At 45.6% G+C, this 56,921-nt stretch carries 61 protein-coding genes, 5 tRNA genes and 3 pseudogenes (1 of these 69 running past the window's edge); 67 read left to right on the top strand and 2 right to left on the bottom strand.

Annotated features, from left to right (window positions below; all coding sequences use genetic code 11):
- From dprA to rplQ, 55 genes and pseudogenes are all read left to right on the top strand, one after another.
- Positions 1–196, top strand: a pseudogene (gene dprA / locus ACFPVS_RS05600) (DNA-processing protein DprA) (its annotated part extends 728 nt beyond the left edge of the window); the annotation flags it as partial.
- 126 nt (positions 197–322) lie between these two features.
- A pseudogene (locus tag ACFPVS_RS05595) lies at positions 323–487 on the top strand (DprA-like winged helix domain-containing protein); the annotation flags it as partial.
- A gap of 16 nt (positions 488–503) precedes the next feature.
- Entirely contained in the window at positions 504–959 is a 456-nt protein-coding gene (locus ACFPVS_RS05590) for a DUF494 family protein (protein ID WP_096294482.1), read from the top strand.
- Between the two features lie 68 nt (positions 960–1,027).
- Positions 1,028–3,349 carry a type I DNA topoisomerase gene (gene topA, locus ACFPVS_RS05585; RefSeq protein ID WP_378595479.1) on the top strand — a complete coding sequence of 774 codons (2,322 nt, stop codon included), beginning with the start codon at positions 1,028–1,030 and terminating at the stop codon, positions 3,347–3,349.
- Between the two features lie 144 nt (positions 3,350–3,493).
- Positions 3,494–4,069 (top strand): 16S rRNA (guanine(966)-N(2))-methyltransferase RsmD, encoded by a 576-nt coding sequence (gene rsmD, locus ACFPVS_RS05580; protein WP_096296055.1) that lies wholly within the window; start codon positions 3,494–3,496, stop codon positions 4,067–4,069.
- Positions 4,070–4,188: 119 nt separating this feature from the next.
- A complete protein-coding gene (locus ACFPVS_RS05575) occupies positions 4,189–4,440 on the top strand; it encodes a YfhL family 4Fe-4S dicluster ferredoxin (protein ID WP_096294483.1) in 252 nt (83 codons plus the stop codon).
- Positions 4,441–4,539: 99 nt separating this feature from the next.
- Positions 4,540–4,623, top strand: a tRNA-Tyr gene (locus ACFPVS_RS05570).
- A gap of 32 nt (positions 4,624–4,655) precedes the next feature.
- Positions 4,656–4,729: transfer RNA gene (locus tag ACFPVS_RS05565), tRNA-Gly, on the top strand.
- A 12-nt stretch (positions 4,730–4,741) separates the two neighbouring features.
- Positions 4,742–4,816 (top strand) — tRNA-Thr (locus tag ACFPVS_RS05560).
- Positions 4,817–4,878: 62 nt separating this feature from the next.
- Positions 4,879–6,063: an elongation factor Tu gene (tuf, locus tag ACFPVS_RS05555; RefSeq protein ID WP_378595478.1), complete on the top strand. Its 1,185-nt coding sequence runs from the start codon at positions 4,879–4,881 to the stop codon at positions 6,061–6,063.
- A gap of 8 nt (positions 6,064–6,071) precedes the next feature.
- Positions 6,072–6,147 (top strand) — tRNA-Trp (locus ACFPVS_RS05550).
- A gap of 147 nt (positions 6,148–6,294) precedes the next feature.
- A complete protein-coding gene (secE, locus tag ACFPVS_RS05545) occupies positions 6,295–6,567 on the top strand; it encodes a preprotein translocase subunit SecE (RefSeq protein ID WP_096294485.1) in 273 nt (90 codons plus the stop codon).
- Between the two features lie 2 nt (positions 6,568–6,569).
- A complete protein-coding gene (nusG, locus tag ACFPVS_RS05540; protein WP_096294486.1) occupies positions 6,570–7,103 on the top strand; it encodes a transcription termination/antitermination protein NusG in 534 nt (177 codons plus the stop codon).
- 107 nt (positions 7,104–7,210) lie between these two features.
- Positions 7,211–7,642 carry a 50S ribosomal protein L11 gene (gene rplK / locus ACFPVS_RS05535; protein ID WP_096294487.1) on the top strand — a complete coding sequence of 144 codons (432 nt, stop codon included), beginning with the start codon at positions 7,211–7,213 and terminating at the stop codon, positions 7,640–7,642.
- Complete coding sequence (gene rplA / locus ACFPVS_RS05530) at positions 7,642–8,337, top strand: 50S ribosomal protein L1 (protein WP_096294488.1); 696 nt, start codon at positions 7,642–7,644, stop codon at positions 8,335–8,337. Before rplK ends, rplA begins: the two co-directional genes overlap by 1 nt.
- 223 nt (positions 8,338–8,560) lie before the next feature.
- The gene (gene rplJ, locus ACFPVS_RS05525; RefSeq protein ID WP_096294489.1) at positions 8,561–9,061 is read left to right on the top strand and encodes a 50S ribosomal protein L10; all 501 of its coding nucleotides are present in this window, start codon (positions 8,561–8,563) and stop codon (positions 9,059–9,061) included.
- Positions 9,062–9,118: 57 nt separating this feature from the next.
- Positions 9,119–9,490 (top strand): 50S ribosomal protein L7/L12, encoded by a 372-nt coding sequence (gene rplL / locus ACFPVS_RS05520; RefSeq protein ID WP_003769706.1) that lies wholly within the window; start codon positions 9,119–9,121, stop codon positions 9,488–9,490.
- A 202-nt stretch (positions 9,491–9,692) separates the two neighbouring features.
- The gene (rpoB, locus tag ACFPVS_RS05515; RefSeq protein WP_096294490.1) at positions 9,693–13,871 is read left to right on the top strand and encodes a DNA-directed RNA polymerase subunit beta; all 4,179 of its coding nucleotides are present in this window, start codon (positions 9,693–9,695) and stop codon (positions 13,869–13,871) included.
- 169 nt (positions 13,872–14,040) lie between these two features.
- The gene (rpoC, locus tag ACFPVS_RS05510) at positions 14,041–18,216 is read left to right on the top strand and encodes a DNA-directed RNA polymerase subunit beta' (RefSeq protein ID WP_096294491.1); all 4,176 of its coding nucleotides are present in this window, start codon (positions 14,041–14,043) and stop codon (positions 18,214–18,216) included.
- Between the two features lie 591 nt (positions 18,217–18,807).
- Positions 18,808–19,707 carry a factor H binding protein domain-containing protein gene (locus ACFPVS_RS05505; RefSeq protein WP_378595477.1) on the top strand — a complete coding sequence of 300 codons (900 nt, stop codon included), beginning with the start codon at positions 18,808–18,810 and terminating at the stop codon, positions 19,705–19,707.
- A gap of 76 nt (positions 19,708–19,783) precedes the next feature.
- Positions 19,784–20,731 (top strand): surface lipoprotein assembly modifier, encoded by a 948-nt coding sequence (locus ACFPVS_RS05500; protein ID WP_378595476.1) that lies wholly within the window; start codon positions 19,784–19,786, stop codon positions 20,729–20,731.
- Between the two features lie 13 nt (positions 20,732–20,744).
- A complete protein-coding gene (locus tag ACFPVS_RS05495; RefSeq protein WP_378595475.1) occupies positions 20,745–21,314 on the top strand; it encodes a surface lipoprotein assembly modifier in 570 nt (189 codons plus the stop codon).
- Positions 21,315–21,395: 81 nt separating this feature from the next.
- The gene (gene rpsL, locus ACFPVS_RS05490; RefSeq protein WP_002218431.1) at positions 21,396–21,767 is read left to right on the top strand and encodes a 30S ribosomal protein S12; all 372 of its coding nucleotides are present in this window, start codon (positions 21,396–21,398) and stop codon (positions 21,765–21,767) included.
- Positions 21,768–21,883: 116 nt separating this feature from the next.
- Positions 21,884–22,354, top strand: a complete 471-nt coding sequence (rpsG, locus tag ACFPVS_RS05485) for a 30S ribosomal protein S7 (protein ID WP_049249334.1) — start codon at positions 21,884–21,886, stop codon at positions 22,352–22,354.
- Positions 22,355–22,372: 18 nt separating this feature from the next.
- Entirely contained in the window at positions 22,373–24,478 is a 2,106-nt protein-coding gene (gene fusA / locus ACFPVS_RS05480; protein WP_096294493.1) for an elongation factor G, read from the top strand.
- Positions 24,479–24,577: 99 nt separating this feature from the next.
- Positions 24,578–25,762, top strand: coding sequence for an elongation factor Tu (gene tuf / locus ACFPVS_RS05475; RefSeq protein WP_096294484.1), 1,185 nt, complete (start codon positions 24,578–24,580; stop codon positions 25,760–25,762).
- A 16-nt stretch (positions 25,763–25,778) separates the two neighbouring features.
- Complete coding sequence (rpsJ, locus tag ACFPVS_RS05470) at positions 25,779–26,090, top strand: 30S ribosomal protein S10 (RefSeq protein WP_002642322.1); 312 nt, start codon at positions 25,779–25,781, stop codon at positions 26,088–26,090.
- Positions 26,091–26,345: 255 nt separating this feature from the next.
- Positions 26,346–26,990 carry a 50S ribosomal protein L3 gene (rplC, locus tag ACFPVS_RS05465; protein WP_096294494.1) on the top strand — a complete coding sequence of 215 codons (645 nt, stop codon included), beginning with the start codon at positions 26,346–26,348 and terminating at the stop codon, positions 26,988–26,990.
- Positions 26,990–27,610: a 50S ribosomal protein L4 gene (rplD, locus tag ACFPVS_RS05460; protein WP_096294495.1), complete on the top strand. Its 621-nt coding sequence runs from the start codon at positions 26,990–26,992 to the stop codon at positions 27,608–27,610. The genes rplC and rplD overlap by 1 nt, the downstream gene beginning before the upstream one ends.
- Positions 27,607–27,915, top strand: a complete 309-nt coding sequence (rplW, locus tag ACFPVS_RS05455; protein WP_198345309.1) for a 50S ribosomal protein L23 — start codon at positions 27,607–27,609, stop codon at positions 27,913–27,915. The genes rplD and rplW overlap by 4 nt, the downstream gene beginning before the upstream one ends.
- 12 nt (positions 27,916–27,927) lie before the next feature.
- Positions 27,928–28,761 (top strand): 50S ribosomal protein L2, encoded by an 834-nt coding sequence (rplB, locus tag ACFPVS_RS05450; RefSeq protein ID WP_096294497.1) that lies wholly within the window; start codon positions 27,928–27,930, stop codon positions 28,759–28,761.
- Positions 28,762–28,766: 5 nt separating this feature from the next.
- A complete protein-coding gene (gene rpsS, locus ACFPVS_RS05445; RefSeq protein ID WP_002215422.1) occupies positions 28,767–29,045 on the top strand; it encodes a 30S ribosomal protein S19 in 279 nt (92 codons plus the stop codon).
- Between the two features lie 8 nt (positions 29,046–29,053).
- Complete coding sequence (rplV, locus tag ACFPVS_RS05440; RefSeq protein WP_096294498.1) at positions 29,054–29,383, top strand: 50S ribosomal protein L22; 330 nt, start codon at positions 29,054–29,056, stop codon at positions 29,381–29,383.
- 10 nt (positions 29,384–29,393) lie between these two features.
- Positions 29,394–30,089: a 30S ribosomal protein S3 gene (gene rpsC, locus ACFPVS_RS05435; RefSeq protein ID WP_096294499.1), complete on the top strand. Its 696-nt coding sequence runs from the start codon at positions 29,394–29,396 to the stop codon at positions 30,087–30,089.
- Positions 30,073–30,489: a 50S ribosomal protein L16 gene (rplP, locus tag ACFPVS_RS05430; protein ID WP_096294500.1), complete on the top strand. Its 417-nt coding sequence runs from the start codon at positions 30,073–30,075 to the stop codon at positions 30,487–30,489. Before rpsC ends, rplP begins: the two co-directional genes overlap by 17 nt.
- Positions 30,489–30,680: a 50S ribosomal protein L29 gene (gene rpmC / locus ACFPVS_RS05425; protein WP_019272314.1), complete on the top strand. Its 192-nt coding sequence runs from the start codon at positions 30,489–30,491 to the stop codon at positions 30,678–30,680. Before rplP ends, rpmC begins: the two co-directional genes overlap by 1 nt.
- Entirely contained in the window at positions 30,680–30,943 is a 264-nt protein-coding gene (rpsQ, locus tag ACFPVS_RS05420) for a 30S ribosomal protein S17 (RefSeq protein WP_095502532.1), read from the top strand. The genes rpmC and rpsQ overlap by 1 nt, the downstream gene beginning before the upstream one ends.
- Before the next feature lie 225 nt (positions 30,944–31,168).
- Positions 31,169–31,537, top strand: a complete 369-nt coding sequence (gene rplN, locus ACFPVS_RS05415) for a 50S ribosomal protein L14 (protein ID WP_002215434.1) — start codon at positions 31,169–31,171, stop codon at positions 31,535–31,537.
- Between the two features lie 12 nt (positions 31,538–31,549).
- On the top strand, positions 31,550–31,873 hold the full coding sequence (gene rplX, locus ACFPVS_RS05410; RefSeq protein WP_095502533.1) for a 50S ribosomal protein L24: 324 nt from the start codon (positions 31,550–31,552) through the stop codon (positions 31,871–31,873).
- Positions 31,874–31,882: 9 nt separating this feature from the next.
- Complete coding sequence (gene rplE, locus ACFPVS_RS05405) at positions 31,883–32,422, top strand: 50S ribosomal protein L5 (RefSeq protein ID WP_096294501.1); 540 nt, start codon at positions 31,883–31,885, stop codon at positions 32,420–32,422.
- Between the two features lie 2 nt (positions 32,423–32,424).
- Complete coding sequence (gene rpsN / locus ACFPVS_RS05400; RefSeq protein ID WP_096294502.1) at positions 32,425–32,730, top strand: 30S ribosomal protein S14; 306 nt, start codon at positions 32,425–32,427, stop codon at positions 32,728–32,730.
- A 14-nt stretch (positions 32,731–32,744) separates the two neighbouring features.
- Positions 32,745–33,137 carry a 30S ribosomal protein S8 gene (rpsH, locus tag ACFPVS_RS05395; protein ID WP_096294503.1) on the top strand — a complete coding sequence of 131 codons (393 nt, stop codon included), beginning with the start codon at positions 32,745–32,747 and terminating at the stop codon, positions 33,135–33,137.
- Between the two features lie 16 nt (positions 33,138–33,153).
- Positions 33,154–33,687 (top strand): 50S ribosomal protein L6, encoded by a 534-nt coding sequence (rplF, locus tag ACFPVS_RS05390; RefSeq protein WP_096294504.1) that lies wholly within the window; start codon positions 33,154–33,156, stop codon positions 33,685–33,687.
- Between the two features lie 13 nt (positions 33,688–33,700).
- The gene (gene rplR, locus ACFPVS_RS05385; RefSeq protein WP_095502537.1) at positions 33,701–34,054 is read left to right on the top strand and encodes a 50S ribosomal protein L18; all 354 of its coding nucleotides are present in this window, start codon (positions 33,701–33,703) and stop codon (positions 34,052–34,054) included.
- An 18-nt stretch (positions 34,055–34,072) separates the two neighbouring features.
- Positions 34,073–34,591: a 30S ribosomal protein S5 gene (rpsE, locus tag ACFPVS_RS05380; RefSeq protein ID WP_095502538.1), complete on the top strand. Its 519-nt coding sequence runs from the start codon at positions 34,073–34,075 to the stop codon at positions 34,589–34,591.
- Positions 34,584–34,769: a 50S ribosomal protein L30 gene (gene rpmD / locus ACFPVS_RS05375; RefSeq protein ID WP_003684808.1), complete on the top strand. Its 186-nt coding sequence runs from the start codon at positions 34,584–34,586 to the stop codon at positions 34,767–34,769. Before rpsE ends, rpmD begins: the two co-directional genes overlap by 8 nt.
- Position 34,770: 1 nt before the next feature.
- On the top strand, positions 34,771–35,205 hold the full coding sequence (rplO, locus tag ACFPVS_RS05370; RefSeq protein ID WP_096294505.1) for a 50S ribosomal protein L15: 435 nt from the start codon (positions 34,771–34,773) through the stop codon (positions 35,203–35,205).
- Between the two features lie 13 nt (positions 35,206–35,218).
- Positions 35,219–36,529 (top strand): preprotein translocase subunit SecY, encoded by a 1,311-nt coding sequence (secY, locus tag ACFPVS_RS05365; RefSeq protein WP_096294506.1) that lies wholly within the window; start codon positions 35,219–35,221, stop codon positions 36,527–36,529.
- A gap of 4 nt (positions 36,530–36,533) precedes the next feature.
- The gene (gene infA / locus ACFPVS_RS05360; RefSeq protein ID WP_003684714.1) at positions 36,534–36,752 is read left to right on the top strand and encodes a translation initiation factor IF-1; all 219 of its coding nucleotides are present in this window, start codon (positions 36,534–36,536) and stop codon (positions 36,750–36,752) included.
- A 19-nt stretch (positions 36,753–36,771) separates the two neighbouring features.
- Positions 36,772–36,885, top strand: coding sequence for a 50S ribosomal protein L36 (gene rpmJ / locus ACFPVS_RS05355; protein ID WP_003697674.1), 114 nt, complete (start codon positions 36,772–36,774; stop codon positions 36,883–36,885).
- Positions 36,886–36,951: 66 nt separating this feature from the next.
- Positions 36,952–37,314 (top strand): 30S ribosomal protein S13, encoded by a 363-nt coding sequence (gene rpsM, locus ACFPVS_RS05350; protein ID WP_096294507.1) that lies wholly within the window; start codon positions 36,952–36,954, stop codon positions 37,312–37,314.
- 29 nt (positions 37,315–37,343) lie between these two features.
- Positions 37,344–37,739 carry a 30S ribosomal protein S11 gene (gene rpsK / locus ACFPVS_RS05345; RefSeq protein WP_002216249.1) on the top strand — a complete coding sequence of 132 codons (396 nt, stop codon included), beginning with the start codon at positions 37,344–37,346 and terminating at the stop codon, positions 37,737–37,739.
- A 19-nt stretch (positions 37,740–37,758) separates the two neighbouring features.
- Positions 37,759–38,379, top strand: coding sequence for a 30S ribosomal protein S4 (gene rpsD / locus ACFPVS_RS05340; RefSeq protein WP_096294508.1), 621 nt, complete (start codon positions 37,759–37,761; stop codon positions 38,377–38,379).
- Positions 38,380–38,404: 25 nt separating this feature from the next.
- Complete coding sequence (locus tag ACFPVS_RS05335; RefSeq protein ID WP_096294509.1) at positions 38,405–39,391, top strand: DNA-directed RNA polymerase subunit alpha; 987 nt, start codon at positions 38,405–38,407, stop codon at positions 39,389–39,391.
- 24 nt (positions 39,392–39,415) lie between these two features.
- Positions 39,416–39,790, top strand: coding sequence for a 50S ribosomal protein L17 (gene rplQ, locus ACFPVS_RS05330; protein WP_096294510.1), 375 nt, complete (start codon positions 39,416–39,418; stop codon positions 39,788–39,790).
- Between the two features lie 986 nt (positions 39,791–40,776).
- Here the strand turns inward: rplQ and ACFPVS_RS05325 are convergent.
- On the bottom strand, positions 40,777–41,658 hold the full coding sequence (locus ACFPVS_RS05325) for an NUDIX hydrolase (protein ID WP_096294511.1): 882 nt from the start codon (positions 41,656–41,658) through the stop codon (positions 40,777–40,779).
- A 192-nt stretch (positions 41,659–41,850) separates the two neighbouring features.
- Between ACFPVS_RS05325 and nadD the strand changes: the two genes are divergently transcribed.
- The 5 genes and pseudogenes from nadD to ACFPVS_RS05300 all read left to right on the top strand — a co-directional run bounded on the left by nadD (position 41,851) and on the right by ACFPVS_RS05300 (position 46,021).
- Positions 41,851–42,459 (top strand): nicotinate-nucleotide adenylyltransferase, encoded by a 609-nt coding sequence (gene nadD / locus ACFPVS_RS05320; RefSeq protein ID WP_096294512.1) that lies wholly within the window; start codon positions 41,851–41,853, stop codon positions 42,457–42,459.
- A 128-nt stretch (positions 42,460–42,587) separates the two neighbouring features.
- The gene (gene rsfS / locus ACFPVS_RS05315) at positions 42,588–42,974 is read left to right on the top strand and encodes a ribosome silencing factor (protein ID WP_096294513.1); all 387 of its coding nucleotides are present in this window, start codon (positions 42,588–42,590) and stop codon (positions 42,972–42,974) included.
- A gap of 231 nt (positions 42,975–43,205) precedes the next feature.
- A complete protein-coding gene (rlmH, locus tag ACFPVS_RS05310; protein ID WP_096294514.1) occupies positions 43,206–43,676 on the top strand; it encodes a 23S rRNA (pseudouridine(1915)-N(3))-methyltransferase RlmH in 471 nt (156 codons plus the stop codon).
- Between the two features lie 163 nt (positions 43,677–43,839).
- Positions 43,840–44,349 (top strand): c-type cytochrome, encoded by a 510-nt coding sequence (locus ACFPVS_RS05305; protein ID WP_096294515.1) that lies wholly within the window; start codon positions 43,840–43,842, stop codon positions 44,347–44,349.
- Positions 44,350–44,908: 559 nt separating this feature from the next.
- Positions 44,909–46,021, top strand: a pseudogene (locus ACFPVS_RS05300) (porin).
- A 155-nt stretch (positions 46,022–46,176) separates the two neighbouring features.
- Here the strand turns inward: ACFPVS_RS05300 and ACFPVS_RS05295 are convergent.
- A tRNA-Met gene (locus tag ACFPVS_RS05295) sits at positions 46,177–46,253 on the bottom strand.
- Between the two features lie 225 nt (positions 46,254–46,478).
- Here ACFPVS_RS05295 and hrpA point away from each other — a divergent pair.
- From hrpA to ACFPVS_RS05260, 7 genes are all read left to right on the top strand, one after another.
- Complete coding sequence (hrpA, locus tag ACFPVS_RS05290) at positions 46,479–47,885, top strand: ATP-dependent RNA helicase HrpA (protein ID WP_096294516.1); 1,407 nt, start codon at positions 46,479–46,481, stop codon at positions 47,883–47,885.
- A 42-nt stretch (positions 47,886–47,927) separates the two neighbouring features.
- Complete coding sequence (locus ACFPVS_RS05285) at positions 47,928–49,118, top strand: hypothetical protein (protein WP_096294517.1); 1,191 nt, start codon at positions 47,928–47,930, stop codon at positions 49,116–49,118.
- A 252-nt stretch (positions 49,119–49,370) separates the two neighbouring features.
- Entirely contained in the window at positions 49,371–52,148 is a 2,778-nt protein-coding gene (locus ACFPVS_RS05280) for a DUF3418 domain-containing protein (RefSeq protein WP_378595482.1), read from the top strand.
- A gap of 10 nt (positions 52,149–52,158) precedes the next feature.
- Positions 52,159–52,917, top strand: coding sequence for a hypothetical protein (locus ACFPVS_RS05275; protein ID WP_096294518.1), 759 nt, complete (start codon positions 52,159–52,161; stop codon positions 52,915–52,917).
- Positions 52,850–54,670, top strand: a complete 1,821-nt coding sequence (locus tag ACFPVS_RS05270) for a hypothetical protein (protein ID WP_378595474.1) — start codon at positions 52,850–52,852, stop codon at positions 54,668–54,670. Before ACFPVS_RS05275 ends, ACFPVS_RS05270 begins: the two co-directional genes overlap by 68 nt.
- Positions 54,671–54,787: 117 nt before the next feature.
- Positions 54,788–55,144 carry an MGMT family protein gene (locus tag ACFPVS_RS05265; RefSeq protein ID WP_096294521.1) on the top strand — a complete coding sequence of 119 codons (357 nt, stop codon included), beginning with the start codon at positions 54,788–54,790 and terminating at the stop codon, positions 55,142–55,144.
- A gap of 182 nt (positions 55,145–55,326) precedes the next feature.
- Positions 55,327–56,778: an MFS transporter gene (locus tag ACFPVS_RS05260; protein ID WP_123804199.1), complete on the top strand. Its 1,452-nt coding sequence runs from the start codon at positions 55,327–55,329 to the stop codon at positions 56,776–56,778.
- Positions 56,779–56,921: the final 143 nt, after the last annotated feature.

Genomic DNA, 56,921 nt, shown 5'->3' with positions numbered 1-56,921 from the left:
GATTACTGCCAAGCTTGCCGCCGAGATTGGGCGCGAAGTCATGGCAGTGCCCGGTTCGATTGATAATCCGCACAGCAAAGGCTGCCACAAACTGATTAAAGAAGGTGCCAAACTGGTGGAAAGTTTGGAAGATATTGTGCAAGAATGTCCGCAGCTATTGCAAAACACCCCATTACCATCATATTCTATATATAAGCATTCGCAAAACACACTTGCCGCCGAGCTGGAAGCCAAACACGAAACAAGCGCCAAACCGCTTGCGGAAAACAAAACCAGGCCGTCTGAAACGCAAAGGCCGTCTGAAATGCAAAACATGGCAGATGACACTCTGTTAAACGCCATGGGTTACGCTGCCATTCATCCCGATACCTTGGCCGAGCAGTTGAGTTGGCCTGCGGCTGATGTGTACGCCCAATTGCTGGAATACGAGTTGGACGGCGTGATTGCCCCGCTGACCGGCGGACGCTACCAACGGATTAAAACATAATATTTAAGGAATACGCATGGCCGAAGTCATTGCTTTTTTAATCGAACATTTTCAGGATTTTGATGCCTGTCCGCCACCGGAAGATCTGGGGCAGCTGCTCGAAGATGCTGGTTTTGACGCGATGGAAATCGGCAATACCCTGATGATGATGGAAGTGTTGCTCAACAGTTCCGAATTCGCCATCGAACCGACCGACGGCACGGCCTTGCGTGTGTACAGCGCGGAAGAAGCTGATGTGTTGCCGCAAAAAGTGATGGGTTTGCTGCACTATTTGATTACCGAGCGTGCGATTACTTATGAGCAGCGTGAAATCGTGGTGCATGCCCTTATGCATATTCCGGCGGACGAAATTACCGTCGATATTGCCAAAGTGCTGACGCTGCTGGTGTTGTGGGCGCACAAGAGCGAATTGCCGGTGCTGATCGGTGATGATTTGATGGCAGCTTTAAACGGCAACGCTGTGATGCATTAATTTTTTTTCAGACGGCCTTGATGAAATCAAAGGCCGTCTGAAATTTACAATAACAAAAGAGAGTAACGATGGCTAAAAACCTTGTAATCGTCGAATCTCCGTCTAAGGCCAAAACCTTAAAAAAATATTTGGGCGGGGATTATGAAATTTTGGCTTCATACGGCCATGTGCGCGACCTCGTGCCTAAAAACGGCGCGGTTGATCCGGAAAACGACTTCGCCATGAAATACCAAGTGGTTTCGCGCAATGCCAAGCACGTTGATGCCATTGTGGCCGAAGCCAAAGAAGCCGAAAACATCTATCTGGCAACTGACCCGGATAGGGAAGGCGAAGCGATTTCGTGGCACTTGCAGGAAATCCTCAAATCCAAACGCGGCTTGAAAAACATCAAACCGCAGCGTGTGGTGTTTCACGAAATCACCAAAAACGCCGTGCTCGATGCCATTGCCCATCCGCGTGAATTGGAAATCAACTTGGTCGATGCCCAACAAGCGCGTCGTGCCTTGGATTATTTGGTCGGTTTCAATTTGTCGCCGCTGTTGTGGAAAAAAATCCGCCGCGGTTTAAGTGCCGGCCGCGTGCAAAGCCCTGCCTTGCGCCTGATTTGCGAGCGCGAAAACGAAATCCGCGCATTTGAAGCGCAGGAATATTGGACCGTTCATCTCGACAGCCACAAAGGCCGTAGCAAATTCACCGCCAAATTGGCACAATACAACGGCGAAAAACTCGACCAATTTGCACTGCCGAATGAAGCCGCGCAAGCCGATGTATTAAACGAGCTTACCGGCAAAGAAGCCGTGGTCAGCGGCGTGGAAAAGAAAAAACGCAGCCGCAATCCGGCCGCTCCGTTTACCACGTCCACCATGCAGCAAGATGCCGTGCGCAAACTCGGCATGACCACCGACCGCACCATGCGCACTGCCCAGCAGCTTTACGAAGGTATTGATGTCGGCCAAGGCGCGATTGGTCTGATTACCTATATGCGTACCGACAGCCTGAATTTGGCCGATGAAGCTGTGGTCGAAATCCGCCACTATATCGAAAACAAAATCGGCAAAGAATATTTGCCGCCGTCCGCCAAACAATATAAAACCAAATCGAAAAACGCCCAAGAAGCGCACGAAGCGATTCGCCCGACTTCTGTGTACCGCACACCCGAAAGCGTGAAACCGTTTCTGACGGCCGATCAATTCAAGCTTTACCAAATGATTTGGCAGCGTACCGTTGCCTGTCAGATGTCGCCGGCCAAGTTTGACCAAACCACCGTCGACATCAGCGTCGGCAAAGGCGTATTCCGCGTGACCGGCCAAGTGCAGACCTTTGCCGGTTTCTTGAGTGTGTATGAAGAAAGCACCGACGACGAGAGCGAAGAAAACAAAAAGCTGCCGGAAATGGCCGAAGGCGACAAATTGCCGGTGGATAATCTCTACGGCGAACAGCATTTCACCACACCACCGCCCCGCTTTAACGAAGCAACTTTGGTCAAAGCCTTGGAAGAATTCGGTATTGGCCGCCCGTCGACCTATGCCAGTATTATTTCCACGCTGAAAGACCGCGAATACGTCACGTTGGAACAAAAACGCTTTATGCCGACCGACACCGGCGATATTGTCAATAAATTCCTGACCGAACATTTCGCCCAATATGTCGATTACCATTTTACCGCCAAGCTTGAAGACCAGCTTGACGAAATCGCCAACGGCAAACGCCGCTGGGTGCCGGTGATGGATTCATTTTGGAAGGGCTTTGGCAAGCAGGTTGAAGAAAAAGAAGGCATTGAGCGAGCTAAATTTACCACCGAAGAATTGGACGAAACCTGCCCGAAATGTGGTAACCATAAGCTGCAAATCAAATTCGGCCGCAATGGCCGCTTCGTTGCCTGCGCCGGTTACCCCGAATGCGGCTATACCCGCAATGTGAACGAAACCGCCGAAGAAGCCGTCGAACGTGCCGCTAAAGAAGCAGCAGAGCAAGCCGAACTTGAAGGTCGTGAATGCCCGAAATGTGGCGGCGGCTTGGTATATAAATACAGCCGCACCGGCAGCAAATTTATCGGTTGCGCCAACTATCCGAAGTGCAAACACATCGAGCCCTTAGAGAAACCGAAAGACACCGGCGTCGAATGTCCGCAATGCAAGAAAGGGTACTTGGTCGAGCGCAAATCGCGCTACGGCAAACTGTTTTACAGCTGCAGCACTTACCCTGACTGCAACTACGCCACTTGGAATCCGCCGGTAACCGAAACATGCCCGAAATGCCAATGGCCGGTCTTGACCATCAAAACCACCAAACGGTGGGGCGTGGAAAAAGCCTGCCCGCAAAAAGAATGCGGCTGGAAAGAACAAATCAAGCCACCGGTACCTAAAGGCGGCAAAGCCGAAGAAGAGTAGGTTCCTTTATTTAAATGAAAAGGCCGTCTGAAACAGCGTACTACAGTTTCAGACGGCCTTTTATCTGTTAGCTTGTTGTATAATAAGATTTACGGTTTAATCAGGCTGTTTGAAACGTTCAGACGGCCTCAATCTATGGTTTTTATGGCAAAGACAAAACACAATCAGAAGCACAGTAACCAAGTTCGTATTATCGGTGGGCAATACCGTGGCCGTAGGCTGACTTTTGCATCGGCAGAAGGTTTGCGCCCTACGCCCGATATGGTGCGTGAGAAGTTGTTTAATTGGCTGGGGCAGGATTTGACCGGCAAAACAGTATTGGATTTATTCAGTGGTAGTGGTGCATTGGGTTTGGAAGCTGCTTCACGCCATGCCAAGCGGGTGGTAATGGTGGATAATCAGCGCCAGACACTGCAATCCTTGCAACAAAATGCGCGTGAATTGGGCTTGGCACAAGTGGAAACCGTTTTTTCAGACGGCCTCAGTTTTCTGAAAAATCAAACCGAGCAATTTGATGTGGTGTTTCTCGATCCGCCGTTTGCGTGGCGGCAATGGGATGATTTGTTCGCTTTGCTGCAAAACCGTTTAACAAGTGATGCGATGGTTTATATTGAAGCGGGGGGCTTGCCGTTCAAACCGGAGTGGTTGGCAGAATATCGTGAAGGTAAATCTGGAATGAGCCGTTTTCAATTGCTGCATTATGTGCAAGTGCCTGAATAGTATAGGATTTGATAATCATTACCAAGGTGTAAACATTTTCTGCATATGCATTTTCCTGAGCAGTTTATGCTATAATCCGCGCCCATCGGTTTTGAAATTTAATAAAAAAGGAAACGAAAATGTCGCTCTTTATTACAGATGAGTGCATTAACTGTGACGTATGTGAGCCTGAATGCCCAAATGATGCCATTTCTCAAGGCGAGGAAATTTACGAAATTAACCCAAGTTTGTGTACGCAGTGTGTCGGTCACTATGGCGAGCCTCAATGTCAGCAAGTGTGTCCGGTAGACTGTATTTTGATTGATGAAGAACATCCGGAAACGCACGACGAACTGATGGCGAAATACGAAAAAATCATTCAGTTTAAGTAATTTTTTCATATAATCAGATTGTTGTAATATTTTTAGAAAAAATATAGAAAATATTGCTTGACTCGACTAAGAGAAATAAATAAACTAGCGTTCTCTTTTGGAGGGATTCCCGAGCGGTCAAAGGGGGCAGACTGTAAATCTGTTGCGTGAGCTTCGAAGGTTCGAATCCTTCTCCCTCCACCAAAATTCTTACTTGGAGCAAAGAGTAAGTGTATGCGGGTGTAGCTCAATGGTAGAGCAGAAGCCTTCCAAGCTTACGGTGAGGGTTCGATTCCCTTCACCCGCTCCAATGGACAATTTAGCCCATGTAGCTCAGGGGTAGAGCACTCCCTTGGTAAGGGAGAGGTCGGCAGTTCAAATCTGCCCATGGGCACCATCTCATTTATTTATCCACATTTTTATATTTTTAATTAAACACTTAGAATAGGATTTATTGCCATGGCTAAGGAAAAATTTGAACGTAGCAAACCGCACGTAAACGTTGGCACCATCGGTCACGTTGACCATGGTAAAATCACTCTGACTGCTGCATTGACTACGATTTTGGCTAAAAAATTCGGTGGTGCCGCTAAAGCTTACGACCAAATCGACAATGCACCGGAAGAAAAAGCCCGCGGTATTACCATTAACACCTCTCACGTAGAATACGAAACCGAAACCCGTCACTACGCACACGTAGACTGTCCTGGTCACGCCGACTATGTGAAAAACATGATTACCGGCGCGGCACAAATGGACGGCGCGATTTTGGTGGTATCTGCCGCTGACGGCCCTATGCCGCAAACCCGTGAGCACATCTTGTTGGGTCGCCAAGTAGGTGTACCATACATCTTGGTGTTCATGAACAAATGCGACATGGTTGACGACGAAGAGTTGTTGGAATTGGTTGAAATGGAAATTCGTGACTTGTTGTCAAGCTACGATTTCCCAGGCGACGACTGCCCGATCATCCAAGGTTCTGCGTTGAAAGCGTTGGAAGGCGATGCTGCTTACGAAGCCAAAATCTTTGAATTGGCCGATGCATTGGACAGCTACATCCCAACTCCGGAACGTGCCGTTGACAAACCATTCCTGTTGCCAATCGAAGACGTATTCTCAATTTCTGGCCGTGGTACTGTAGTAACCGGCCGTGTAGAACGCGGTATCATCCATGTAGGTGACGAGATCGAAATCGTTGGTCTGAAAGACACTGCAAAAACCACTTGTACCGGTGTGGAAATGTTCCGCAAATTGCTGGACGAAGGTCAAGCAGGTGACAACGTAGGTGTATTGTTGCGCGGTACCAAACGTGAAGAAGTTGAACGTGGTCAAGTATTGGCTAAACCGGGCTCAATCACTCCGCATACCAAATTCAAAGCAGAAGTATACGTACTGAGCAAAGAAGAAGGTGGCCGTCATACTCCGTTCTTCGCCAACTACCGTCCGCAATTCTACTTCCGTACTACTGACGTTACCGGCGCGGTAACTTTGGAGGAAGGCGTAGAAATGGTAATGCCGGGCGAAAACGTAGCGATTACGGTTGAGCTGATTGCACCAATCGCGATGGAAGAAGGCTTGCGTTTTGCGATTCGTGAAGGTGGCCGTACCGTAGGTGCCGGTGTTGTATCTTCTATCATTGCTTAAGTTTTAGAAGGCCAGTAGCTCAATTGGTAGAGTATCGGTCTCCAAAACCGAGGGTTGGGGGTTCGAGACCCTCCTGGCCTGCCAAATAAAAATTAACCGGCCTTAGTGCCGGTTGATTTTTTTGCTATTTTATTTCTATTGGTTGATTTGTTTTAACCATTGTATGACTGCGAGCAGTATATCGATATATGCTGTACATGCTGTATCCATGCTATGGAAAGTGAGTTCAAAATGCCTGATCGTATGCCTGAAGATAGAGCGGATAAAGTGGGGCGGGTTGTCAAATCCGATAGCAATGTCCCTACCACACCGCAGCGCGAAGGGTTCGCTTATTTTCGAAATTCATGGATTGAATTTAAGAAAGTAGTTTGGCCGGCTCGTGATGATGCGGTCAAAATGACTGTATTTGTGGTGATTTTCGTAGCAATTTTGGCTGCGTTTATTTATGCAGTCGATACAGCGGTTTCATGGTTATTTTTTGATTTGTTATTGAAGAGGGGATAAAAATGTCAAAACGTTGGTATGTTGTACAGGCTTATTCCGGCTTTGAAAAAAATGTCCAAAAAACATTGAAAGAGCGTATTTCGCGCGAAGGGATGGAAGAGTATTTCGGCCAAGTGCTGGTTCCGGTCGAAGAGGTGGTTGATATTAAAAATGGCCGCCGTACTATCAGTGAGCGTAAATTTTACCCTGGCTATGTCTTGGTTGAAATGGAAATGACCGATGAGTCATGGCATTTGGTAAAAAGTACTCCGCGTGTATCTGGTTTTATTGGTGGTACTGCCAATCGCCCATTGCCTATTTCTCAACGTGAAGCTGATGTAATTATGCAACAGGTTCGCACCGGTGTTGAAAAACCAAAACCAAAAGTTGAATTTGAAGTGGGTCAATCGGTTCGTGTTAATGACGGTCCTTTTGCTGATTTCAATGGCGTGGTAGATGAGGTTAATTACGAGCGTAATAAGCTGCGTGTTTCTGTGCAGATTTTTGGTCGTGAAACACCCGTTGAGTTGGAATTTGGCCAGGTCGAAAAGATTTAATCGAATTAATGTCTTGAATTAAAATACATTAAGTTTTATAATTAAAAATTCGTTTTGGGAAGCGGAATGGTTCTGCGTTATACCCGTCTTTTAGGAGTCTTTTTAAAGTGGCAAAGAAAATTGTAGGCTACATTAAGCTGCAAATTGGTGCAGGTAAAGCCAACCCATCTCCTCCAGTTGGTCCGGCATTGGGTCAACGTGGTTTGAACATTATGGAATTCTGTAAAGCATTTAATGCTGCAACCCAAGGTATGGAACCTGGTTTGCCGATTCCTGTTGTGATTACTGCATTTGCAGATAAATCATTCACATTTGTGATGAAAACGCCTCCGGCTTCTATCTTGTTGAAAAAAGCTGCTAGTCTGCAAAAAGGTAGTGCCAATCCATTAACCAATAAAGTGGGTAAAGTAACTCGCGCTCAATTGGAAGAAATCGCGAAAACCAAAGAGCCTGATTTGACGGCTTCTGATTTGGATGCTGCGGTGCGTACTATTGCTGGCTCAGCCCGTTCTATGGGCTTGGATGTGGAGGGTGTGTAATGGCTAAAGTTTCTAAACGATTGAAAGCTTTGCGCTCTTCTGTTGAAGCGAATAAATTGTATGCAATTGATGAAGCAATTAGTTTGGTGAAAAATGCCGCAACTGCTAAATTTGATGAGTCAGTTGATGTGTCATTCAACTTGGGTGTAGATCCTCGTAAATCTGACCAAGTAATTCGTGGTTCAGTAGTATTGCCTAAAGGTACCGGTAAAACCACTCGCGTGGCTGTATTTGCTCAAGGTGCTAATGCTGATGCTGCTAAAGAAGCCGGTGCTGATGTTGTCGGTTTCGATGATTTGGCTGCTGAAATTAAAGGCGGTAACTTGAACTTTGACGTTGTGATTGCTTCTCCGGATGCAATGCGTATTGTCGGTCAGTTGGGTACTATCTTGGGGCCACGTGGTTTGATGCCTAACCCTAAAGTAGGTACCGTGACCCCTAATGTTGCTGAAGCTGTGAAAAACGCTAAAGCCGGTCAAGTACAATACCGTACTGATAAAGCAGGTATCGTGCATGCTACCATCGGTCGCGCTTCATTTGCTGAAGCCGATTTGAAGGAGAACTTTGACGCATTGCTGGACGCTATCGTTAAAGCAAAACCTGCTGCTGCAAAAGGCCAATACTTACGTAAAGTTGCCGTTTCAAGCACAATGGGTTTAGGTGTTCGCGTAGATACTTCTAGCGTAAACAACTAAGAATTTTCAGACGGTCTTCTTGAAGACTGTCTGGATTTGGGCTACTTAAAAATATTAAGTAGATGTCCAAGACCGTAGGGATCGTAAGATTTAATCGTTATTGCCCTACGCAGACGGTAGTCCTGAAACAAATTGCAAGAAAGCTTGTAAGATGTCTTTTTAGGTTACCGCGCTGGTGGAATACTGAGAAAGTATTCTGTTGATAAACAGTGGGAGGTAGACCTTGAGTCTCAATATTGAAACCAAGAAGGTGGCCGTTGAAGAGATTAGTGCAGCGATTGCCAATGCACAAACTCTGGTGGTTGCCGAGTATCGCGGTATCAGTGTTGCCAGCATGACAGAGCTGCGTGCAAATGCACGTAAAGAGGGCGTATACTTGCGCGTTCTGAAAAATACTTTGGCTCGTCGTGCAGTAGAAGGTACTTCATTTGCAGGTTTGGCAGATCACATGGTGGGTCCGCTGGTTTATGCTGCTTCTGAAGATGCTGTAGCTGCTGCAAAAGTGCTGCATCAATTCGCGAAAAAAGATGACAAAATCGTTATTAAGGCTGGTTCTTATAATGGCGACGTACTGGATGCTGATCAAGTAAACGAGTTGGCTTCTATTCCTAGCCGTGAAGAATTGCTGTCTAAACTGTTGTATGTTATGCAGGCACCTGTTGCCGGCTTTGCACGCGGTTTGGCTGCATTGGCTGAGAAAAAAGCTGGCGAAGAAGCTGCTTAATCGATTTTGTTTCATTTGAAGATTAATTTTTAATACAATATTTGGAGTTTAAATAGCATGGCTATTACTAAAGAAGACATTTTGGAAGCCGTTGGTTCTTTGACCGTTATGGAATTGAACGACTTGGTTAAAGCTTTTGAAGAAAAATTCGGCGTTTCTGCTGCTGCCGTTGCTGTTGCCGGTCCTGCTGGTGCTGGTGCCGCTGCTGCTGAAGAAAAAACTGAATTCGACGTAGTATTGGCTTCTGCCGGCGAACAAAAAGTTGGTGTGATTAAAGTGGTTCGTGCCATCACTGGTTTGGGCTTGAAAGAAGCTAAAGACATCGTTGACGGCGCACCTAAAACACTTAAAGAGGGTGTTTCTAAAGCTGAAGCCGAAGACATTCAAAAACAACTGGAAGAAGCCGGCGCTAAAGTCGAAATCAAATAATCATCATTTGATACTTTCAGTAAAGGCTGGCAGATATCTGCCAGCCTTATTTTGCGTTTTAATCAAGCATAAAATAATTATTTACATTTATTTGCATTTGCGCCTTGAAATAAATATAAATAAATGTAAATAGCATCACAAAATTGTCGTCGCAAAGTTTTTCAGACGGCATTTCTATTCAAAGCCACCCTTCGGAGTGTATATGAACTATTCGTTTACCGAGAAAAAACGTATCCGTAAGAGTTTTGCCAAACGAGAGAACGTATTGGAAGTTCCCTTTTTGCTGGCAACTCAAATTGATTCTTATGCAAAATTTCTGCAATTAGAAAATGCTTTCGACCAACGTACCGATGATGGTCTGCAAGCAGCATTCAATTCTATTTTCCCAATCGTCAGCCACAATGGCTATGCACGCCTGGAATTTGTCCATTACACCTTGGGTGATCCGCTGTTTGATATTTCTGAATGTCAATTGCGCGGTATTACTTACGCTGCGCCTTTGCGCGCACGCATCCGCTTGGTGATTTTGGATAAAGAAGCCTCTAAACCGACCGTAAAAGAAGTGCGCGAAAACGAAGTATACATGGGTGAAATCCCATTGATGACGCCGAGCGGCTCTTTTGTCATTAATGGTACCGAGCGCGTTATCGTTTCTCAGTTACACCGTTCCCCAGGTGTATTCTTTGAGCATGACCGCGGTAAAACTCATTCTTCGGGTAAATTATTGTTCTCTGCCCGCATTATTCCTTACCGTGGCTCATGGTTGGATTTTGAGTTTGATCCGAAAGATCAACTGTATTTCCGTATTGACCGTCGCCGTAAGATGCCGGTAACCATTTTGTTGAAAGCACTGGGTTACAATAACGAGCAGATTTTGGATACCTTCTACGACAAAGAAACCTTCTTCTTGTCAAAAAGCGGTGTGCAAACCGAATTGATTCCAGGCCGTCTGAAAGGCGAAACCGCTAAAACCGATATTGTTGATGCCGAAGGTAACGTTTTGGTAACCAAGGGCAAACGCATTACCGCTAAAAATATCCGCGATATTGCCAATGCCGGTTTGACCCGTTTGGATGTTGACCCTGAAACCTTATTGGGCAAAGTATTGGCTGCTGATTTGATCGTGCCGGATACCGGTGAAGTATTGGCTGTGGCCAACGATGAAATCACCGAAGAGTTGTTGGCGAAACTGGATATCCACGGTATTGAGCAAGTCACCACTCTGTACATCAATGAATTGGACCAAGGCGGTTACATTTCCAGCACGTTGCGTACAGATGAAACCGCCGACCAACAAGCTGCCCGTGTGGCGATTTACCGTATGATGCGTCCGGGCGAACCGCCTACCGAAGAGGCTGTGGAAATGCTCTTCAACCGCTTGTTCTTCAGTGAAGACAGCTATGACTTGTCGCGTGTAGGCCGTATGAAATTCAATACCCGCACCTATGAGCAAAAATTGTCTGAAACGCAACAAGGTTCTTGGTATGGCCGTTTATTAAATGAAACCTTTGCCGGTGCGGCTGAAAAAGGTGGTTACGTACTGAGCATTGAAGATATTGTGGCTTCGATTGCAACGTTGGTTGAGTTGCGTAACGGTCACGGTGAAGTGGACGATATCGACCACTTGGGTAACCGTCGTGTGCGTTCTGTTGGTGAATTGACTGAAAACCAATTCCGCAGCGGCTTGGCTCGTGTTGAACGCGCAGTGAAAGAGCGTTTGAATCAAGCAGAATCTGAAAACCTGATGCCACATGATTTGATCAATGCCAAACCCGTTTCTGCTGCCATTAAAGAATTCTTCGGTTCAAGCCAGTTGAGCCAATTTATGGATCAAACCAACCCATTGTCAGAAGTAACGCATAAACGTCGTGTTTCTGCCTTGGGCCCGGGTGGTTTGACCCGTGAGCGTGCCGGCTTTGAGGTACGTGACGTACATCCGACCCACTATGGCCGTGTATGTCCGATTGAAACACCTGAAGGCCCGAACATTGGTTTGATTAACTCGCTGTCTGTTTACGCGCGTACTAATGATTATGGTTTTTTGGAAACGCCATACCGCCGTGTGATTGACGGTAAAGTAACCACTGAAATCGATTATTTGTCGGCGATCGAAGAAGGCCGTTATGTGATTGCACAGGCAAATGCCGAATTGGATGCCGAAGGTAACCTGATCGGTGATTTAGTAACATGTCGTGAAAAAGGCGAAACCATCATGTCTACGCCTGACCGCGTGCAATACATGGACGTAGCAACCGGTCAAGTGGTATCGGTAGCGGCTTCCCTGATTCCGTTCTTGGAACACGATGACGCGAACCGTGCCTTGATGGGCGCTAACATGCAACGTCAGGCCGTGCCTTGTTTGCGCCCAGAAAAACCGATGGTCGGTACTGGCATCGAACGTTCGGTAGCTGTGGACTCGGCAACTGCGATTGTGGCCCGTCGTGGCGGCGTAGTGGAATATGTTGATGCCAACCGCGTAGTGATTCGTGTACATGACGATGAGGCAACTGCCGGTGAAGTAGGCGTGGACATCTACAATCTGGTGAAGTTTACCCGCTCTAACCAATCGACCAACATCAACCAACGTCCGGCCGTAAAAGTAGGCGATGTGTTGCAGCGCGGCGACTTGGTAGCTGACGGCGCTTCAACCGATTTGGGTGAATTGGCGCTGGGACAAAACATGACCATCGCCTTTATGCCTTGGAACGGTTACAACTACGAAGACTCGATTTTATTGTCTGAAAAAGTGGCTGCTGATGACCGCTATACCTCGATTCACATTGAAGAATTGAACGTTGTGGCGCGTGATACCAAGCTGGGCGCCGAGGATATTACCCGCGATATTCCGAACTTGTCAGAGCGCATGCAAAACCGTCTGGACGATTCCGGTATTGTGTACATCGGTGCTGAAGTAGAAGCCGGCGACGTGTTGGTGGGCAAAGTGACCCCGAAAGGCGAAACCCAATTGACGCCTGAAGAGAAACTGTTGCGTGCTATTTTCGGTGAGAAAGCGTCTGATGTAAAAGACACTTCATTGCGTATGCCGACCGGTATGAGCGGCACAGTGATTGACGTACAAGTGTTTACCCGCGAAGGTATCCAACGCGACAAACGTGCCCAATCGATTATTGACTCTGAGTTGAAACGCTACCGTCAAGACTTGAGCGATCAATTGCGTATTTTTGATAACGATGCTTTTGATCGTATCGAGCGTATGATAGTCGGTCAAAAAGCTAACGGTGGTCCGATGAAGTTGGCCAAAGGCAGTGAAATTACAGCCGAATACTTGGCTTCTGCCGCCAGCAAACACGATTGGTTTGACATCCGTTTGGCCGATGAAGATTTGGCCAAACAATTAGAGCTGATTAAGCTGAGTCTGCAACAAAAACGCGAAGAAGCGGACGAGTTGTATGAAGTGAAGAAGAAAAAGCTGACTCAAGGCGACGAATTGCAGCCGGGCGTACAAAAAATGGTAAAAGTATTCATCGCCATCAAACGTCGTCTGCAAGCCGGTGACAAAATGGCCGGCCGCCACGGTAATAAAGGTGTGGTATCACGTATTCTGCCGGTGGAAGATATGCCTTACATGGCAGACGGCCGTCCGGTTGACATCGTATTGAACCCATTGGGCGTACCATCGCGTATGAACATCGGTCAGATTTTGGAAGTGCACTTGGGCTGGGCGGCAAAAGGCATCGGTGAACGCATTGACCGCATGCTTAAAGAGCAGCGCAAAGCCAGCGAATTGCGTGAATTCTTGAATAAGTTGTACAACAACAGCGGTAAGCAAGAAGACCTCGATAGCTTGAGCGATGATGAAATCATCGAATTGGCTTCCAACCTGCGTAAAGGTGCTTCTTTCGCTTCTCCGGTATTCGACGGTGCGAAAGAATCTGAAATCCGTGACATGCTGAATTTGGCTTACCCAAGTGACGATCCTGAAGTGGAAAAATTGGGCTTTAACGATACCAAAACCCAAATTACCCTTTACGATGGCCGTTCAGGCGAAGCTTTCGACCGCCGCGTAACCGTAGGCGTAATGCACTACTTGAAACTGCACCACTTGGTTGACGAGAAAATGCACGCCCGTTCGACCGGTCCTTACAGCTTGGTGACCCAACAGCCTCTGGGCGGTAAAGCGCAGTTCGGTGGACAACGTTTCGGTGAGATGGAGGTTTGGGCGCTGGAGGCTTACGGTGCCGCTTACACGCTGCAAGAAATGTTGACCGTGAAGTCTGATGACGTGACAGGTCGTACCAAAATGTATGAAAACATTGTGAAAGGCGAGCACAAAATCGACGCCGGTATGCCTGAATCCTTCAACGTATTGGTTAAAGAGATTCGCTCATTGGGCTTGGATATTGATTTGGAACGTTACTAAACGACGCTTTCAGACGGCCTCTTCTATTTTTAGCAATAGGCCGTCTGAAAGGACACGGTGCATTAAGCCGGCCATCACAAAAATGTTTAAAGGCCGTCTGAAAAGCTGTGTCATTCCATCTGAATCCTGATCTGCCAAGCGGTAAAAATACTTCCTTCAAGGAGCAAAAATGAATTTGTTGAACTTATTTAATCCGTTACAAACAGCGGGCATGGAAGAAGAGTTTGATGCCATTAAAATAGGCATCGCCTCTCCGGATACCATCCGCTCTTGGTCTTACGGTGAAGTGAAAAAGCCGGAAACCATCAACTACCGTACGTTCAAACCGGAGCGCGACGGTTTGTTCTGCGCCAAAATTTTCGGCCCGGTGAAAGACTACGAATGTTTGTGCGGTAAATACAAGCGCTTGAAATTTAAAGGCGTAACCTGTGAAAAATGTGGCGTAGAAGTGACTTTGTCTAAAGTTCGTCGTGAGCGCATGGGACACATCGAATTGGCTGCGCCTGTTGCCCACATCTGGTTTTTGAAATCACTGCCGTCACGCTTGGGTATGGTTTTAGACATGACCCTGCGCGACATCGAACGCGTATTGTACTTTGAAGCCTTTGTGGTGACTGATCCGGGTATGACCCCGCTGCAACGCCGTCAATTGCTGACCGAAGACGATTACTACAACAAATTGGACGAATACGGCGACGATTTCGATGCCAAGATGGGTGCTGAAGGTATCCGCGAATTGCTGCGAACATTAGATGTGGCCGGTGAAATCGAAATATTGCGTCAAGAATTGGAATCAACAGGTTCTGACACCAAAATCAAAAAAATCGCCAAACGTTTGAAAGTGTTGGAAGCGTTCCATCGTTCAGGTATGAAACTTGAGTGGATGATTATGGACGTGTTGCCGGTATTGCCGCCTGATTTGCGTCCGTTGGTGCCTTTGGATGGCGGCCGTTTTGCCACTTCCGATTTGAATGATCTGTACCGTCGCGTGATTAACCGTAATAACCGTCTCAAACGTTTGTTGGAGTTGAGCGCACCGGACATCATTGTACGCAACGAAAAACGTATGCTGCAAGAAGCAGTCGACAGCTTGTTGGATAATGGCCGTCGCGGTAAAGCCATGACCGGTGCGAACAAGCGCCCACTGAAATCGTTGGCCGACATGATTAAAGGTAAGGGCGGCCGCTTCCGTCAAAATCTGTTGGGTAAACGTGTGGACTATTCTGGCCGTTCGGTGATTACCGTGGGCCCTTACCTGCGCCTACACCAATGTGGTCTGCCCAAAAAAATGGCTTTGGAGCTGTTCAAACCGTTTATTTTCCACAAGCTGGAAAAACAAGGCTTGGCAACCACCGTTAAAGCGGCTAAAAAATTGGTTGAGCAAGAAGTACCGGAAGTATGGGACATCTTGGAAGAAGTCATCCGCGAACACCCAATCATGCTGAACCGTGCGCCGACGCTGCACCGTTTGGGTATTCAAGCATTTGAGCCGATTCTGATTGAAGGCAAAGCCATTCAGTTACACCCATTGGTGTGTGCCGCGTTTAATGCCGACTTTGACGGTGACCAAATGGCGGTTCACGTTCCATTGAGCTTGGAAGCGCAAATGGAAGCACGCACTTTGATGCTGGCTTCGAACAACGTATTGTCTCCGGCCAACGGCGAACCGATTATCGTACCGTCTCAAGACATCGTATTGGGTCTGTACTACATGACCCGCGACCGCATCAACGCTAAAGGCGAAGGCAGCCTGTTTGCCGACGTGAAAGAAGTACACCGCGCGTACCACACTAAACAAGTGGAGTTGGGTACCAAAATCACTGTGCGCCTGCGTGAATGGGTGAAAAATGAAAACGGTGAATTAGAGCCGGTAGTCAACCGCTACGAAACCACCGTAGGCCGTGCTTTGTTGAGCGAAATTCTGCCTAAAGGCCTGCCGTTTGAATACATTAACAAGGCACTGAAGAAAAAAGAAATTTCTAAGCTGATTAACGCCTCATTCCGCCTGTGCGGCCTGCGCGACACCGTGATTTTTGCCGACCACCTGATGTACACCGGTTTTGCATATGCAGCTAAAGGCGGTATCTCAATTGCGGTCGACGATATGGAAATTCCGAAAGAAAAAGCCGTATTGCTGGCCGAAGCGCAAGCCGAAGTGAAAGAAATCCAAGACCAATACCGTCAAGGTTTGGTGACCAACGGCGAACGCTACAACAAAGTGGTCGATATTTGGGGACGTGCCGGTGACCGCATTGCCAAAGCGATGATGGACAACCTGTCTACCCAAAAAGTAATTGACCGCGAAGGCAACGAAGTGGATCAAGAGTCGTTCAACTCCATCTATATGATGGCCGATTCCGGTGCCCGTGGTTCGGCAGCCCAGATTAAACAGCTTTCCGGTATGCGTGGTCTGATGGCCAAACCGGACGGCTCGATTATCGAAACGCCGATTACGTCTAACTTCCGTGAAGGTCTGACCGTATTGCAATACTTTATTGCGACCCACGGTGCGCGTAAAGGTCTTGCCGATACCGCCTTGAAAACCGCAAACTCCGGTTACTTGACCCGCCGTTTGGTGGACGTGACCCAAGACTTGGTGGTGGTGGAAGACGATTGCGGCACAACTGATGGCTTCGTAATGAAAGCCGTGGTACAAGGTGGTGACGTGATTGAAGCCTTGCGCGACCGTATTTTGGGCCGTGTGACTGCTTCCGATGTGGTTGACCCGTCAACAGGCGAAACCTTGGTAGAGGCCGGTACTTTATTGAACGAAAAACTGGTTGACATGATTGACCAATCTGGTGTGGATGAAGTGAAAGTACGCACGCCGATTACCTGTAAAACCCGTCACGGTTTGTGTGCCCAATGTTACGGCCGTGACTTGGCGCGCGGTAAACTGGTAAATGCAGGTGAAGCGGTCGGTGTGATTGCCGCCCAATCAATTGGTGAGCCGGGTACCCAGCTGACCATGCGTACCTTCCACATCGGTGGTGCGGCTTCCCGAGCAGCTGCTGCCAGCCAAGTGGAAGCCAAATCTAACGGTACCGCACGTTTCAGCAGCCAAATGCGTTATGTTGCCAACAACAAAGGCGAACTGGTGGTGATTGGCCGTTCTTGCGAAGTGGTGATTCACGATGACATCGGCCGCGAGCGCGAACGTCATAAAGTGCCTTACGGTGCCATTTTGCTGGTACAAGACGGCGAGGCCATTAAAGCAGGTCAAACCTTGGCAACATGGGATCCGCATACCCGTCCGATGATTACCGAACATGCCGGCTTGGTGAAATTTGAAAACGTGGAAGAAGGCGTGACCGTTGCCAAACAAACCGATGATGTAACCGGTTTGTCTACCTTGGTCGTAATTGATGGTAAACGCCGCTCTGCCGGTACCTCTAAATTGTTGCGCCCAACGGTGAAACTGTTGGACGAAAACGGTTTGGAAATCTGCATTCCGGGTACCTCAACTCCGGTATCGATGGCCTTCCCGGTAGGCGCGGTGATTACCGTGCGTGAAGGTCAGGAAATCGGTAAAGGTGACGTGTTGGCGCGTATTCCGCAAGCATCGTCTAAAACCCGCGACATTACCGGTGGTCTGCCGCGTGTGGCCGAATTGTTTGAAGCGCGTATCCCGAAAGATGCCGGTATGCTGGCTGAAATCACCGGTACCGTTTCCTTCGGCAAAGAAACCAAGGGTAAACAACGCTTAATCATCACCGATGTTGACGGCGTGGCTTACGAAACCTTGATTTCAAAAGAGAAGCAAATCTTGGTGCACGACGGCCAAGTGGTGAACCGCGGTGAGACCATCGTTGACGGTGCCGTTGATCCACATGATATTCTGCGTCTGCAAGGTATCGAAGCATTGGCACGCTATATTGTTCAAGAAGTGCAAGAAGTTTACCGCCTGCAAGGTGTGAAGATTTCCGATAAACACATCGAAGTCATCATCCGCCAAATGCTGCGTCGTGTGAATATTGCCGACTCGGGCGAAACCAGCTTCATTACCGGTGAGCAAGTCGAGCGTGGCGATGTGATATTGGAAAACGAGAAAATGATTGCCGAAGGTAAAGAGCCGGCGCGTTACGAAAACGTGTTATTGGGTATTACCAAAGCGTCGTTGTCGACCGACAGCTTTATCTCAGCGGCTTCCTTCCAAGAGACTACCCGCGTCTTGACCGAAGCAGCGATTATGGGCAAACAAGACGAACTGCGCGGTTTGAAAGAAAACGTCATTGTCGGCCGCCTGATTCCTGCCGGTACCGGTTTGACCTACCACCGCAGCCGTCGCCAGCAAACCCATGGCGGAGAAGTCGAGCAACTGCAGATTGAAGACTCGGCAGAGTAAGCTGAAATAAATCGCCATATAGATAGATGGTTCAGGCCGTCTGAAAACAAGTATATAAAACTTGTTTTCAGACGGTTTTTTTTTGTATCTTCTGTAAAAATTTTTAGGTGTTGCTAAGTAAAGTTCACAGATTGAGACTTTTGCAAAACTCTTTCAAACGCCAGTGCAGTGCACCCAAAACCGACGTCATTCCCGCGCAGGCGGAAAGCCATCTTAAAATTTCAGAAACCTATTTTATTCAATAGTTTACTATGCTGGAAAATAAATTATCACGACACTGGAATATCGCAGTTTTTTTGCACCGGTTTTTAAAGGGACAAAGTTTTCAGCATAGTCATCGGTTTTTCAGCCCAATAGTTCCGCTGCTTAAAGTGATTGGCTTTAGGCCGTCTGGAGTCATAATAAAACCCAGATGGTTAGAATATTGCATTCAGACGGCCTTGTTGTGTAAAAGTTTCTCAGGTAATTACTTAGGGTAAAGATAGGTAAATGATATTTTCAATTTTCCGGGGGGGGGGGGGGTAAACTTTTTTTGCTGAAGGTTGGCATAAATTAACATGATTGATAACATCGCTATAAGGGTATTTTAATATGAACACATTTAATCGAAACGTCAGCAAAATCACCACAGCAATGCTTTTGGCTTTCACTTTAGCAGCATGTGGCGGCGGGGGTGGGGGGAGCAATCATTCGCCGAAAACCGAGAGTACGCCGACGGTAGCTCCAGCTACTGTTAATAATGAAAAAATTTTAGCCGAAGCAAAAGCCAATAAAACATATGCTGTTCTGAGTTTACGTAATGATGTACATAAAGACCTTCTTTCGGAATATGGCCAAGATGGTTATCGTAAGTTAGACAGTTATAGTGTCAACTTAAACGGTAAATCTTATTCTTCAGGTAATATTGATTTGAGCAAGCTGGGTCAAGGGGTTCAGAGAATTGGCGTTACCGAAACGGCCACGGCAACAGTAGGTGGTGCTAAAGCTACTGCCATCCGTAATAATATGCTGCATATTTACCAGCAACCTTATTCAATCGTAGCCGGGGTTGAGGTTAAAGGTGGTGTGGTAAGTGCTCCCGGATTTAGGGGAGTTTTAGATGCAGATGATGTGGATTTTAACACCGTCAAAGGCTATGCCACTCAAACCTTGCCAGCCAGCGGTAAATTCAATTATGTTGGCGATGCGCTGAGCCAAGAGCAAACCGGCCGATTAAATTACACCGTCGATTTTGCAGCGAAAACCGGTAGCGGTTCCATCAGCAATATTGCCGGCGGTATCACGCTGAATGAAGGCCGAATCGGCGCGATGTCCCATATCAATCCTGATAATACATCAATCAGCGGTCACGGTATTTCATCAACAGCACGTTCTAACAGTGGCTTGAGCGGCACCTACAAACTGGGCTTTTTCGGTCCAAATGCAGATGAAGTAGCCGGTGTGGTAACTTCTGACCGTGGCGATGTCGCTTTCGGCGGTAAAAAACAATAACTCTCTTTTAAGGCACAACCTTTAATTTATAGGCCGTCTGAAAAATTTCAGACGGCCTTTTCTGATAATGAATAAAATGATACGGAAAACCTTATTGATTACCGCGTTGTTTGCTTCTGCAACGGCGTATGCGGATGAAAACAAAGTGCTGAATATCCCGCAGGAACCGGTCAGTTTCGACAAACCGGTTGCGTTGCCGTCTGAGCAATGGCCGTCTGAAAACCAATCCCAAGCCCTGCCACAATGGCATGAATTAATTGAAGGGGACGAGCCAGAGCAACAGATTAACAAAGCCTTGCTGACCAAAGATTGGCCAAAACTGGCTGGTTTATTGGCAGAATACGCCACGCAGCCTCAATATGATGAGACACTTTACCGTTATGCCTTGGGCGCGTTGCGGCGAGAACAATCCCGTCATGGCGAAGCAGTTGCGCTTTATCGTGAAATTATGGCAGAAGCACCTGATTTGGTTTATCCGCGTTTCGATTTAGGCGTGATGCTGTTTGAAGATAAGCAGTATCGGGAGGCCGAACAGCATTTGCAAAAAGTACAGTCAGATTTGCCGCCCGCGATGAGTGAGCTTGCCAAACAATATGCCCAAGCGGCAAAAAAAGCACAAGGCTGGCAGCCTGTGTTCCATGTCAATTACGAGCAGACAGACAATGTGAATAATGCGTCGACTGTGCGTCAGGTTGAATGGGAAGGCTTGACTTGGCATAAAACCGAAGACAGTTTGCCGAAAAGCGCTCATGGTATTCGTTATGCGCTGGGTGCAGAACGCAATCTCAACCTGACCGGCAACCACTTTTTTCGTTTCGGAGTGATTGGAAGCGGCGTGCATTATTGGGATGCGCAGGATTATAGTGAACAAACCGTGCGTATAAGCAGCGGTTACCGTCATCAAAAGAGCCGACAAGAATGGGGCATAACCCCATATGTCGAACAAAACTGGTTGGACGACAGCCGTTGTGTATCCAATGCAGGTGTCACGCTTGATTACAATCGTCGCTTAAATGAAAAATAGCGCATGAGCCAATATGTCCAATTTAGTAAAAAGCGTTATCAGGATGAGGATATTGCCGAACGCTACAACAGCAGGGTCACGGCAGCAGGTGCAACGATTAAGTTATCGCATTTCGCCAACCGCGCTAATTTTTGGCGGGGTGAACGGCATAAACGACGACACGAAGGAACGTGAACAGGCTTCTTGGCGATATGGTGTGAATTTAGGCGGTGTCAAACAATTTGAAAACGGCATTGGGTTTCGGGCGAATGCCAGTTATATGAGGCGTGAGTTTAAAGCGCCGTTAGAATTGGTCTACCGTTTTACCCGTCGTGATCACGAATATCAGGCAGGTGCGGCATTATGGTATCGCAAGATTTCATGGCGAGGATTTACACCGCAGTTGAATTTCCGTTATGTCAATATTGATAGTAATATGCCCGCTTTTTATTCGAGAAACAGCAAAGAGTGGTTTATGAGTGTGGAAAAAAATTTTGAAAATCTAAATAATCTTGCCAAATATGCTGTTTCAGACGGCCTAATGTTACTAAATGTTTATTCGAAAACGCAAAATGCTGTTTTATTTGCAATAATGCTTGACTGAGTGCTTGCAAAAAAAGTATAATTCTGCCCTTGTCGGCATGGTGTCGGCAAGTAAGTATTTAACTCAACAGGACGAGAAAGTATGCCAACTATCAACCAATTGGTACGCAAAGGCCGTCAAAAGCCTGTGTACGTAAACAAAGTACCTGCACTGGAAGCTTGCCCGCAAAAACGCGGCGTGTGTACCCGTGTATACACTACCACCCCTAAAAAACCTAACTCTGCATTGCGTAAAGTATGTAAAGTTCGTCTGACCAACGGTTTCGAAGTGATTTCATACATCGGCGGTGAAGGCCACAACTTGCAAGAGCATAGTGTCGTACTTATCCGCGGCGGTCGTGTAAAAGACTTGCCGGGTGTACGTTACCATACCGTACGTGGCTCTTTGGACACTGCAGGTGTTAAAGACCGTAAACAAGCCCGTTCTAAATACGGTGCGAAGCGTCCTAAGTAATTCGGACTTCATTAGGCACGTCGGCCGCCTAGTTTGAAAAAACGGCCGAGTAAGTGAATGTCTTTTTGGGCATTCATGGGAATGGTCCCAACTGAATAGATTTAAAGGAAATTAATATGCCACGTCGTAGAGAAGTCCCTAAGCGCGATGTTCTGCCAGATCCTAAATTCGGCAGCGTTGAGCTGACTAAATTCATGAACGTATTGATGATTGACGGTAAGAAATCGGTTGCAGAGCGCATTGTGTACGGTGCATTGGAGCAAATCGAGAAAAAAACCGGCAAAACAGCAATTGAAGTATTTAATGAAGCTATTGCCAATGCCAAACCTATCGTGGAAGTGAAAAGCCGTCGTGTAGGTGGTGCAAACTACCAAGTTCCTGTTGAGGTTCGTCCTTCACGCCGCTTGGCTTTGGCAATGCGCTGGGTTCGCGATGCGGCCCGTAAGCGTGGTGAGAAATCAATGGATCTGCGATTAGCAGGTGAATTGATTGATGCATCTGAAGGTCGTGGTGGTGCGTTGAAAAAACGTGAAGAAGTACACCGTATGGCCGAAGCCAACAAAGCATTCTCTCACTTCCGTTTCTAATTTAGAAAGGCTAATCAAATGGCTCGTAAGACCCCAATCAGCCTGTACCGCAATATCGGTATTTCTGCCCATATTGACGCGGGTAAAACAACCACGACCGAACGTATTTTGTTCTACACCGGTTTGACACACAAACTGGGTGAAGTGCATGACGGTGCGGCAACGACCGACTACATGGAACAAGAGCAAGAGCGTGGTATTACCATTACTTCTGCTGCAGTGACTTCATACTGGTCAGGTATGGCAAAACAGTTCAAAGAGCACCGTTTCAACATCATCGACACTCCGGGACACGTTGACTTTACCGTAGAGGTAGAGCGTTCCATGCGCGTATTGGACGGCGCGGTAATGGTTTACTGCGCGGTAGGTGGTGTACAGCCTCAGTCTGAAACCGTATGGCGTCAAGCAAACAAATACAAAGTACCGCGTTTGGCGTTTGTAAACAAGATGGACCGTCAAGGTGCCAACTTCTTCCGTGTTGTTGAGCAAATGAAAACTCGCTTGCGCGCAAATCCAGTGCCAATCGTAATTCCGGTTGGTGCCGAAGAAGGCTTTGAAGGCGTAGTTGACCTGCTGAAAATGAAAGCCATTATTTGGAATGAAGCCGACAAAGGCGTAACTTTCGAATACGGCGACATCCCGGCTGATTTGGTTGACACTGCTGAAGAATGGCGTCAAAACATGATTGAAGCTGCTGCAGAAGCCAACGAAGAGTTGATGGATAAATACTTGGGCGGTGAAGATCTGACTGAAGAAGAAATCGTTGGCGCTTTACGTCAACGTACTTTGGCCGGTGAAATTCAGCCTATGTTGTGTGGATCAGCGTTTAAAAACAAGGGTGTTCAACGTATGTTGGATGCTGTGGTTGAGTTACTGCCTGCGCCTACCGATATTCCACCGGTACAAGGTGTGAATCCTTCTAGCGATCTGGCTGATCAACGTGAAGCCAGCGATGAAGCACCATTCTCTGCTTTGGCATTCAAAATGCTGAACGACAAATACGTAGGTAATTTGACCTTTATCCGTGTTTACTCTGGTGTGGTTAAATCTGGCGATACCGTATTGAACTCTGTCAAAGGTACGCGTGAGCGTATCGGCCGTTTGGTACAAATGACTGCTGCTGATCGTACTGAAATCGAAGAAGTACGTGCCGGCGACATCGCTGCCGCTATCGGTTTGAAAGATGTGACCACAGGTGAGACCTTGTGTGCTGAAAATGCACCAATCATCTTGGAGCGTATGGAGTTCCCTGAGCCGGTGATTCACGTTGCTGTTGAGCCAAAAACCAAAGCTGACCAAGAAAAAATGGGTATTGCTTTGAACCGTTTGGCTAAAGAAGACCCTTCATTCCGTGTTCGTACAGACGAAGAGTCAGGTCAAACCATTATTTCCGGTATGGGTGAATTGCACTTGGAAATTATTGTTGACCGTATGAAACGCGAATTCAGCGTAGATGCCAACATTGGTGCACCTCAAGTAGCTTACCGTGAAACCATCCGTAAAGAAGTGGAATCTGAATACAAACACGCTAAACAGTCTGGTGGTAAAGGTCAATATGGCCACGTTGTAATCAAATTGGAACCTATGGAACCAGGAGGTGAAGGCTACGAATTTATCGACGAAATTAAAGGTGGTGTGATTCCTCGCGAATTTATCCCTTCAGTTGATAAAGGTATTCGTGATACTTTACCTAACGGTGTGGTAGCAGGCTTCCCGGTAGTGGATGTCCGCGTACGTTTGGTATTCGGTTCTTCACACGATGTCGACTCGTCTCAATTGGCGTTTGAATTGGCCGCCTCTCAAGCCTTTAAAGAAGGTATGCGTCGCGCTTCTCCAGCATTGTTGGAGCCAATCATGGCTGTTGAAGTGGAAACCCCTGAAGACTATATGGGTGACGTAATGGGTGACTTGAACCGTCGCCGTGGCATTGTATTGGGCATGGATGATGATGGTATCGGCGGTAAAAAAGTACGTGCTGAAGTACCATTGGCTGAAATGTTCGGTTACTCTACCGACTTGCGTTCTGCCACTCAAGGCCGTGCAACTTACTCGATGGAATTCAAAAAATACGCTGAAGCACCTTCGAATGTTGCCGCTGCTGTAACTGAAGCCCGCAAAGGCTAATTAATCAGCCTTTGTAAACAGGCCGTCTGAAATTCTGAATATTGTTTTCAGACGGCCATTGTTCTTTAATTGATCTTTATATGTAAAAGGAATTAGCTCATGGCTAAGGAAAAATTTGAACGTAGCAAACCGCACGTAAACGTTGGCACCATCGGTCACGTTGACCATGGTAAAACCACTCTGACTGCTGCATTGACTACGATTTTGGCTAAAAAATTCGGTGGTGCCGCTAAAGCTTACGACCAAATCGACAATGCACCGGAAGAAAAAGCCCGCGGTATTACCATTAACACCTCTCACGTAGAATACGAAACCGAAACCCGTCACTACGCACACGTAGACTGTCCTGGTCACGCCGACTATGTGAAAAACATGATTACCGGCGCGGCACAAATGGACGGCGCGATTTTGGTGGTATCTGCCGCTGACGGCCCTATGCCGCAAACCCGTGAGCACATCTTGTTGGGTCGCCAAGTAGGTGTACCATACATCTTGGTGTTCATGAACAAATGCGACATGGTTGACGACGAAGAGTTGTTGGAATTGGTTGAAATGGAAATTCGTGACTTGTTGTCAAGCTACGATTTCCCAGGCGACGACTGCCCGATCATCCAAGGTTCTGCGTTGAAAGCGTTGGAAGGCGATGCTGCTTACGAAGCCAAAATCTTTGAATTGGCCGATGCATTGGACAGCTACATCCCAACTCCGGAACGTGCCGTTGACAAACCATTCCTGTTGCCAATCGAAGACGTATTCTCAATTTCTGGCCGTGGTACTGTAGTAACCGGCCGTGTAGAACGCGGTATCATCCATGTAGGTGACGAGATCGAAATCGTTGGTCTGAAAGACACTGCAAAAACCACTTGTACCGGTGTGGAAATGTTCCGCAAATTGCTGGACGAAGGTCAAGCAGGTGACAACGTAGGTGTATTGTTGCGCGGTACCAAACGTGAAGAAGTTGAACGTGGTCAAGTATTGGCTAAACCGGGCTCAATCACTCCGCATACCAAATTCAAAGCAGAAGTATACGTACTGAGCAAAGAAGAAGGTGGCCGTCATACTCCGTTCTTCGCCAACTACCGTCCGCAATTCTACTTCCGTACTACTGACGTTACCGGCGCGGTAACTTTGGAGGAAGGCGTAGAAATGGTAATGCCGGGCGAAAACGTAGCGATTACGGTTGAGCTGATTGCACCAATCGCGATGGAAGAAGGCTTGCGTTTTGCGATTCGTGAAGGTGGCCGTACCGTAGGTGCCGGTGTTGTATCTTCTATCATTGCTTAATAAAGGATATCGATAAATGGCAAATCAAAAAATCCGTATCCGTTTGAAAGCTTATGATTACAGCTTGATTGACCGTTCTGCTCAAGAGATCGTTGAAACTGCTAAACGCACTGGTGCTGTGGTAAAAGGCCCGATTCCTTTGCCAACTAAAATCGAGCGTTTCAATATCTTGCGTTCTCCACACGTGAACAAAACTTCACGTGAACAACTGGAAATCCGCACCCACTTACGCCTGATGGACATCGTGGACTGGACTGACAAAACTACCGATGCGCTGATGAAGCTGGACTTGCCAGCCGGTGTTGATGTAGAAATCAAAGTTCAATAATCATTGCGCTTTTAAAACCGAACGGATAAAACCGTTCGGTTTTATTTTTATATCCGTTTTTATAGAATAATGCCGTCTGAAAGGGAATTGTCGTAATTTTCAGACGGCCTTTTTGATGAAAACGCTAAGTTTTTATTGATATTTTTTTGAAAAGCGGTTTATAATAGCGGACTTGGTACATCTGTGCCAAGTTTTTTATCATTGTCCGAAGACAAGCCAATCGTAGCTTGTCCCTTTACTAAAAGGAAAATAATCATGACTTTAGGTCTGGTTGGACGCAAAGTTGGTATGACCCGCGTGTTTAACGAACAGGGTATTTCTGTTCCGGTAACCGTTTTGGATATGTCTGCTAACCGCGTTACACAAGTAAAATCCAAAGATACTGACGGTTACACTGCCGTACAAGTTACCTTTGGTCAGAAAAAAGCGAATCGTGTCAATAAAACTGAAGCCGGTCACTTTGCAAAAGCAGGTGTTGAGGCTGGTCGCGGTTTGATTGAATTTGCTTTGGCTGAAGAAAAATTGGCTGAATTAAAAGCCGGTGATGAAATCACTGTTTCAATGTTTGAAGCGGGTCAATTGGTTGATGTGACCGGTACCTCTAAAGGTAAAGGTTTCTCTGGTACCATCAAACGTCATAACTTTGATTCTCAGCGTACCTCTCACGGTAACTCTCGTTCTCACCGTGTTCCCGGTTCTATTGGTATGGCTCAAGACCCTGGTCGTGTATTCAAAGGTAAACGCATGGCCGGCCAATACGGCAATACTAAATCAACCGTTCAAAAATTGGAAGTTGTGCGTGTAGACGCTGAACGCCAATTGCTATTGGTTAAGGGCGCGGTTCCTGGTTCGATTAACAGTGATGTCGTGGTACGTCCAAGCGTGAAAGTAGGTGCGTAATGGAATTAAAAGTTATTGACGCTAAAGGACAGATTTCAGGCAGCTTGGCTGTTTCTGATGTTTTGTTTGCTCGTGAATACAATGAAGCATTGGTGCATCAGCTGGTAAATGCGTTTTTGGCAAATGCCCGCTCAGGTAGCCGTTCACAAAAAACCCGTGCTGAAGTAAAACACTCAACCAAAAAACCATGGCGCCAAAAAGGTACTGGTCGTGCTCGTTCAGGTATGACTTCATCTCCGTTGTGGCGTAAAGGTGGTCGTGCATTTCCTAACAAATCTGACGAAAATTTCACTCAAAAAGTGAATCGTAAAATGTACCGTGCCGGTATGGCGACTATTTTGTCTCAATTGGCTCGTGACGAACGTTTGTTTGCAATCGATGCATTGAATGCAAATACACCTAAAACCAAAGAATTTGCTGAGCAAGTGAAAAATTTGGGTTTGGAGCAAGTGCTGTTTGTAACCAAACAGTTGGATGAGAATGTTTACTTGGCTTCACGCAATTTACCGAATGTGCTGGTTTTGGAAGCTCAACAAGTTGATCCTTACAGCTTGTTGCGTTACAAAAAAGTAATCATGACTAAAGATGCGGTTGCACAATTAGAGGAGCAATGGGTATGAATCAACAACGTTTGACTCAAGTGATTTTGGCACCTATCGTTTCTGAAAAAAGCAACGTATTGGCTGAAAAACGTAATCAAATGACGTTTAAAGTATTGGCAAATGCAACGAAACCTGAAATCAAAGCAGCTGTTGAATTGCTGTTTGGTGTAGAAGTTGCTTCTGTGACTACTGTTACCATTAAAGGTAAAACTAAACGTTTTGGTCGTACTTTGGGCCGTCGCAGCGATGTTAAAAAAGCTTATGTAAGCTTGGCTGCTGGTCAAGAGTTGAATTTGGAAGCCGCTGCTGCAGCTGCAGAATAAGGAATATAGAAAATGGCAATCGTTAAAATGAAGCCAACTTCTGCAGGTCGTCGCGGCATGGTTCGCGTAATTGCAGAAGGCTTGCACAAAGGTGCACCTTATGCACCTTTATTGGAAAAGAAACATTCTACTGCCGGTCGTAACCACAATGGTCACATCACCACTCGTCATAAAGGTGGTGGCCATAAACAACACTACCGCGTAGTTGACTTTAAACGTAATAAAGATGGTATCCCTGCAAAAGTAGAGCGTATTGAGTACGATCCTAACCGTACTGCTTTCATCGCTTTATTGTGCTATGCAGATGGCGAACGCCGTTACATCATTGCGCCACGTGGCATTCAAGCGGGTGCAGTATTGGTTTCTGGTGCGGAAGCTGCGATTAAAGTTGGTAATACTTTGCCAATCCGTAACATCCCTGTTGGTACTACTATTCACTGTATCGAAATGAAACCAGGTAAAGGTGCGCAAATTGCACGGTCTGCCGGTGCTTCTGCTGTCTTGTTGGCAAAAGAAGGTGTATACGCTCAAGTACGTTTGCGTTCGGGTGAAGTGCGTAAAATCCATGTTGACTGCCGTGCTACCATTGGCGAAGTGGGTAACGAAGAGCAAAGCCTGAAAAAAATCGGTAAAGCCGGTGCCAATCGTTGGCGCGGTATCCGTCCTACTGTCCGTGGTGTTGTGATGAACCCTGTTGATCACCCTCATGGTGGTGGTGAAGGCCGTACTGGTGAAGCGCGCGAACCAGTTAGCCCATGGGGTACTCCTGCCAAGGGTTACCGTACTCGTAATAACAAACGCACGGATAATATGATTGTTCGTCGTCGTTACTCAAATAAAGGTTAATTAATATGGCTCGTTCATTGAAAAAAGGCCCATATGTAGACCTGCATTTGCTGAAAAAAGTAGATGCTGCTCGTGCAAGCAACGATAAGCGCCCAATTAAAACTTGGTCGCGTCGTTCTACCATTTTGCCTGATTTTATCGGTTTGACTATTGCTGTTCATAATGGCCGTACTCACGTACCTGTATTCATCAGTGATAATATGGTCGGTCACAAATTGGGTGAATTCTCATTGACCCGTACCTTTAAAGGCCATTTGGCTGATAAAAAGGCTAAAAAGAAATAAGGTGAATCATGAGAGTAAATGCACAACATAAAAATGCCCGTATTTCAGCTCAAAAAGCTCGCTTGGTAGCTGATTTGATTCGTGGTAAAGGCGTTGACCAAGCTTTGAATATCTTAACATTCAGCCCTAAAAAAGGTGCGGAGTTGATTAAAAAAGTTTTGGAATCAGCGATTGCTAATGCCGAACACAATAATGGTGCGGACATTGATGAGCTGAAAGTGGTAACTATCTTCGTTGACAAAGGCCCAAGCTTGAAACGTTTTCAAGCTCGTGCAAAAGGTCGCGGTAACCGCATTGAAAAACAAACTTGTCATATTAATGTGACAGTGGGCAACTAAGGAAAAGACTATGGGACAAAAGATTAACCCTACAGGATTTCGCCTGGCGGTAACTAAAGACTGGTCTTCAAAATGGTTTGCTAAAAGCAACGAATTTGCGACTGTATTAAAACAAGATATTGATGTTCGTAATTATCTGCGTGCCCGTTTGGCGAATGCCTCTGTTGGCCGCGTAGTCATTGAGCGTCCTGCTAAATCTGCACGTATTACCATTCACTCGGCTCGCCCAGGTGTAGTTATTGGTAAAAAAGGTGAGGGCATCGAAATTTTGAAACGTGATCTGCAAGCCTTGATGGGTGTGCCTGTTCACGTGAATATCGAAGAAATCCGCAAGCCTGAATTGAATGCACAAATCATTGCAGACGGTATTGCCCAGCAATTGGAAAAGCGCGTTCAATTCCGCCGCGCAATGAAACGTTCTATGCAAAACGCAATGCGTGCTGGTGCCAAAGGCATCAAAATCATGACTTCTGGTCGTCTGAACGGTGCAGATATCGCACGTAGTGAATGGTATCGTGAAGGCCGTGTGCCTTTGCATACTTTGCGTGCAAACGTTGATTACGCGACTAGTGAAGCCAACACTACTTATGGCGTGTTAGGTCTGAAAGTTTGGGTTTACACTGAAGGCAACGATAAAGCTGCCGCAAAACCTGAGCAAGAGAAGAAACAAAGAAAGGCAGGTGGTCGTCATGCTGCAGCCAACTAGACTCAAATACCGTAAACAGCACAAAGGTCGTAACACCGGTATCGCTAATCGCGGTAACAAAGTAAGTTTCGGCGAATTTGGTTTGAAAGCAGTAGGTCGTGGCCGTTTAACTGCTCGTCAAATTGAAGCTGCACGTCGTACGATGACTCGTCACATTAAACGTGGCGGTCGTATTTGGATTCGTGTATTCCCTGATAAACCGATTACTGAAAAACCTATTCAAGTTCGTATGGGTGGCGGTAAAGGTAATGTTGAATATTACGTTGCTGAAATCAAACCAGGCAAAGTTTTGTATGAAATGGATGGCGTACCAGAAGCATTAGCTCGTGAAGCTTTTGAATTGGCTGCGGCAAAATTGCCTATTCCTACAACCTTTGTAGTAAGACAGGTAGGTCAATAATGAAAGCAAATGAATTGAAAGACAAATCTGTTGAGCAATTGAATGCTGATTTGCTTGACTTGTTGAAAGCACAATTTGGTTTGCGTATGCAAAATGCCACTGGTCAGTTGGGTAAACCAAGCGAATTAAAACGTGTGCGTCGCGATATTGCTCGTATCAAAACCATTTTAACTGAAAAAGGTGCTAAGTAATGAGCGTAGAAAAAAATGTTCGTACTTTGCAAGGCAAAGTAGTAAGCGACAAAATGGATAAAACCGTAACAGTATTGGTTGAGCGCAAAGTGAAACATCCTTTATACGGTAAGATTATTCGTTTGTCTTCCAAAGTTCATGCTCATGATGAAAACAATGAGTATGGCATTGGCGACATCGTGGTAATCGCAGAATCTCGTCCATTGTCAAAAACCAAATCTTGGGTTGTTAAAGAGCTGGTTGAGAAGGCGCGTACTGTTTAATTTTTGATACAGTAATGCACTTATTAAGAAACGAAGTCTTGCAGCAAATCTAATTTGCGTGTAAACTTCGTTTCTTATCTTTCAGTTTCTTCTGAGAGTTTCTTCCCGTCGGGATCCAAGACTGGTTTACTAGAACCGAGAAGGTTTCATGTGATAGTAACTTAACTCTAAGTTATGAGTCAGATGAAAAAGGTAAATTAAGTTGGTTAATTTAAAGGTAATAACATGATTCAAATGCAGACCATCTTAGATGTGGCTGATAACTCTGGTGCGCGTCGCGTTATGTGCATTAAAGTATTGGGCGGATCTAAGCGTCGCTATGCTTCGGTTGGCGATATTATTAAAGTTGCAGTTAAAGACGCTGCACCTCGTGGCCGTGTTAAAAAAGGTGATGTATACAATGCAGTAGTTGTTCGCACTGCCAAAGGTGTTCGTCGTCCGGATGGCGCGTTGATTAAGTTTGATAACAATGCGGCTGTATTGTTGAATAATAAGCTTGAGCCTCTAGGTACCCGTATTTTTGGTCCAGTTACTCGTGAATTGCGTACTGAACGTTTCATGAAAATTGTTTCATTGGCACCTGAAGTTTTATAAGGAAAATAAGCGATGAACAAAATTATTAAAGGCGATAAAGTAGTCGTTATTGCTGGTAAAGATAAAGGTAAACAAGGTCAAGTAGCTCGCATCTTGGGTGATAAAATTGTTGTTGAAGGTGTAAACGTAGTTAAGCGCCATCAAAAACCAAATCCTATGCGTGGTGTTGAAGGTGGCATTATTGCTAAAGAAATGCCTCTGGCAATTTCAAATGTTGCGATTTTAAATCCTGAAACCAATAAAGCTGATCGTGTTGGTATTAAATTGATTGAGAGCGAAGGTAAAGTTAAACGCGTTCGTTTCTTTAAATCTAATGGCTCTATCATCGGAGCATAAGGAGATGTCATGGCTCGTTTGAGAGAGTATTATAAAGATACGGTAGTGCCTGAGCTGGTAAAACAGTTTGGGTACAAATCCATTATGGAAGTCCCTCGCATTGAGAAAATTACCTTGAATATGGGTGTTGGTGAGGCTGTTGCTGATAAAAAAGTAATGGAACACGCTGTATCAGATTTGGAGAAAATTGCTGGTCAAAAACCAGTAGTAACTGTTGCACGTAAGTCTATTGCAGGCTTTAAAATTCGTGATAACTACCCTGTAGGTTGTAAAGTAACTTTGCGCCGCGATCAAATGTTTGAATTCTTGGATCGTTTGGTTACTATCGCATTGCCTCGTGTACGTGACTTCCGTGGTGTGAGTGGCAAGTCTTTTGATGGTCGCGGCAATTACAATATGGGTGTACGTGAACAAATCATTTTCCCGGAAATTGAATACGATAAAATTGATGCTTTGCGTGGTTTGAATATCACCATTACGACTACCGCCAAAACTGATGAAGAAGCGAAAGCTTTGTTATCTTTATTTAAATTTCCGTTTAAAGGTTAACCATGGCTAAGAAAGCACTTATTAATCGCGAGCTGAAACGTCAAGCTTTAGCGAAAAAATATGCAGCTAAGCGTGAAGAGATTTTTGCTGTTATTAATGATTCGAATGCTTCTGATGAAGAACGTTTTGAAGCTCGTTTGAAATTCCAAGCAATTCCACGCAATGCAGCTCCTGTACGCCAACGTCGTCGTTGCGCACTGACAGGCCGTCCTCGTGGCACTTTCCGTAAATTCGGTTTGGGTCGTATTAAAATCCGTGAAATTGCCATGCGTGGCGAAATCCCGGGTGTTGTAAAAGCTAGCTGGTAATAGGAGTATTAATAATGAGTATGCATGATCCTATTTCCGATATGTTGACTCGTATCCGCAATGCGCAACGTGCTAATAAAGTATCAGTTGCCATGCCTTCTTCAAAATTAAAATGCGCGATTGCAAAAGTTTTGAAAGAAGAAGGTTATATCGAGGACTTTGCAGTTTCTGCTGATACAAAACCAGTATTGGAAATTCAACTGAAATACTATGCAGGTCGCCCTGTTATTGAGCAAATTAAACGTGTTTCACGTCCTGGTTTGCGTATTTATAAAGCTTCGAGCGAGATTTCAAGTGTCATGAATGGCTTGGGTGTTGCTATCGTAAGTACTTCTAAAGGTGTAATGACTGATCGTAAAGCACGCTCTGAGGGTGTGGGTGGTGAGTTGTTGTGCATCGTTGCCTAGTGGAGAATTATATATAATGTCACGCGTAGCTAAAAATCCAGTGACTGTTCCTGCTGGTGTAGAAGTAAAATTTGGAACAGACACATTGGTTGTTAAGGGTAAAAATGGCGAATTGTCATTTCCTTTGAATTCTGATGTCGATATTAAATTAGAAGACGGTGTGTTAACTTTTGCTGCGGCAAACAATACCAAACAGGCAAATGCAATGTCTGGTACCGCTCGTGCTTTGGTTAATAACATGGTTAAAGGTGTTTCTGAAGGTTTTGAGAAAAAACTTCAATTAATTGGTGTGGGTTATCGTGCTCAAGCTCAAGGCAAAACTTTGAATTTGTCTTTGGGTTTTTCTCATCCAATCGTTTACGAAATGCCTGAAGGTGTTTCTGTTCAAACTCCTAGTCAAACTGAAATCGTTCTGACTGGTGCGGATAAACAGACTGTTGGTCAAGTTGCTGCTGAAATTCGTGCATTCCGTTCTCCTGAGCCTTACAAAGGTAAAGGTGTACGTTATGTAGGTGAAGTAGTGGTGATGAAAGAAGCCAAGAAAAAATAATTGAGGTTCACTAATGAATAAACATGCAACCCGACTCCGTCGTGCACGCAAAACCCGTGCCCGTATCGCGGACTTGAAAATGGTAAGATTATGCGTGTTCCGCACCAATAATCATATTTATGCTCAAGTAATTAGTGCTGAAGGTGATAAAGTATTGGCTCAAGCCTCTACCTTGGAATCTGAAGTACGTAGTAGCTTAAAATCAGGCAGCAATGTTGAAGCAGCTGCATTGATTGGCAAACGTATTGCAGAAAAAGCAAAAGCAGCAGGTGTAGAGAAAGTTGCTTTTGACCGTTCCGGTTTCCAATATCACGGCCGTGTAAAAGCATTAGCTGAAGCTGCTCGTGAAAATGGTTTAAGCTTCTAAATATTTGGAGACTTTCAGATGGCAAAACATGAAATTGAAGAACGCGGTGACGGCTTAATCGAAAAAATGGTTGCCGTAAACCGTGTAACAAAAGTCGTTAAGGGCGGCCGTATTATGGCTTTCTCTGCACTGACTGTAGTAGGTGATGGCGATGGCCGCATCGGTATGGGCAAAGGCAAATCTAAAGAAGTGCCTGTAGCCGTTCAAAAAGCAATGGACCAAGCTCGTCGCTCTATGATTAAAGTGCCTTTGAAAAATGGTACGATTCATCATGAAGTAATTGGTCGTCATGGTGCTACCCGTGTATTTATGCAACCTGCAAAAGAGGGTAGCGGTGTCAAAGCTGGTGGTCCAATGCGTTTAGTATTTGATGCAATGGGCATCCACAACATCTCTGCTAAAGTACATGGTTCTACCAATCCTTACAACATTGTACGCGCTACATTAGACGGCTTATCAAAATTGTATACTCCTGCTGATATTGCTGCTAAACGTGGTTTGACAGTAGAAGATATTTTAGGAGCTGGTCATGACTGAGCAGAAAAAAATCAAAGTTACTTTGGTTAAAAGTTTGATTGGTACTATTGAATCTCACCGTGCTTGTGCACGTGGCTTAGGCTTACGTCGTCGTGAGCATACCGTTGAGGTTTTGGATACCCCTGAAAACCGTGGTATGATTAATAAAATCAGCTACTTGTTGAAAGTGGAGTCTTAATATGTTTTTGAATACTATCCAACCAGCTGAAGGTGCAACCCATTCAGCACGCCGTGTTGGTCGCGGTATTGGTAGTGGTTTAGGTAAAACCGGTGGTCGTGGCCATAAAGGCCAAAAAAGCCGTTCCGGTGGCTTTCATAAAGTAGGTTTTGAAGGCGGTCAAATGCCTTTACAACGTCGTTTACCTAAGCGTGGCTTTAAATCTTTGACTGCTTCAGCAAATGCAGAAGTACGTTTAAGTGAGTTGGTTTTGGTTGCGGTATCAGAAATTGACTTGTTGGTATTGAAACAAGCAGGTTTGGTTCCTGCAAATGCTACTAATGTAAAAGTAATTGCTTCTGGTGAAGTTTCAAAAGCTGTTACTTTAAAAGGCATTAAAGCAACTAAAGGCGCACGAGCAGCAATTGAAGCTGCCGGTGGTAAAGTTGAAGAATAAGGCTTAAATTACAGTGGCTAGTCAACAATCTTCCTCAGGTTTATCTAAATTTGGAGACTTGAAAAAGCGTCTATTGTTCTTAATCGGGGCATTGGTCGTTTTCCGTATTGGTGCTCATATTCCAGTGCCGGGTGTAGATGCTGTTGCATTGGCTAAGTTATACGAAAGCGCTGGAAACGGTATTCTGGGAATGTTAAATATGTTCTCAGGAGGCTCGTTAGAGCGCTTTAGTATATTTGCAATCGGTATTATGCCGTATATTTCAGCTTCGATTATTGTGCAGCTTGCTTCTGAAATACTTCCTTCCTTGAAGGCGCTGAAAAAAGAAGGCGAGGCTGGGCGTAAAATCATTACGAAATACACGCGGTATGGTACTGTGTTGCTGGCTATTCTGCAAAGTTTTGGTGTAGCAACCTTCGTTTTTCAACAAGGTATTGTCGTTGCAAATCAGTTGGAATTTTATATCTCAACAGTAGTGTGTTTGGTTACCGGTACCATGTTCTTAATGTGGTTGGGCGAGCAAATTACTGAAAGAGGTATCGGCAACGGTATTTCATTGATTATTACTGCGGGTATTGCTGCCGGTATTCCGGCAGGGATTCTCCAGCTCTGGACATTAACCAGCCAAGGTGCGATGAGTATGTTGATGGCGGTGTCTATTGTAATCGGTGCATTTTTGCTGATTTATATTGTGGTTTATTTTGAAAGTGCGCAACGTAAAATTCCTGTTCATTATGCCAAACGACAATTTGGTCATGTTGGGCAAGGTCAAAATACGCATATGCCTTTCAAATTAAATATGGCTGGAGTTATTCCGCCAATTTTCGCTTCTAGTATTATTCTGTTCCCTTCTACCTTGTTAAGTTGGTTTGGTTCAAACAATACAGATAGTATGTTGCATAAAGTTGCTGCCATGCTCCAACATGGTCAACCGCTTTATATTCTGATATTTGCAGCAACGATTATTTTCTTCTGTTATTTTTATACGGCATTGGTATTCAGCCCGAAGGAAATGGCGGAAAATTTGAAAAAGAGTGGGGCTTTTGTACCAGGTATTCGCCCAGGTGATCAAACCTCTAGATACTTAGAGAAGGTAGTATTGTATTTAACCCTTTTTGGTGCTTTATACATTACCATCATCTGTTTGATTCCTGAATTCTTAACGACGGCATTAAATGTACCTTTCTATTTGGGCGGTACTTCGCTATTAATTTTGGTTGTGGTAACGATGGATTTTAGTACACAAATTAATTCCTATCGTATGACCCAGCAATATGAAAGCCTAATGAATCGACCCGATATGAAATCATTATCACGTAAGTAAGACTATGGCTAAAGAAGATACCATACAAATGCAAGGCGAAATTCTTGAAACTTTGCCGAATGCAACATTCAAAGTTAAACTCGAGAACGACCATGTGGTTTTAGGTCATATTTCCGGAAAAATGCGTATGCACTACATTCGAATTTCTCCGGGTGATAAAGTAACCGTTGAGTTAACGCCTTATGATTTAACCCGTGCTCGTATCGTATTCAGAGCAAGATAGACTGTATAAAGGAAAAAAAATGCGTGTACAACCTTCTGTAAAGAAAATTTGCCGTAACTGCAAAATTATTCGTCGTAATCGCGTAGTTCGTGTGATTTGTACTGATCCACGTCACAAACAACGTCAAGGTTAAGAGAGCTTATTTCTCTTAATTTGATTTTGTGGTATAGTGACACACTTTGCCCTAAAAGGAAAAAATATGGCTCGTATTGCAGGGGTGAATATCCCTAATAATGCCCATATCGTTATTGGCTTGCAAGCTATTTACGGTATTGGTGCGACTCGTGCTAAATTGATTTGCGAGGCTGCAAGTATTGCTCCTACCGTAAAAGCAAAAGATTTGGACGAGGCTCAATTGGACGCTTTGCGTGAACAAGTTGCTAAATATGAAGTTGAAGGTGACTTGCGCCGTGAGGTAACGATGAGCATCAAACGATTGATGGATATGGGTTGCTATCGCGGCTTCCGTCATCGTCGTGGCTTACCTTGTCGCGGTCAACGCACTCGCACAAATGCACGTACCCGTAAAGGTCCGCGCAAAGCGATTGCCGGTAAGAAATAATTTTTAAGGAATTTTAAGGAAATTGATTAATGGCTAAAGCAAACACAGCTTCGCGTGTACGTAAAAAAGTACGTAAAACCGTAAGCGAAGGTATTGTGCATGTCCATGCATCTTTTAACAATACCATCATTACAATCACTGACCGTCAAGGCAATGCATTGTCTTGGGCTACCTCTGGCGGCGCTGGTTTTAAAGGTTCACGTAAAAGTACACCGTTTGCAGCTCAAGTAGCTGCAGAAGCAGCTGGTAAAGTTGCCCAAGAGTATGGCGTTAAAAATTTAGAAGTTCGCATTAAAGGCCCGGGTCCAGGTCGTGAATCTTCTGTACGTGCGCTCAACGCTCTTGGTTTCAAGATTACCAGCATTACCGACGTTACCCCGTTGCCTCATAACGGTTGCCGTCCACCTAAAAAACGTCGTATTTAATATTGGAGTGATTTGAAACATGGCACGTTATATTGGCCCTAAATGTAAATTAGCACGCCGTGAAGGTACAGATCTGTTTTTGAAGAGTGCACGTCGCTCTTTAGAGTCAAAATGCAAAATGGATTCTGCACCAGGTCAGCACGGTGCTAAAAAACCACGTTTGTCAGACTATGGTCTGCAATTGCGTGAAAAACAAAAAATTCGTCGTATCTACGGCGTATTAGAACGTCAATTCCGTCGTTATTTTGCAGAAGCTTCACGCCGCAAAGGTTCTACTGGTGAATTGTTGCTGCAATTGTTGGAATCTCGTTTAGACAATGTTGTATACCGCATGGGCTTCGGCTCTACTCGTGCAGAAGCCCGTCAATTGGTTTCTCACAAAGCGATTACCGTTAACGGACAAGTTGTGAATATCCCTTCTTTCCAAGTTGAAGCCGGTGATGTTGTAGCTATCCGCGAGAAAGCTAAAAAACAAGTACGCATCCAAGAAGCTTTGAGTTTGGCAACTCAAATTGGTTTGCCTAGTTGGGTTTCAGTTAATGCAGATAAATTGGAAGGTGTATTCAAAAATATGCCGGATCGCTCAGAATTGACTGGCGATATTAATGAACAGCTGGTGGTAGAGTTCTACTCTAAATAATGCTAGCTCAGTGAGGGACAGTTAAATGCAAAATAGCACAACCGAATTTTTGAAACCTCGTCAAATTGATGTAGATACTTTATCTACCACACGTGCAAAAGTTTCAATGCAGCCGTTTGAACGTGGTTTTGGTCACACTTTAGGTAATGCTTTGCGTCGTATCTTACTGTCATCCATGAATGGTTTTGCACCAACTGAAGTGGCTATTACTGGTGTGTTGCATGAATATTCTACTGTTGACGGTGTTCAAGAAGATGTTGTAGACATTTTGTTAAACATTAAAGGTATCGTATTTAAGTTGCACGGTCGTAGCCAAGTTCAGTTGACTTTGAAAAAATCAGGTGCCGGTGCAGTGATTGCTGGGGACATCGAATTACCGCATGATGTGGAAATTTTGAATCCAGAGCACGTGATTTGCCACTTATCCAATAATGGCCAAGTGGAAATGGAAATCAAAGTTGAGCAAGGCCGTGGTTACCAATCTGTTTCAGGTCGTCGTGTTGTTCGCGATGAAAACAAACAGATTGGTGCGATTCAGTTGGATGCGAGTTTTTCGCCCATCAGCCGTGTTAGCTTTGAAGTTGAACCTGCACGCGTAGAGCAACGTACCGACTTGGATAAATTGGTTTTGGATATCGAAACTGATGGTTCTATTGACCCGGAGGAGGCTGTACGCAGTGCCGCACGTATTTTAATTGATCAAATGTCTATCTTTGCTGATTTGCAAGGTACACCGGTTGAAGAGGTTGAAGAAAAAGCCCCTCCAATCGATCCTATCCTGTTACGTCCGGTAGATGATTTGGAATTAACTGTACGTTCAGCTAATTGTCTGAAAGCTGAAGATATTTATTATATTGGCGATTTGATTCAACGTACTGAAACCGAGCTTCTCAAAACTCCGAATTTGGGTCGTAAATCTTTGAATGAAATCAAAGAAGTGTTGGCCTCTAAAGGTCTAACATTAGGTTCAAAATTAGAAGCTTGGCCGCCTGTAGGCTTAGAAAAGCCGTAAGTTTGAAGATTAAAGGATAATGACATGCGTCATCGTAATGGTAACCGCAAATTAAACCGTACCAGCAGCCATCGCGCTGCGATGCTGCGCAATATGGCAAATTCTTTGTTGACTCACGAAACTATCGTGACCACTTTGCCTAAAGCAAAAGAATTGCGCCGCGTGGTAGAGCCCTTGATTACTTTGGGTAAAAAACCTTCTTTAGCAAACCGTCGTTTGGCATTTGACCGTACTCGTGATCGCGATGTAGTGGTTAAATTGTTTGACGAATTGGGTTCACGTTTCGCTGCCCGTAACGGCGGCTATGTTCGTGTACTAAAATACGGTTTTCGTAAAGGTGACAATGCGCCTTTGGCGTTGGTGGAATTGGTTGACAAAGCAACTGAAGCAGCTGAATAAACCACACAAAATTGAAAACACCATCTATTTATTTTAAATAGATGGTGTTTTCTTTTTAAATACTGTTTGGGATATTTTGATGCTTGAATCAGCTTTGAAATATTTTTCATAAGGAGAGACCTTTGCAACCTCCCCCTAAGAAAAATCTCTAAATTCCTCCAGCAAGAATTGAGAGGATTTTTCACCATGTCTGGTTTCTTCTATCATTCAACATAAACCCTTATAGCCAATATATGACCGTTTTCCTTTGTTCAAAATACTCCGACTTCTTGATTGGCAAGCAATTGAACAAAGACTTGTCAGTCATAAAACCCGCTATATACGCGACAACGGTGGTCGTCTTACGGATCCGTTGTTGCCGATGTTTCGTGCGGTTTTGCTCGGGCATAAGCACAATCATGAATTTTGAGAGAAAGTCAGCTAGCAGACGGCATTATGCGTAAAGCGCATCGTGGTAAACCTTTGGGGCGTGAAGAGATTGAGCGTAATAAAGATCTCGCGAGAATCCGTTATCGGGCGGAATAGAATTTTGCCATTTTCCCCCGTATATTTTAGGTGTAAATGGGCGAGTTACTTTGGACTGGAAAAGGCCTAAGGGCAAATGGGTTTGAAAGTGATTTGTTTGAATTTGTTGAAAGCAGCGAACAGGCTAAAGTTTGTTGCGTCTATTGCTGCCTGAAAAGGTGGTGGGCTACTTGAAAAAGTGGCTGCTTGGATAGAGTATGCGTATTAATTTTGTTTTATTTTCTGTTTAAACAATAAAAACCTCCAAAACAAGTAGATTGTTTTGGAGGTTTTTTAAAGGTCTAGGCCTGAGAGAGGTTTGTAAAATATTGGATTTGAGTACAGTTTGAGGTGAGAATGGTCAAGAGAAGTGCAGATACATCACAGTTAGGCGAGTTTTCGGGCAGCCCATACCGGAAAATGTGCCAAAGATAAGAAGCATAAAAACGATTCCGTTCCAATTCTAGCTTTCAATACGGCTGTTACCCATTGGCTTTGATTGATTTAAGCCATTTTGATAAATCATGTTGTGGGTTCATTAAGCCATAGCGCTCAAACGCATCCAAAATCACCAGTTGCGCGTCGTTCATCATTACATCACTCAACATCGCCTCTATGACCTGATTAATCTTCATTAATTCAAATCCGGCCACTTCACCGTCTTGATTTTCAGGAACGACATCGCTGGATAATACCGTGTCGAAGATATAGAGAATTTCATTATGCAAACCGCGGGAAACGGAACGCAGGCTGTGTAATTGATTCTGCAGTTTTAGATGTTGCAGATGATGAGGTGATAATCCTGCTTCTTCTTCGCTCTCGCGCAGTATGGTTGCAGTAATATCTTCACCACAGGATACGCCGCCACCGACCAAATTATCGAGTTTATTCGGATCAACGGCTTTATGCTCGCTTCTGCGGCCAATCCACAGCTGCCATTCACCGTCTTTAAAAGTGAAACCATTTAAATGCACCGCTTTACTCATCAAGCCTAACGGGCGGAATGCGGCACGTTCGAGTGTGAACAAGATGCTATCTTGATAGCAAACATCAAAACGTTCATCGCGCCATCCATGCAATATGCCCAGTTGCTTCCAGTCATGCGCCATGTGTTGAAGCGCATCGCCTAGGCTCAGCCAGTTGTCTGCACATAAATGCATGCCGTCTGAACGCATTTCCCATTCGCCTTGCCAATCTTTTTCAATTTGCGCCTGCCATTGCCCATTCAGACGGCCTAAGGCTAAGCCGTTCAGCCATAAAGTTTGCCATGAGCCATGCAAACCATAATTGGTCTGCGCCCATTGCCACAATTTATCTTGGGTTGTATCGTCTAAAACATGAACAAATTGAGGAGCTGCAGACATATTGTTTCACCTTATCATTTGTGTTTCAGATTGTAACGGGTTTATTCGGATTTGCAACTGCCACATTCCCAATCGCCGTCTATGCTGATACGCGGCGATGGTGCAAACCATGTTAATATTGTGAAAAATGATTTCAGACGGCCTATTCAATCATCGGCCATATATTTTTAACTTTATTTCATTTGATAATACATGAAAAACATTGGACTTTTCGGAGGCACGTTTAATCCCATTCACAACGGCCATCTGCACATCGGGCAAGCATTTGCTGACGAAATCGGCTTAGACACGGTTATTTTTTTACCGGCAGGCGATCCTTACCACAAACCACAAAATACGCAAACGCCGGCTAAACACCGCTTTATCATGACAGAATTGGCCATTGCCGATGAACCACGTTTTGCACTCAGTGATTGCGATATGGTACGTGAAGGGGCAACCTATACCTTTGATACCGTGCAGGTTTTCCGTCAGCAATTTCCAGCCGCCACATTATGGTGGCTGTTGGGCAGTGACAGCTTGATGAAGCTGCACACTTGGAAAAAATGGCAAACCTTGGTGCAGCAAGTTAACATCGCTGTGGCTATGCGAGAAGGCGACAGTTTGAACCAAACGCCGCGTGAGCTGCACGCATGGCTGGGCGAAGCCTTGCAAAGCGGCCGCGTGCGGATTTTACAGGCGCCGTTATACAACATCAGTTCCACACAAATCCGTGCGGCTTTAGAAAACCAATCCCTTTCAGACGGCCTGATTCCGTCCTCGGTCGCGCGTTATATCCAGCAGCACGGTTTATACCGCTAAGAAGTAAAAATACTATTATTACCCTGTGGGCCGGCTGAGCAAACTCCTTGATAAAATACTGCAAAAAATAGCTTAAATTCAGCCAGATAAGCTATAATGCCGTCTGAAAAACGTAATTTAGGAATAAAATGAACGAACAAGAATTACTCGACTTGCAAAAAATGGTCGAAATCGCAGTAAACGCCTTGGAAGATGTGAAAGCTAAAGACATTTCCGTGTTGGAAACCCAAGAAAAAACCTCGCTTTTTGCGCGCATGATTGTGGCTACCGGCGACAGCACCCGCCAAGTTAAAGCCTTGGCCAACAATGTGGCGGTTGATTTGAAAGAAGCCGGTTTCGAAATTTTGAGCCAAGAAGGCGACACCGGTGAATGGACGCTGGTTGACGCCGGCGATTTGGTGGTACACATTATGTTGCCGGCTGTACGCGATTATTACGACATCGATACACTGTGGGGCGGTAAAAAGCCTGCTTTTGAAGCAGGTATGCAAAAACCTTGGCATGCGGCCGATTAATCTCTAGACCGGATTTCATTGTGAATCAGGCCGTCTGAAACGTACAGACGGCCTGAAGCCTTTGCAAAACAAGATTTGAATACAATTCGGACTTAAAGCAACACAGAAAGCGCAGACATATCAACTGCTCTAATAGACAATTTTTCAGGCAGCGCATAACGAAGGAATGTGCCAAATATGGAAATTTTGCAAAGGTCTCGGCCTGTATTTTCTCATGGATAGATACCGAACATGAACATTACTGTTTTAGCCGTCGGCACCAAAATGCCCAAATGGGTCGATGAAGCTGTCAACGAATACGCTAAACGCTTCGGTCGCGAAGTGAATTACACCTTAAAAGAAATCAAGCCCGAGAAACGCGGTGCCGGTGTGAATGCCGCGCAGGGTATGGCAGCGGAAGAAAAACGCATACTCGAAGCCATTCCACAGGGGGCATTTCTGGTGGTGTTGGATGAGCGCGGCAAAGCGCCGACTTCGGTCGAATTGGCTGAGTATCTCAAAACATGGCAGCAAAACGGCGAACATGTCTGTTTTGTGATTGGTGGTGCAGACGGCATGACCGGCCATCTCAAGCAGCAAGCGCAGCTGATGATGCGCCTGTCCAGCCTGACCATGCCCCACGGTATGGTACGCGTGCTGCTAACCGAGCAGCTTTACCGCGCCGTTTCCATTTTAAATAATCATCCGTATCACCGTGAATAAATGCTGATTTTGGGATAAACAAACTTAGGCCGTCTGTATTTCAGACGGCCTTTCTGGAAGATTGTGTTAACAAATATAAAACTATATCAATCACTTGATTTTGAAAATATTTCTGATACATTTCCATTACAAATCAAATAAACAAACCAAAAGGAACACAATCATGACCAAGACCTTATTAACAATAGGTACGCTGGCAGCATTACTGTTGAGCGCGTGCGGCGGTCAAAACGAAACCAAACCTGCTGAATCAGCACCGGCACCGGCAACGACTTCGGAAGCTCCTGCGGGCAGTGCTAAAGCTGCGGTCGAAGAGCGCGATCGCCTGATGGATATCTTTAAAGAATCTGCCGGTATCATGGGCAAAATGATTAAGGGCGAAACCGCTTATGATGCCGCAGCATTCCAAGCGGCTGCCGATACTTTGGCTGAAAATGCCGATAAACCGTGGCAGCACTATACTCAAGAGAGCGCAAAAGAAGAATCCGATGCCAAACCTGAAGTATGGAGCAAACCGGATCAATTCAAGCAAGAAGCAGACAAATTCATTGCTGCTGCTGCCGCTTTGAAAACGGCTGCTGCCGAAGGTAATTTAGATGCAGTAAAAAGACCGTTTGGCGATGTGGGTCAAAGCTGCAAATCTTGTCACGATTCTTTCCGTGTAGACGACTAATCGCTTAAAAACCACACAACAAGGCCGTCTGAAACAGAATATTAAGCTGTTTCAGACGGCCTTTCTGCATGTGCAGAATTACGGCTTGAGACCTTCGCAAAATCGCCATCTTTGGCACATTTCTTCGTTATGCGCTGCTCGAATCTGGGGGCAAAGGTCTCGGCTTCATGATGATGAAAACTAAGAGGGAATTGATGCGGAATATCTAATATCTATAGCATAATGATTTTCAATGGTTTTAAAGGCCGTCTGAACATATTGAAGCTAAAAACAATTGGATTTTTATCAAATTTAATTTCAATGTTGATGAATAAAGTGCATTATTAAATGTTAAAAATTTCATTATCTATTAATGTTTATATGCGTTAAATTCATTTATAATCATTTAAAATTTGATGTGGTACAGAACTCAGGCATATTTCAAAGTATGGCTGGAACAGTTTATTTATATGATTTTAATGTATAAAAACAAGTTTCATTTTATCAATTAGCTTTATATAACCCATAATTATCCAAGCTTTGGATAAACAAAATAAAAAATGAATTAAGAGGAACCATCATGAAAAAAAGTATTATCACCATCGCCTTGCTGGGTTTAACCGGCCATGCCGTTGCCGATGTAACCCTATACGGCGAAATCCGCAACAGCGTATTTGTAGAGAGCGTCAAGATCAAAGGCAGCAATGGTGTGACTGAAAAAGGCACCGGCACCACCATCAACGACCACTTATTCCGCATCGGTTTCAAAGGCAGCGAGAAACTGAGCGAAGATGCCAAATTGATTTGGCAGATGGAGCAACGGGTTTCGACCGTCAGCCAACACGACGGCTGGGGTACGCGCGATTCGTTTATCGGCTTGGAAGGTGGTTTCGGTAAAATCCGCGTCGGTTATTTGAGCAACCAATACAACGAAATGGTTGATTTGGATAAATGGATTTTCAACCGTGGCAGCGCCTTGGGCTTGAGCAGCTACAACCGCGAAGGCAAACGTTTGGTATCCGCACGTTACGACTCGCCAGTATTTAACGGTTTTCAAGGCATTGTGCAATATGCGCCACGCGACAACAAAAATCCGGGCGACCGTTACACTCACCAACAAGCAGCACAAGACGAACTGCTGCTCGGTTTAAACTACAAGAGTAAAAAAAGCTTTTACCAAAGCGGCCTACAGCCATAAGAAAAACAACTATACCGATGGCAACGGTAAGTTGAAAGACGGCTACATCGTCCGTATCGACGGTGGCCTGTATTTGGGTAATTTGGAAATCGGTGCCGGAGTGCAGCATGTAAAGGCAATGAAAGCGGTAATAAATATTTGAGCCTGCTGACCGGCAACCAAAAAACATTTGACGGCCAAGGCTTGTTTGCCGATAAAACTGAAGCCGTGAAAGTGACCGATGCCGCCATTGCCTTAACTTATCGTACAGGAAACCGGCAACCGCAATTGGTTTACGCGCACGGCTGGGCGGCAAAAGGCGTCAACAGCAAAGATATTTTGGTGGACAAATACGACCAAATCGTGATTGGCGGCGATTACTACATGAGCAAGCGCACGTCGATTCGCGGACAAGCCGGTTACCTGGTGATGGGGGATAAAACCCGCTTGAATGCGACCACTACCGGTAAAATCGAACACGGCGGCGTACAAATCGCGTTGCACCATAAATTCTGATTGGTTTTCAATCACGTAATCCAAAAGGCTGTTTGAAAATCTATACCCAAGATTTTTCAGACGGCCTTTTGCTGGGGTACCAACCAACAAACACAGTAAGCAGCTTACACCAGATAATAAAAATCCCTTAGCGTAAACTAAGGGATTTTTGTTGTTGGTTGCGGGAGCAGGATTCGAACCTACGACCTTCGGGTTATGAGCCCGACGAGCTACCATGCTGCTCCATCCCGCGTCAGAAGATGTAACTATACGAGAATAGGGCGGATGTGTCAAGCCTTATTTTGCTAAAAAATATTCGGGGTCATGTGGGCAAGCATGATTTTCTTCAAGCAGGCCGTCTGAAAAGTGGCAAAATGATGGCCGTAAATTGCTTGGTTTGTTTGCGCTTTTCCGCCTTTTTCAGACGGCATTTTGCTATAATCAGGCTTTATTTTCCATGATATAAGCCGAACGCTACATGTCTCAAGCCACGTTTCAACCTGATTTGTCACAAACCCTTTCTAAAGACCGCCATTTTCTGCAAACCGCCTTCAAAAACCCGAAAAAATTCGGCGGCTTGCCCAAAGTCGAAGAAAAATACCGCAAATCGCACGAAATCTATTTAAAACGCCAAGCCGCGCTGCCCAAGCTACAGTATGACGGCACACTGCCGGTGCACGAGCGTTTGAGCGACATCAAAACCGCCATCGCCAACCACCAAGTTACCATCATCTGCGGCGAAACCGGATCGGGCAAAACCACCCAACTGCCGAAAATCTGTCTCGAACTCGGGCGCGGCGCGGCGGGTTTGATCGGGCACACGCAGCCGCGCCGCCTGGCCGCGCGTTCCGTTGCCGAGCGGATTGCCGAAGAATTGGGCAGCAACATCGGCGAAACCGTCGGCTACAAAGTGCGCTTCAACGACAACACCTCGCGCGATGCCTATGTGAAACTGATGACCGACGGCATTTTGCTCGCCGAAACGCAAACCGACCGCTTCCTCACCGCCTACGACACCATCATCATCGACGAAGCGCACGAACGCAGCCTGAACATCGATTTCCTGCTGGGCTACCTGAAACAGCTCCTGCCGCGCCGCCCCGATTTAAAAGTCATCATCACCTCCGCCACCATCGACGCCGAACGGTTTTCACGCCATTTCAACAACGCGCCCGTGCTCGAAGTGAGCGGCCGCACCTTCCCCGTCGAAATCCTCTACCGCCCGCTGCATTCGCAAGACGAAGACGAGGCCGAAATCGAAATCGCCGATGCCATCGCCGATGCCGCCGATGAGTTGGCGCAATTGGGCAGCGGCGATATTTTAGTATTCCTGCCCGGCGAACGCGAAATCCGCGAAGCCGCCGAAGCCCTGCGCAAATCCCCTCTGCGCCGCCACGACGACATCCTGCCCCTGTTCGCCCGCCTGTCCAACGCCGAGCAGCACAAAATCTTCCACCCCGGCGGCACCAAACGCCGCATCGTCTTGGCTACCAACGTCGCCGAAACCTCGCTCACCGTGCCCGGCATCAAATACGTCATCGACACCGGCCTCGCCCGTGTCAAACGCTATTCCGCCCGCGCCAAAGTGGAGCAGCTGCATGTGGAAAAAATCTCCCAAGCCGCCGCCCGCCAGCGTTCCGGCCGTTGCGGCCGCGTCTCCGCCGGCGTGTGTATCCGCTTGTATTCCGAAGAAGATTTTGAACAACGCAGCGCGTTTACCGACCCCGAAATTATCCGCAGCAATCTGGCAGCAGTAATCCTGCGCATGGCCGCGCTGAAACTCGGCGATGTGGCGGCGTTTCCATTTCTTGAAGCCCCCGACCAGCGGTATATCAATGACGGGTATCAGGTGTTGTTGGAACTGGGGGCGGTGGAGGAGAATTGAAAAACAATAAAAGCACAGTTAAAAATTTGATTGGAGTTTTATATGGAAATAAAAAGACAATATCAATCTGATGATATCAAAATCCAAGCTATTTGCACTGATTATTGGGCAGTTAATGATAAACAGGAATTTATTTATACGGTTACTGCTTTGCGGCAAAAATATGAATTGAAACAAAATGAATTGCTAAATATAGCCAAGAACCATAGTAGCGTTATCTTTCAAGCAATGTGCTTTGAATGCGGGGCAGAATATATTGAGCGGCAAATCTATCAACGAAAAGATTACGATGACATACTACAGCTATTAATGCTTGATAAAACAGCTTTTATTTGCCCAATATGCCAAGTAGAAGCAGAACGCATAGCCCAGGAGCAGCAACAATTTCTAGATCAGCAACGTTATGAATATTTAGAGAAAATTCTAATAAATAGCTTGAATAATTTTCCTAATGAAGCATTTACGTTAAAACAAAAAATTTCGTTACTAGCAGCAATGCGCTTTGCTATAAACGAGGATTTTTCCTGTATCCAAGCGATAACTCATATACTTGCTGGAAAACTTACACCAAGCACAGATTTGGATAGGCAGATTATTGAGGGTTTATATCGTGTAGGATTACTGGCAATTAGTCCTAATAGCGATAAAACTGCGTTTACTTGGCAGGAGAATAGTGAATTCCACTTCAATCCATTAGGCGTAGACTGGATTGTGGTTACACCGCCTGACTGTACGTTAAGCCAATTTATCCAACAAATTGAATCGGATATTCAAAATGTTATTTTAACTGATGAAGAAGTGAACGATATTTTTGAATTGATTGAACACATCAATTTGCAAGAGTGTTTGGGCTATTTAGATTTAAAAATTGCAGAATATCATTTAAATTTTACTGCAGGTGAAAAAACGCGTTTTGTTTTGAACAAAGCACTTACCCATTTTTCGGTTTCGCAAATCTATTATTTTATTGATAAAGCCTGTCGCGATGCAGTAGCCAATTATGCACGAGGGACATACAGTAAAAAACACGCTTCCAACACATTGGGTGGCTCAATAGAACGTTTAACTGAACGTGCTGAGCAGGAAAAATGGGAACTAAAATCTTGGAATAGAACTCGTGATTTACCTCAATCGCAATTGAGTATTGTGTTATTTGATTTTATGTTACAGCTTAAGGATGGAGGGTTTACACATTCATTGACTGAATTGCGACAAATATGCGAAGTAAGATAAAGAAAGCAATCATTGTCTACCCAAAAATAGATGGGATATTGCGTAGGTCGGGCATTGATGTCTGGCGAAAACCAAGAAACAACCAACCATGTCGGGCATCAATGCCCGACCTACACATCTGTTATGCAAAACAAGAAAAGCAACATTAACACGCCGTCTGAAACCCTTTCAGGCAGCCTGAAACCTCATGCAGGCAAACCAAGCCTGTCTGAAAACCGCCCCCGCTACCGCCTGACCAAACTCGGCGAACAAATGGCGCGGTTGCCCATCGATCCGAAAATCGCCCGCATTTTGTTGGCGGCGAAAAAGCACGACTGTATGGCGGAAATCTTGGTGATTGCTTCCGCCCTCTCCATTCAAGACCCGCGCGAGCGGCCGCTCGAAGCGCGCGAAGCCGCTGCCAAGGCGCATGAGCGGTTTACCGACAAGCAGTCCGACTTTCTGGCCTATCTGAATATTTGGGATAGCTTCCAGCGCGAGCGCGATAAAGGCTTGTCAAATAAGCAATTAGTGCAGTGGTGCCACCAATATTTCTTATCGCACCTGCGGATGCGCGAATGGCGCGAGCTGCATCGCCAATTGGCCGAAATCGCCATTGAAATGGGTTTGACCAGCAAAGAACAGGCGTCCAGACGGCCGCCCGTTCAAGAGCAATTAAGGCCGTCTGAAAGCATGGGCGACCAAGATTTATCTGCCAAACTCAAGCAAAAACAACTGGATAAAAAGCAGCACCGCGCCCACATCCGCGCCGCCAAAGAAGCGGGCTACGAACAAATCCACCGCGCGCTGCTCACGGGGCTGATTGCCAACGTCGGCATGAAGTCGCCCGACGGCCACGACTACACCGGCGCGCGCGGTTCACATTTCCACCTGTTCCCCGCGTCCGCCCTGTTCAAGAGCAAGCCGAAATGGGTGATGGCGGCGGAACTCGTTGAAACAACAAGGATTTACGCGCGTGACGTGGCCGCCATCCAGCCCGAATGGATCGAGCAGGAAGCGCCGCATTTGGTGAAATATCATTATTTTGAGCCGCATTGGGAGCAGAAACGCGGCGAAGTGGTGGCCGGCGAACGGGTAACCTTTTACGGTTTAACGGTTTTGCCGCGCCGCCCCGTTGCCTACGGCCGCATCGCGCCCGAAGAAGCGCGCGAAATCTTTATCCGCGGCGCACTGGTGGCGCAGGAATGTGATTTGAAAGCCGATTTTTTCGTCCACAATAAAAAACTGATTAAGGAAATCAGCGAGTTGGAACATAAATCGCGGCGGCAGGATGTGTTGGTGGACGAAGAAGCATTGTTTAATTTTTACCATCAAAGGCTGCCTGAAATGTATGTGCCGTCTGAAACCGTAGGTCGGGCATTTATGCCTGACCTAGCCAACGCAAGCGCACAACCCCCGTCGGGTATAAATGCCCGACCTACGCCTATGCCGTCTGAAAACCCGCGTAGGGTTGGTGTCAACCCACCGTCCCAAAGCGCGGCGGAAAAGACAGAAACGGCAAATTCAAACCCGCCTCGTCAAAGGCCGTCTGAACCCCCCAAACCCCTCGCCGACATCCGCACCTTCCAAAGCTGGTTAAAGCAAGCCGAAAAAGAAAACCCGCGCCTGTTGTTTCTCAGCAAAGAAGACCTGATGCAGCACGCCGCCGCACACATCACCGAAGAACAATTTCCCAAGTTTTATAAAACACCCGACGGCAAATTCAAACTGGCCTACCGCTTTGAGCCGCACCATCCGCTTGACGGCGTAACCCTGACCCTGCCGCTCACCGTACTCAACCGCATCCACGCGCCCGCGCTTGAATGGCTGGTGCCCGGCATGGTGCGCGAAAAAATCCAGTTGCTGATTAAGGCTTTGCCCAAACAAATCCGCCGCGTGTGCGTACCCGTGCCCGAATTCGTAACGAAATTTCTCGAAAGCGAACCGAACCGCCAAGAGCCGGTTATTCCCCAGCTTGCCCGCTTTATCGCCAAAACCGCCGGCGATATGCGCCTGCTCGAACAAATCAATCTCGACGACTGGCAAGCCTTCAAACTGCCCGAACACTGCTATTTCAACCTGCGCATCATCGACGACGGCGGGCAGGAGCTGGCCATAGGCCGCAACCTGGCCGGGCTGCAACAAGAGTTAGGCCAAGCCGCCGCCGTAACCTTCCGCGACAACACCCAAGAATTCGAGCGCGACAACGTTACCGCGTGGGACATCGGTACGCTGCCCGAAAGCATCAAGTTCGCGCGCGGCAAACAGCAGCTCACAGGCTATCTCGGCCTGCAAAAACAGAAAGACGGCAGCATCGCCCTGCGCCTGTTCGACACCCCCGAAGCCGCCGCCCAAGCCCACCGACAGGGCGTGATTGCGCTCATGGCCTTGCAGCTCAAAGAGCACATGAAGGATTTAAACAAAGGTATTCAAGGGTTTACCCAAGCCGCCATGCTGCTCAAACACATTCCCGCCGACACCCTGCGCGACGACCTCACCGCCGCCATCTGCGACCGCGCCTTTATCGGCGGCGACGAATTGCCGCGCAGCGAAAAAGCCTTTAAAGAACAAATCAAACGCGCCCGCAGCCGCCTGCCCGCCGTCAAAGAAGCCGTCAGCCGCTACCTGCAGGACACCGCCGCCGCCTACGCCGAACTCAACGGCAAACTCTCCGGCGGCAAACACCCGCTCGCCCCCCTGCTGCGCGAACGCGTGCAAACCCTGCTCGGCGCAGGTTTCGCCGTCCGCACCCCGTGGCCGCAATGGCCGCGCCTGCCCGTCTACCTCCGCGCCATGACCCTGCGCATGGAAAAATACAGCAGCAACCCCGCCCGAGACGCCGCGCGCGAAGCCGAAATTCAGGAGCTGGAACAGATGTGGCAGGAAAAAACGGACAGCCTCACGCGGCAAAACCAACCCGTTTCAGACAGCCTCGCAGCGTTCAAATGGCAAATAGAGGAACTGCGTGTGTCGCTGTTCGCGCAGGAGTTGAAGACGCCGTATCCGGTGTCGGTGAAGAGGTTGTTGAAAGAGTTGGGTAAAATAAATTAAGGAAAATATTATGGCTATCGAGTTTTATCATTTTTTCAAAGACGATTGCAGTCCGTATGTAAATATTCATGATTTTGAATCAAATTTCATAAAAGAATTTGGATTTGTAAAAGATGTCGTGGTTTATATGATTCATCAACCATTTCTCAATAATGTTATTGATACGAATATTGATTTATTACTCATTGTCGCGGTTGAAAATAAAGAAAAAAATTACTATCCAATAAAAGATAAATTCTATAAAGATGCTAATGGAAACGATAGAAAAATATATCTGAATAATATCGTCATGCCAATTAAGTTTATTGATGAATTTAAATATAATTCTGTGAAAATTTATGATACAAAAGAAGAAAGAAATTATGGTGTTTGTATAGATGATGAAATTGAAACCGATTTTGCAACTGAAATTTCAACATTAAGATATGGTACAGAACAATTTTTTAAAAATGTCTTAGATAATGTTGAAATTAAGTGCTTGCCCGTTATATGGATTTTAAGTAATGTTCGTGAAAAATATTATTTTCCTACACATAATATTGTTCGAGCTTATCAATTTGGTTTTTATGAATGGGAAGCCTTTCTGAAATTTGGTTACAATAAATTTTTCAACTCTAATGCAAAATGGTCAGAGCCTAATGATGAAAAAAGTTATCAGCTACTGTTTGAAAATATGGAAAAAATCAAACAGGTTTTAGAAGATGAATCAAAAATTAGCATACTTACAAAAAAGAAAATTGACAGAATTGCTTTGCAAGATCATAAATAGTCAAATTTATGAAAAATATTTGTCACAACAAAACTCTCCGTTTGTTGATGATGAAATCTTTACCTTGGGAGGAACAACAGAAAAAGTTATTAAACTGCCTAAGCGCATTCAAGCAGATAAACAATTACAAAATAATCTTGTGATTATTCAAGGTAAAGCAGGTTCAGGAAAAACAACTGAATTATTACTCTTAATGAAAAAACAATTAGAGGCAAGTAAGCAAGTCCGTTACATCACATATAATAAACTTTTATTGCAATTTGTTTATAAATTTAAACAGTTAGCTAAATTTGAAGGCGGAACAAATTTATCCACTCGTACGATACATGGTTTTATGTACGATATTGGTATGACCATGGGTGGTGTGGTGCAAATTATGGGAAATAAACGTATAGAAGCTTTAAAGAATACCTTGGAGAAGCATATTACATTTATTCGCGATAACATCTTATCTGAATTTGAACCGTCTGAATGGGGTAGTTTGCGATCAGGCGTAGATAATCACAAATTATTTGAAATTTATGCAAAATATCAAATAAAATACCGCAATGAAATTGCTGAATTTCGTGAATTTCAAAGATTTATCGCTTCTGGGAAGATTAAATATGATATTTTAGAAAAGTATAAAAATAATCAAATTGATCGTATTTGCTCACTAGTAGGAAAGGATGTTTTTCTTTCAGACTATTATGGTGTACTTCATAATATTTATCTTTGCCTTACTGATGCAAGAAAATTTTATGATGATTATAAAGTTGGTGATTTGGATAAAGAACTTGTGGATAACATACTAAATAACAAGGCAGAGTATGATTTCAGGAATTTTGATGAATTTCAAATAATGATTAACCGTTCTCGTGGTGCATATTCAAGACATGTGCCTATGATTGATGAAGGACAAGATTTTCACCCATTAGAACGAGATATTTTATTTGAAATTTTTCACAAGAAAAATATGGTTGTAGCAACTGGCGGTAAGGAGCAACTGATTCGACATCAGCTGGAATGTGATTGGACGGTAGACAATCAAGGCAAAAAACATAATACAATAATCATTAATAAGCGGAATAAAAGTTATCGTCTCAAAAAAGGGATTGCTGATTTATGTAATAAATTAGCAAAAGCGTTTGAAATTAAATTGGATTTGGAGACTGATAATCAAGAATTGGGTCATGTAATTATCAGCTCAAATATACAAGATATTCAGAATGCTTTTGATATATTTCATAAAAATGGGGAAGTGAATTATCTTAATCCTTGTGAGAGTATCTATTTAATTATTGAAGCAGAATCAGAGATATTCAAACATCATTATGATGAGTCTGAAGTTACTTCTATTACTGAAAATGGCGTAGCTATTCAGAATAAAGTAAAATTTAAATCAGAACCTGATTTGTCTTCATGTTTAGATACTAAAGGATTGGATTTCTATTATGCGAACATGGGTAATAATTATTTTAATAAAAAATCAATTTCAAATTCTGAATATTTAGTTTCTTTTTATGAATCTTGTCGCGGTTTAGAATCTTGGTCAGTTATGTGCTTTGAGTTGGATAAATTTTATGAACGTAAAAAATCAGAAGAGGATGCACTCAATTTTTTATCTGATGATTTATTATTATCTGATGATGAAAGACGCAAACGTTATGCGATGACATGGGTCTTAATGGCTCTAACTCGTGCAATGGACGGTTTGTTTATTCATATATCTGATATGAATTCAGAATTAGGGAAAATACTATTTAATAATTAATTTTAAGTAGTCTGAAAATTCTTCAGACTACCTTTTCCTTACAATCTTATCTACATTAAATCTCCGAAGTATAAACACCTTTCGAGGTTTTGTATGTCTCCCTAAAGGCCGTCTGAAATGCCCAACGCCAAATCCTATTTTTACAATTTTCCCATACCTCCGACCCCCGCCCGCCCTAAAAACGACCGCCTTGCATTCGAAATCTTATCGGTAGTCGAAGAAATCCCTGCGGGGCGGGTGGCGACTTACGGGCAGATTGCGCGTTTGATCGGGCGGGAGAAAAACGCGCGTCTGGTGGGGAGCGTGTTGGCAAATGCGGCATTCTACGGGCGTTATCCCTGCCATCGGGTGGTGAATGCGTCGGGCAGGCTGGTGCCGGGCTGGGCGGAGCAGGCCGAGTTGCTGCGTGCGGAGGGGGTGGAATTGAAAGATGAAAACCATGTCTGCCTGAAGCGGTATCTGTGGGATTGTTAGGCGGGTAGGACGGGTATTGGCGGAACGGGCAGCAGGCCGTCTGAAAACGAAGTTTCTGCGAAGCTGGAACAGGTTTTCAGACGGCCTTTTGTGTTCTCGGCGTTTCTATGCTTTAATGCTGTATTCATTTGAAATCTCAAAAGTTTATCCAATTGCCAACTTGAATTTTGAAGGGGTTGCCCATGTCTGCCGCGATTTCCAACCGGTTTTATTCGCTCTTTGCTTCGGTGTTTTTTCTGTTTGCCGGTTTCGGTCTGTTTTTGAACTCAGCCGGGGTGAAGTTGGCGGAAATGGGGGTGGACAATATTGTTATCGGTGCATTGAATGCGGCATTTTTCGCAGGTGCGTCGCTGAGTGCAGTGGCGGGGCATAGGATTGTATCGGGGGTGGGGCATATCCGCAGCTTTAGTGTGTTCGGGGCGGTGTTTGCGATGGCCTCGCTCACGCACTTGATGACGGAAAACCTGACCGCATGGGGCGTGTTGCGTATGGTGCTGGGATTTTGCTATTTCAGTATGCTGATGATTGCGGAGAGCTGGTTTGCCGAGCAGAGCGCGCAGGAGAAGCGGGCGCGGGTATTGGCGGTTTATAATTTGGTGTATTACTTCGCATTTACGCTGGGTATCTTGCTGTTGGGTTTTAATTTGTCCAGCGACAATGTGTTCGTGTTGGGCACGCTGTTGGTGATGACGGCGATGCTGCCGGTATCGTTGACCAAGATGAAAGCGCCGCAGGTACCGTCGCGCCAGAAGATTAATGTGCCGCGCGTTTTGGCGATTGCGCCCTTGGCTTTTGTGACCGCATTTTTGGCGGGGGTGTTGGTGAACGGGCTGTTTACCATGGCTTCGGTATTTTTGTTGCTGCAGGCGTTTACCCTGCAACAGATTTCGGCGTTTTTAACATCGGCGATGGTGGGTGGCTTTGTGGTGCAGTTGCCGTTGGCACGGCTGTCGGACAAATTCGGCCGGCGCAATGCGATTTTGTGCTGCTCGGTTTTGGCTTGTGCCGCGGCTTTGAGCGGCTTGGCGGCGATGGCGATGCATGTGGCCACGCCTATGCTGCATAATGCGGTGGCGTTTATGTTCGGTTGCGGCCTGTTTGGTTTGTATGCGCTGAGTATTGCGCGTGCCAACGACCGGTTGCCGAATAATATGAATACAGTAGAAGTGAGCCGCAGCCTGCTGTTTTGCTATGGTTTGGGTTCGCTGACCGCGCCGCTGCTACTCGGTGTGGTGATGGATTATGCGCCGCATTTGGGCTTTTACGCGCTGTATGCAGTGACCGCCGGTGGTTTGGCTGCGTTTGCGTGGAAGCAGAATGTGGTGCCGGAAGAAGAACGCAGCGTGTTTGTCAACGTATCGGGTAACACGGGCGTGATGGCGGCAGATTTGGATCCGCGCAACAATGAAGAAGACGATGATTTCGATGAAGTGGTGGCGCAGGCGCATGTGGATAATTTGGACAATGTGGATATGCCGTCTGAAAACGAGCCTGATAATGAAGCGGATGTGGTGGAAACGGAAGCAGTGGCTCAGGCAGAAGAATCTGGGCAACCTCCTGCCGCGCCGCCAATTGAGTCAGCCGGTTTGGAAGCGCTTGAAGCAGATAAGCCTAATCCACAGAAGCCGCTTTAACTAAAATGCCGTTTGAAGATATTTCAGACGGCCTATGCACTCGTTACAAGATTGCACAAGATTTAGGCGATTACAACCGAAAAAGAAAGTATGGCATGACCTTATTATTATCAGCCGGTGTCGATGAAGCGGGGCGCGGCCCG

Source organism: Neisseria weixii, from assembly GCF_042658245.1.
Taxonomy (GTDB): Bacteria; Pseudomonadota; Gammaproteobacteria; order Burkholderiales; family Neisseriaceae; genus Neisseria; species Neisseria weixii.
The sequence above is the reverse complement of the archived record's forward strand: the minus strand, read 5'-3'. Positions and strand labels throughout refer to the sequence as shown.

Coding starts and splice junctions, on each gene's coding strand:
- ACFPVS_RS05590 (WP_096294482.1), top strand. CDS start 504: ATGGCCGAAGTCATTGCTTTTTTAATCGAACATTTTCAGGATTTTGAT.
- topA (WP_378595479.1), top strand. CDS start 1,028: ATGGCTAAAAACCTTGTAATCGTCGAATCTCCGTCTAAGGCCAAAACC.
- rsmD (WP_096296055.1), top strand. CDS start 3,494: ATGGCAAAGACAAAACACAATCAGAAGCACAGTAACCAAGTTCGTATT.
- ACFPVS_RS05575 (WP_096294483.1), top strand. CDS start 4,189: ATGTCGCTCTTTATTACAGATGAGTGCATTAACTGTGACGTATGTGAG.
- tuf (WP_378595478.1), top strand. CDS start 4,879: ATGGCTAAGGAAAAATTTGAACGTAGCAAACCGCACGTAAACGTTGGC.
- secE (WP_096294485.1), top strand. CDS start 6,295: ATGCCTGATCGTATGCCTGAAGATAGAGCGGATAAAGTGGGGCGGGTT.
- nusG (WP_096294486.1), top strand. CDS start 6,570: ATGTCAAAACGTTGGTATGTTGTACAGGCTTATTCCGGCTTTGAAAAA.
- rplA (WP_096294488.1), top strand. CDS start 7,642: ATGGCTAAAGTTTCTAAACGATTGAAAGCTTTGCGCTCTTCTGTTGAA.
- rplL (WP_003769706.1), top strand. CDS start 9,119: ATGGCTATTACTAAAGAAGACATTTTGGAAGCCGTTGGTTCTTTGACC.
- rpoB (WP_096294490.1), top strand. CDS start 9,693: ATGAACTATTCGTTTACCGAGAAAAAACGTATCCGTAAGAGTTTTGCC.
- rpoC (WP_096294491.1), top strand. CDS start 14,041: ATGAATTTGTTGAACTTATTTAATCCGTTACAAACAGCGGGCATGGAA.
- ACFPVS_RS05505 (WP_378595477.1), top strand. CDS start 18,808: ATGAACACATTTAATCGAAACGTCAGCAAAATCACCACAGCAATGCTT.
- ACFPVS_RS05500 (WP_378595476.1), top strand. CDS start 19,784: ATGATACGGAAAACCTTATTGATTACCGCGTTGTTTGCTTCTGCAACG.
- ACFPVS_RS05495 (WP_378595475.1), top strand. CDS start 20,745: ATGTCCAATTTAGTAAAAAGCGTTATCAGGATGAGGATATTGCCGAAC.
- rpsL (WP_002218431.1), top strand. CDS start 21,396: ATGCCAACTATCAACCAATTGGTACGCAAAGGCCGTCAAAAGCCTGTG.
- rpsG (WP_049249334.1), top strand. CDS start 21,884: ATGCCACGTCGTAGAGAAGTCCCTAAGCGCGATGTTCTGCCAGATCCT.
- fusA (WP_096294493.1), top strand. CDS start 22,373: ATGGCTCGTAAGACCCCAATCAGCCTGTACCGCAATATCGGTATTTCT.
- tuf (WP_096294484.1), top strand. CDS start 24,578: ATGGCTAAGGAAAAATTTGAACGTAGCAAACCGCACGTAAACGTTGGC.
- rpsJ (WP_002642322.1), top strand. CDS start 25,779: ATGGCAAATCAAAAAATCCGTATCCGTTTGAAAGCTTATGATTACAGC.
- rplC (WP_096294494.1), top strand. CDS start 26,346: ATGACTTTAGGTCTGGTTGGACGCAAAGTTGGTATGACCCGCGTGTTT.
- rplD (WP_096294495.1), top strand. CDS start 26,990: ATGGAATTAAAAGTTATTGACGCTAAAGGACAGATTTCAGGCAGCTTG.
- rplW (WP_198345309.1), top strand. CDS start 27,607: ATGAATCAACAACGTTTGACTCAAGTGATTTTGGCACCTATCGTTTCT.
- rplB (WP_096294497.1), top strand. CDS start 27,928: ATGGCAATCGTTAAAATGAAGCCAACTTCTGCAGGTCGTCGCGGCATG.
- rpsS (WP_002215422.1), top strand. CDS start 28,767: ATGGCTCGTTCATTGAAAAAAGGCCCATATGTAGACCTGCATTTGCTG.
- rplV (WP_096294498.1), top strand. CDS start 29,054: ATGAGAGTAAATGCACAACATAAAAATGCCCGTATTTCAGCTCAAAAA.
- rpsC (WP_096294499.1), top strand. CDS start 29,394: ATGGGACAAAAGATTAACCCTACAGGATTTCGCCTGGCGGTAACTAAA.
- rplP (WP_096294500.1), top strand. CDS start 30,073: ATGCTGCAGCCAACTAGACTCAAATACCGTAAACAGCACAAAGGTCGT.
- rpmC (WP_019272314.1), top strand. CDS start 30,489: ATGAAAGCAAATGAATTGAAAGACAAATCTGTTGAGCAATTGAATGCT.
- rpsQ (WP_095502532.1), top strand. CDS start 30,680: ATGAGCGTAGAAAAAAATGTTCGTACTTTGCAAGGCAAAGTAGTAAGC.
- rplN (WP_002215434.1), top strand. CDS start 31,169: ATGATTCAAATGCAGACCATCTTAGATGTGGCTGATAACTCTGGTGCG.
- rplX (WP_095502533.1), top strand. CDS start 31,550: ATGAACAAAATTATTAAAGGCGATAAAGTAGTCGTTATTGCTGGTAAA.
- rplE (WP_096294501.1), top strand. CDS start 31,883: ATGGCTCGTTTGAGAGAGTATTATAAAGATACGGTAGTGCCTGAGCTG.
- rpsN (WP_096294502.1), top strand. CDS start 32,425: ATGGCTAAGAAAGCACTTATTAATCGCGAGCTGAAACGTCAAGCTTTA.
- rpsH (WP_096294503.1), top strand. CDS start 32,745: ATGAGTATGCATGATCCTATTTCCGATATGTTGACTCGTATCCGCAAT.
- rplF (WP_096294504.1), top strand. CDS start 33,154: ATGTCACGCGTAGCTAAAAATCCAGTGACTGTTCCTGCTGGTGTAGAA.
- rplR (WP_095502537.1), top strand. CDS start 33,701: ATGAATAAACATGCAACCCGACTCCGTCGTGCACGCAAAACCCGTGCC.
- rpsE (WP_095502538.1), top strand. CDS start 34,073: ATGGCAAAACATGAAATTGAAGAACGCGGTGACGGCTTAATCGAAAAA.
- rpmD (WP_003684808.1), top strand. CDS start 34,584: ATGACTGAGCAGAAAAAAATCAAAGTTACTTTGGTTAAAAGTTTGATT.
- rplO (WP_096294505.1), top strand. CDS start 34,771: ATGTTTTTGAATACTATCCAACCAGCTGAAGGTGCAACCCATTCAGCA.
- infA (WP_003684714.1), top strand. CDS start 36,534: ATGGCTAAAGAAGATACCATACAAATGCAAGGCGAAATTCTTGAAACT.
- rpmJ (WP_003697674.1), top strand. CDS start 36,772: ATGCGTGTACAACCTTCTGTAAAGAAAATTTGCCGTAACTGCAAAATT.
- rpsM (WP_096294507.1), top strand. CDS start 36,952: ATGGCTCGTATTGCAGGGGTGAATATCCCTAATAATGCCCATATCGTT.
- rpsK (WP_002216249.1), top strand. CDS start 37,344: ATGGCTAAAGCAAACACAGCTTCGCGTGTACGTAAAAAAGTACGTAAA.
- rpsD (WP_096294508.1), top strand. CDS start 37,759: ATGGCACGTTATATTGGCCCTAAATGTAAATTAGCACGCCGTGAAGGT.
- ACFPVS_RS05335 (WP_096294509.1), top strand. CDS start 38,405: ATGCAAAATAGCACAACCGAATTTTTGAAACCTCGTCAAATTGATGTA.
- rplQ (WP_096294510.1), top strand. CDS start 39,416: ATGCGTCATCGTAATGGTAACCGCAAATTAAACCGTACCAGCAGCCAT.
- ACFPVS_RS05325 (WP_096294511.1), bottom strand. CDS start 41,658: ATGTCTGCAGCTCCTCAATTTGTTCATGTTTTAGACGATACAACCCAA.
- nadD (WP_096294512.1), top strand. CDS start 41,851: ATGAAAAACATTGGACTTTTCGGAGGCACGTTTAATCCCATTCACAAC.
- rsfS (WP_096294513.1), top strand. CDS start 42,588: ATGAACGAACAAGAATTACTCGACTTGCAAAAAATGGTCGAAATCGCA.
- rlmH (WP_096294514.1), top strand. CDS start 43,206: ATGAACATTACTGTTTTAGCCGTCGGCACCAAAATGCCCAAATGGGTC.
- ACFPVS_RS05305 (WP_096294515.1), top strand. CDS start 43,840: ATGACCAAGACCTTATTAACAATAGGTACGCTGGCAGCATTACTGTTG.
- hrpA (WP_096294516.1), top strand. CDS start 46,479: ATGTCTCAAGCCACGTTTCAACCTGATTTGTCACAAACCCTTTCTAAA.
- ACFPVS_RS05285 (WP_096294517.1), top strand. CDS start 47,928: ATGGAAATAAAAAGACAATATCAATCTGATGATATCAAAATCCAAGCT.
- ACFPVS_RS05280 (WP_378595482.1), top strand. CDS start 49,371: ATGGCGCGGTTGCCCATCGATCCGAAAATCGCCCGCATTTTGTTGGCG.
- ACFPVS_RS05275 (WP_096294518.1), top strand. CDS start 52,159: ATGGCTATCGAGTTTTATCATTTTTTCAAAGACGATTGCAGTCCGTAT.
- ACFPVS_RS05270 (WP_378595474.1), top strand. CDS start 52,850: ATGAATCAAAAATTAGCATACTTACAAAAAAGAAAATTGACAGAATTG.
- ACFPVS_RS05265 (WP_096294521.1), top strand. CDS start 54,788: ATGCCCAACGCCAAATCCTATTTTTACAATTTTCCCATACCTCCGACC.
- ACFPVS_RS05260 (WP_123804199.1), top strand. CDS start 55,327: ATGTCTGCCGCGATTTCCAACCGGTTTTATTCGCTCTTTGCTTCGGTG.